Source organism: Pseudonocardia kujensis (assembly GCF_021283305.1).
Lineage (GTDB): Bacteria > Actinomycetota > Actinomycetes > Mycobacteriales > Pseudonocardiaceae > Pseudonocardia > Pseudonocardia kujensis.
On sequence record NZ_JAJSOK010000039.1, the window covers coordinates 1 to 55711 of the forward strand.

Annotated in this window: 55 protein-coding genes and 7 pseudogenes (1 of these 62 cut by a window edge); 25 read left to right on the forward strand and 37 right to left on the reverse strand. The window is 69.8% G+C overall.

Annotation, left to right across the window (positions count from 1 at the left end; translation table 11 throughout):
* Nucleotides 1-229, forward strand: a 229-nt coding sequence (locus LWC35_RS23995) for a hypothetical protein (RefSeq protein WP_232872506.1), incomplete at its 5' end; no start/stop codon positions are given.
* A gap of 37 nt (nt 230-266) precedes the next feature.
* Here the strand turns inward: LWC35_RS23995 and LWC35_RS24000 are convergent.
* The 12 genes and pseudogenes from LWC35_RS24000 to LWC35_RS41045 form a co-directional block, all read right to left on the reverse strand.
* A complete protein-coding gene (locus LWC35_RS24000) occupies nt 267-695 on the reverse strand; it encodes a hypothetical protein (protein WP_232872507.1) in 429 nt (142 codons plus the stop codon).
* Nucleotides 696-806: 111 nt separating this feature from the next.
* Nucleotides 807-2111, reverse strand: a complete 1305-nt coding sequence (locus LWC35_RS24005) for a site-specific integrase (RefSeq protein WP_232872508.1) — start codon at nt 2109-2111, stop codon at nt 807-809.
* A 180-nt stretch (nt 2112-2291) separates the two neighbouring features.
* A complete protein-coding gene (locus LWC35_RS24010) occupies nt 2292-2630 on the reverse strand; it encodes a helix-turn-helix domain-containing protein (protein ID WP_232872509.1) in 339 nt (112 codons plus the stop codon).
* Nucleotides 2627-3265 carry a tyrosine-type recombinase/integrase gene (locus LWC35_RS24015; RefSeq protein ID WP_232872510.1) on the reverse strand — a complete coding sequence of 213 codons (639 nt, stop codon included), beginning with the start codon at nt 3263-3265 and terminating at the stop codon, nt 2627-2629. Before LWC35_RS24015 ends, LWC35_RS24010 begins: the two co-directional genes overlap by 4 nt.
* Before the next feature lie 275 nt (nt 3266-3540).
* A pseudogene (locus tag LWC35_RS40445) lies at nt 3541-3864 on the reverse strand (hypothetical protein); the annotation flags it as partial.
* A 462-nt stretch (nt 3865-4326) separates the two neighbouring features.
* Nucleotides 4327-5235: an IS3 family transposase gene (locus LWC35_RS24025; RefSeq protein ID WP_232872511.1), complete on the reverse strand. Its 909-nt coding sequence runs from the start codon at nt 5233-5235 to the stop codon at nt 4327-4329.
* The gene (locus tag LWC35_RS24030) at nt 5232-5543 is read right to left on the reverse strand and encodes a transposase (RefSeq protein ID WP_232872512.1); all 312 of its coding nucleotides are present in this window, start codon (nt 5541-5543) and stop codon (nt 5232-5234) included. Before LWC35_RS24030 ends, LWC35_RS24025 begins: the two co-directional genes overlap by 4 nt.
* 240 nt (nt 5544-5783) lie before the next feature.
* A complete protein-coding gene (locus tag LWC35_RS41270) occupies nt 5784-6008 on the reverse strand; it encodes an IS3 family transposase (protein WP_308194653.1) in 225 nt (74 codons plus the stop codon).
* A 4-nt stretch (nt 6009-6012) separates the two neighbouring features.
* Nucleotides 6013-7366 (reverse strand): annotated as a pseudogene (locus LWC35_RS24040) (IS30 family transposase).
* Entirely contained in the window at nt 7363-8040 is a 678-nt protein-coding gene (locus LWC35_RS24045) for an IS3 family transposase (protein ID WP_232872514.1), read from the reverse strand. The pseudogene LWC35_RS24040 and the gene LWC35_RS24045 overlap by 4 nt, the downstream one beginning before the upstream one ends.
* Before the next feature lie 17 nt (nt 8041-8057).
* Nucleotides 8058-8224, reverse strand: a pseudogene (locus LWC35_RS41240) (transposase); the annotation flags it as partial.
* Nucleotides 8225-8233: 9 nt separating this feature from the next.
* A pseudogene (locus LWC35_RS41045) lies at nt 8234-8347 on the reverse strand (transposase); the annotation flags it as partial.
* 1178 nt (nt 8348-9525) lie between these two features.
* On the opposite strand from LWC35_RS41045, the gene LWC35_RS24050 reads away from it, so the two are divergent.
* Nucleotides 9526-10314, forward strand: coding sequence for a transposase family protein (locus tag LWC35_RS24050; RefSeq protein WP_232872515.1), 789 nt, complete (start codon nt 9526-9528; stop codon nt 10312-10314).
* A 428-nt stretch (nt 10315-10742) separates the two neighbouring features.
* Here LWC35_RS24050 and LWC35_RS24055 read toward each other — a convergent pair whose 3' ends face one another.
* The 4 genes from LWC35_RS24055 to LWC35_RS24070 all read right to left on the reverse strand — a co-directional run bounded on the left by LWC35_RS24055 (nt 10743) and on the right by LWC35_RS24070 (nt 13051).
* On the reverse strand, nt 10743-11108 hold the full coding sequence (locus LWC35_RS24055) for an Lsr2 dimerization domain-containing protein (RefSeq protein WP_232872516.1): 366 nt from the start codon (nt 11106-11108) through the stop codon (nt 10743-10745).
* A gap of 3 nt (nt 11109-11111) precedes the next feature.
* Complete coding sequence (locus LWC35_RS24060; protein WP_232872517.1) at nt 11112-11675, reverse strand: hypothetical protein; 564 nt, start codon at nt 11673-11675, stop codon at nt 11112-11114.
* 693 nt (nt 11676-12368) lie between these two features.
* The gene (locus LWC35_RS24065) at nt 12369-12770 is read right to left on the reverse strand and encodes a type II toxin-antitoxin system VapC family toxin (protein WP_232872518.1); all 402 of its coding nucleotides are present in this window, start codon (nt 12768-12770) and stop codon (nt 12369-12371) included.
* An 8-nt stretch (nt 12771-12778) separates the two neighbouring features.
* On the reverse strand, nt 12779-13051 hold the full coding sequence (locus LWC35_RS24070) for a type II toxin-antitoxin system Phd/YefM family antitoxin (protein ID WP_232872519.1): 273 nt from the start codon (nt 13049-13051) through the stop codon (nt 12779-12781).
* Between the two features lie 139 nt (nt 13052-13190).
* Here LWC35_RS24070 and LWC35_RS24075 point away from each other — a divergent pair, with 139 nt between their 5' ends.
* The 3 genes from LWC35_RS24075 (at nt 13191) to LWC35_RS24085 (ending at nt 14941) form a co-directional block, all read left to right on the forward strand.
* On the forward strand, nt 13191-13706 hold the full coding sequence (locus tag LWC35_RS24075) for a hypothetical protein (RefSeq protein ID WP_232872520.1): 516 nt from the start codon (nt 13191-13193) through the stop codon (nt 13704-13706).
* A 225-nt stretch (nt 13707-13931) separates the two neighbouring features.
* Nucleotides 13932-14333 (forward strand): hypothetical protein, encoded by a 402-nt coding sequence (locus tag LWC35_RS24080; RefSeq protein WP_232872521.1) that lies wholly within the window; start codon nt 13932-13934, stop codon nt 14331-14333.
* An 80-nt stretch (nt 14334-14413) separates the two neighbouring features.
* The gene (locus tag LWC35_RS24085; protein ID WP_232872522.1) at nt 14414-14941 is read left to right on the forward strand and encodes a YegP family protein; all 528 of its coding nucleotides are present in this window, start codon (nt 14414-14416) and stop codon (nt 14939-14941) included.
* Nucleotides 14942-14995: 54 nt separating this feature from the next.
* Here the strand turns inward: LWC35_RS24085 and LWC35_RS24090 are convergent, their stop codons facing one another.
* Nucleotides 14996-15175 (reverse strand): hypothetical protein, encoded by a 180-nt coding sequence (locus tag LWC35_RS24090; protein ID WP_232872523.1) that lies wholly within the window; start codon nt 15173-15175, stop codon nt 14996-14998.
* Between the two features lie 795 nt (nt 15176-15970).
* Between LWC35_RS24090 and LWC35_RS24095 the strand changes: the two genes are divergently transcribed.
* Nucleotides 15971-16435 carry an Rv3235 family protein gene (locus LWC35_RS24095; protein ID WP_232872524.1) on the forward strand — a complete coding sequence of 155 codons (465 nt, stop codon included), beginning with the start codon at nt 15971-15973 and terminating at the stop codon, nt 16433-16435.
* Nucleotides 16436-16469: 34 nt separating this feature from the next.
* Here the strand turns inward: LWC35_RS24095 and LWC35_RS24100 are convergent, their stop codons facing one another.
* Nucleotides 16470-16733, reverse strand: a complete 264-nt coding sequence (locus tag LWC35_RS24100) for a hypothetical protein (protein ID WP_232872525.1) — start codon at nt 16731-16733, stop codon at nt 16470-16472.
* 221 nt (nt 16734-16954) lie between these two features.
* Nucleotides 16955-18272 (reverse strand): annotated as a pseudogene (locus tag LWC35_RS24105) (integrase core domain-containing protein).
* A gap of 340 nt (nt 18273-18612) precedes the next feature.
* Between LWC35_RS24105 and LWC35_RS24110 the strand changes: the two are divergent.
* Together LWC35_RS24110 and LWC35_RS24115 are read left to right on the forward strand one after the other, a co-directional pair.
* Complete coding sequence (locus LWC35_RS24110; protein WP_232872526.1) at nt 18613-18840, forward strand: hypothetical protein; 228 nt, start codon at nt 18613-18615, stop codon at nt 18838-18840.
* 552 nt (nt 18841-19392) lie between these two features.
* A pseudogene (locus LWC35_RS24115) lies at nt 19393-20564 on the forward strand (IS3 family transposase).
* A gap of 290 nt (nt 20565-20854) precedes the next feature.
* On the opposite strand, the gene LWC35_RS39515 reads toward LWC35_RS24115, so the two are convergent.
* Nucleotides 20855-21445 (reverse strand): DoxX family protein, encoded by a 591-nt coding sequence (locus LWC35_RS39515; protein ID WP_308194654.1) that lies wholly within the window; start codon nt 21443-21445, stop codon nt 20855-20857.
* A 348-nt stretch (nt 21446-21793) separates the two neighbouring features.
* Between LWC35_RS39515 and LWC35_RS24130 the strand changes: the two genes are divergently transcribed.
* Nucleotides 21794-22039 (forward strand): SDR family oxidoreductase, encoded by a 246-nt coding sequence (locus LWC35_RS24130; RefSeq protein WP_232872527.1) that lies wholly within the window; start codon nt 21794-21796, stop codon nt 22037-22039.
* Nucleotides 22040-22120: 81 nt separating this feature from the next.
* Here LWC35_RS24130 and LWC35_RS41050 read toward each other — a convergent pair.
* Nucleotides 22121-22456, reverse strand: a pseudogene (locus tag LWC35_RS41050) (SDR family NAD(P)-dependent oxidoreductase); the annotation flags it as partial.
* Between the two features lie 676 nt (nt 22457-23132).
* Here LWC35_RS41050 and LWC35_RS24135 point away from each other — a divergent pair.
* Both LWC35_RS24135 and LWC35_RS24140 read left to right on the forward strand, forming a co-directional pair.
* Entirely contained in the window at nt 23133-24020 is an 888-nt protein-coding gene (locus LWC35_RS24135) for an SDR family NAD(P)-dependent oxidoreductase (RefSeq protein ID WP_232872528.1), read from the forward strand.
* 33 nt (nt 24021-24053) lie between these two features.
* Nucleotides 24054-24668 (forward strand): TetR/AcrR family transcriptional regulator, encoded by a 615-nt coding sequence (locus LWC35_RS24140; protein WP_232872529.1) that lies wholly within the window; start codon nt 24054-24056, stop codon nt 24666-24668.
* Here LWC35_RS24140 and LWC35_RS24145 read toward each other — a convergent pair.
* The 4 genes from LWC35_RS24145 to LWC35_RS24160 are packed head-to-tail and all read right to left on the reverse strand — an operon-like array spanning nt 24660 to nt 27635.
* The gene (locus LWC35_RS24145; RefSeq protein WP_232872530.1) at nt 24660-25814 is read right to left on the reverse strand and encodes an epoxide hydrolase family protein; all 1155 of its coding nucleotides are present in this window, start codon (nt 25812-25814) and stop codon (nt 24660-24662) included. The two genes, LWC35_RS24140 and LWC35_RS24145, sit on opposite strands and share 9 nt — an antisense overlap.
* A gap of 29 nt (nt 25815-25843) precedes the next feature.
* Entirely contained in the window at nt 25844-26725 is an 882-nt protein-coding gene (locus LWC35_RS24150; RefSeq protein ID WP_232872531.1) for an LLM class F420-dependent oxidoreductase, read from the reverse strand.
* Between the two features lie 37 nt (nt 26726-26762).
* Nucleotides 26763-27173 (reverse strand): MaoC/PaaZ C-terminal domain-containing protein, encoded by a 411-nt coding sequence (locus LWC35_RS24155; RefSeq protein WP_269804705.1) that lies wholly within the window; start codon nt 27171-27173, stop codon nt 26763-26765.
* Nucleotides 27174-27635 (reverse strand): FAS1-like dehydratase domain-containing protein, encoded by a 462-nt coding sequence (locus LWC35_RS24160; RefSeq protein ID WP_232872532.1) that lies wholly within the window; start codon nt 27633-27635, stop codon nt 27174-27176.
* 95 nt (nt 27636-27730) lie between these two features.
* Between LWC35_RS24160 and LWC35_RS24165 the strand changes: the two genes are divergently transcribed.
* Together LWC35_RS24165 and LWC35_RS24170 are read left to right on the forward strand one after the other, a co-directional pair.
* Entirely contained in the window at nt 27731-28324 is a 594-nt protein-coding gene (locus LWC35_RS24165) for a carboxymuconolactone decarboxylase family protein (protein WP_232872533.1), read from the forward strand.
* Nucleotides 28325-28329: 5 nt separating this feature from the next.
* On the forward strand, nt 28330-28671 hold the full coding sequence (locus LWC35_RS24170) for a hypothetical protein (protein WP_232872534.1): 342 nt from the start codon (nt 28330-28332) through the stop codon (nt 28669-28671).
* Between the two features lies 1 nt (nt 28672).
* Here LWC35_RS24170 and LWC35_RS24175 read toward each other — a convergent pair whose 3' ends face one another.
* The 6 genes from LWC35_RS24175 to LWC35_RS24200 are packed head-to-tail and all read right to left on the reverse strand — an operon-like array spanning nt 28673 to nt 35658.
* On the reverse strand, nt 28673-29707 hold the full coding sequence (locus tag LWC35_RS24175) for a lactonase family protein (protein WP_232872535.1): 1035 nt from the start codon (nt 29705-29707) through the stop codon (nt 28673-28675).
* Nucleotides 29708-29712: 5 nt separating this feature from the next.
* The gene (locus tag LWC35_RS24180; RefSeq protein ID WP_269804706.1) at nt 29713-30756 is read right to left on the reverse strand and encodes an aldo/keto reductase; all 1044 of its coding nucleotides are present in this window, start codon (nt 30754-30756) and stop codon (nt 29713-29715) included.
* 13 nt (nt 30757-30769) lie between these two features.
* Nucleotides 30770-31990 carry an LLM class flavin-dependent oxidoreductase gene (locus tag LWC35_RS24185; RefSeq protein WP_232872536.1) on the reverse strand — a complete coding sequence of 407 codons (1221 nt, stop codon included), beginning with the start codon at nt 31988-31990 and terminating at the stop codon, nt 30770-30772.
* Nucleotides 31987-33066 carry a lactonase family protein gene (locus LWC35_RS24190; protein WP_232872537.1) on the reverse strand — a complete coding sequence of 360 codons (1080 nt, stop codon included), beginning with the start codon at nt 33064-33066 and terminating at the stop codon, nt 31987-31989. Before LWC35_RS24190 ends, LWC35_RS24185 begins: the two co-directional genes overlap by 4 nt.
* Complete coding sequence (locus LWC35_RS24195) at nt 33063-33899, reverse strand: LLM class flavin-dependent oxidoreductase (protein WP_232872538.1); 837 nt, start codon at nt 33897-33899, stop codon at nt 33063-33065. The genes LWC35_RS24190 and LWC35_RS24195 overlap by 4 nt, the downstream gene beginning before the upstream one ends.
* Nucleotides 33900-33936: 37 nt before the next feature.
* The gene (locus LWC35_RS24200) at nt 33937-35658 is read right to left on the reverse strand and encodes an N-acyl-D-amino-acid deacylase family protein (protein WP_232872539.1); all 1722 of its coding nucleotides are present in this window, start codon (nt 35656-35658) and stop codon (nt 33937-33939) included.
* Nucleotides 35659-35758: 100 nt separating this feature from the next.
* Here LWC35_RS24200 and LWC35_RS24205 point away from each other — a divergent pair, with 100 nt between their 5' ends.
* Both LWC35_RS24205 and LWC35_RS24210 read left to right on the forward strand, forming a co-directional pair.
* Entirely contained in the window at nt 35759-36076 is a 318-nt protein-coding gene (locus tag LWC35_RS24205; RefSeq protein ID WP_232872540.1) for a 2Fe-2S iron-sulfur cluster-binding protein, read from the forward strand.
* Nucleotides 36076-37338 carry an NAD(P)/FAD-dependent oxidoreductase gene (locus LWC35_RS24210; protein ID WP_232872541.1) on the forward strand — a complete coding sequence of 421 codons (1263 nt, stop codon included), beginning with the start codon at nt 36076-36078 and terminating at the stop codon, nt 37336-37338. The genes LWC35_RS24205 and LWC35_RS24210 overlap by 1 nt, the downstream gene beginning before the upstream one ends.
* 73 nt (nt 37339-37411) lie before the next feature.
* Here the strand turns inward: LWC35_RS24210 and LWC35_RS24215 are convergent, their stop codons facing one another.
* The 5 genes from LWC35_RS24215 to LWC35_RS24235 form a co-directional block, all read right to left on the reverse strand.
* Nucleotides 37412-38134 (reverse strand): SDR family oxidoreductase, encoded by a 723-nt coding sequence (locus LWC35_RS24215; protein ID WP_232872542.1) that lies wholly within the window; start codon nt 38132-38134, stop codon nt 37412-37414.
* Between the two features lie 14 nt (nt 38135-38148).
* Nucleotides 38149-39483 carry an MFS transporter gene (locus tag LWC35_RS24220; RefSeq protein ID WP_232872543.1) on the reverse strand — a complete coding sequence of 445 codons (1335 nt, stop codon included), beginning with the start codon at nt 39481-39483 and terminating at the stop codon, nt 38149-38151.
* Between the two features lie 64 nt (nt 39484-39547).
* On the reverse strand, nt 39548-41125 hold the full coding sequence (locus LWC35_RS24225; protein ID WP_232872544.1) for a class I adenylate-forming enzyme family protein: 1578 nt from the start codon (nt 41123-41125) through the stop codon (nt 39548-39550).
* A gap of 12 nt (nt 41126-41137) precedes the next feature.
* Complete coding sequence (locus tag LWC35_RS24230; RefSeq protein ID WP_232872545.1) at nt 41138-42331, reverse strand: acyl-CoA dehydrogenase family protein; 1194 nt, start codon at nt 42329-42331, stop codon at nt 41138-41140.
* Complete coding sequence (locus tag LWC35_RS24235) at nt 42328-43350, reverse strand: Rieske 2Fe-2S domain-containing protein (protein ID WP_232872546.1); 1023 nt, start codon at nt 43348-43350, stop codon at nt 42328-42330. Before LWC35_RS24235 ends, LWC35_RS24230 begins: the two co-directional genes overlap by 4 nt.
* A 148-nt stretch (nt 43351-43498) precedes the next feature.
* Between LWC35_RS24235 and LWC35_RS24240 the strand changes: the two genes are divergently transcribed.
* From LWC35_RS24240 to LWC35_RS24275, 10 genes are all read left to right on the forward strand, one after another.
* Complete coding sequence (locus LWC35_RS24240) at nt 43499-44497, forward strand: phosphotransferase family protein (protein ID WP_232872547.1); 999 nt, start codon at nt 43499-43501, stop codon at nt 44495-44497.
* A gap of 27 nt (nt 44498-44524) precedes the next feature.
* Nucleotides 44525-45670: a thiolase family protein gene (locus tag LWC35_RS24245; protein ID WP_232872548.1), complete on the forward strand. Its 1146-nt coding sequence runs from the start codon at nt 44525-44527 to the stop codon at nt 45668-45670.
* Between the two features lie 826 nt (nt 45671-46496).
* A complete protein-coding gene (locus LWC35_RS41055; RefSeq protein WP_372463091.1) occupies nt 46497-46703 on the forward strand; it encodes a CPBP family glutamic-type intramembrane protease in 207 nt (68 codons plus the stop codon).
* A gap of 378 nt (nt 46704-47081) precedes the next feature.
* Nucleotides 47082-48845 carry an ABC transporter permease gene (locus LWC35_RS24250; RefSeq protein WP_232872549.1) on the forward strand — a complete coding sequence of 588 codons (1764 nt, stop codon included), beginning with the start codon at nt 47082-47084 and terminating at the stop codon, nt 48843-48845.
* 2 nt (nt 48846-48847) lie between these two features.
* The gene (locus LWC35_RS24255) at nt 48848-49981 is read left to right on the forward strand and encodes an ABC transporter ATP-binding protein (RefSeq protein ID WP_232872550.1); all 1134 of its coding nucleotides are present in this window, start codon (nt 48848-48850) and stop codon (nt 49979-49981) included.
* Complete coding sequence (locus LWC35_RS24260) at nt 49978-51105, forward strand: ABC transporter substrate-binding protein (protein ID WP_232872551.1); 1128 nt, start codon at nt 49978-49980, stop codon at nt 51103-51105. Before LWC35_RS24255 ends, LWC35_RS24260 begins: the two co-directional genes overlap by 4 nt.
* A 616-nt stretch (nt 51106-51721) precedes the next feature.
* Nucleotides 51722-52723 (forward strand): ParB/RepB/Spo0J family partition protein, encoded by a 1002-nt coding sequence (locus tag LWC35_RS24265; protein WP_232872552.1) that lies wholly within the window; start codon nt 51722-51724, stop codon nt 52721-52723.
* Nucleotides 52724-53012: 289 nt separating this feature from the next.
* Nucleotides 53013-53201 carry a hypothetical protein gene (locus LWC35_RS41275; protein WP_504939414.1) on the forward strand — a complete coding sequence of 63 codons (189 nt, stop codon included), beginning with the start codon at nt 53013-53015 and terminating at the stop codon, nt 53199-53201.
* Nucleotides 53201-53440, forward strand: a complete 240-nt coding sequence (locus LWC35_RS41280; RefSeq protein WP_504939416.1) for a DUF4192 family protein — start codon at nt 53201-53203, stop codon at nt 53438-53440. Before LWC35_RS41275 ends, LWC35_RS41280 begins: the two co-directional genes overlap by 1 nt.
* A 975-nt stretch (nt 53441-54415) precedes the next feature.
* Nucleotides 54416-54862 (forward strand): single-stranded DNA-binding protein, encoded by a 447-nt coding sequence (locus LWC35_RS24275; RefSeq protein ID WP_232872553.1) that lies wholly within the window; start codon nt 54416-54418, stop codon nt 54860-54862.
* A gap of 624 nt (nt 54863-55486) precedes the next feature.
* Here the strand turns inward: LWC35_RS24275 and LWC35_RS24280 are convergent.
* A protein-coding gene (locus LWC35_RS24280) for a sigma-70 family RNA polymerase sigma factor (protein ID WP_232872554.1) crosses the window boundary here: on the reverse strand, nt 55487-55711 show its 3' portion. Its footprint extends 405 nt past the window's final position; the window shows 225 of its 630 coding nt (coding positions 406-630); its start codon lies off the right edge, out of view — the gene reads right to left on this strand; it ends in the stop codon at nt 55487-55489.

Sequence of the window (55711 nt, forward strand, 5' to 3'; positions counted from 1 at the left end):
GCTGGGCGATGCGCTGGAAGCCGGCCCTGAACGCCTTCGCGATCACCTTCGCCGGCCGTATCGTCCCCAGCAACGGAAACTAGCCATCACCGAAGCCAGTTACACCGTTCCTCGGACAGTCCCCCTCCTCCGTCGTGACTCCAGGAGCGTGGCCGTCGTCGATGTCAGCCTGGAAGCAGGGAGGCGTGAGTGGTCGCAGCAGATGCAACTGGTGACGTTGTGCCGGTGACCGGCAGTATTCGAGCTGACGTTATTCAGCCGCGTGATCAGGCAGTCGGCGGTCGGTGACCGAGCCGGGAGAGATAGCCGCTGGCCGTGTCCAGGCCGTGTCGTAGCGCGTCGGCATCGGCGCGAGTCCGGTCGAGCGTCTCCCGAGCCAGGTCCCGGAGCTTCGCGGCTTCCTGCGGGTCGTCGGGATGCTGGTCGGAATAGATCGCGCCGTGCTGCTCAAGTCGGCCGACTTGCTGCCTCAGCTGATCGAGCAGTTGGCGATATCCGGATGCGGCGCGGCTGAGCGATTGCAATGTGCTGGCGAGTTCCGATGCGGTGAGCGTGCTGCTCCGGGTGGCGTTGTTGAGATATCGGTGCAGCTCAGCGACGGCGGAGGCAGCCTCGGTGATCGTGTCGGCGTTGTGTGGGCCGTCGTAGGGGAACGCGGCGTGGACGACCGCGTCGCCGTTGTGCGCTGTGCTCATGGCCCAACTCCTGATCTGGAGAACGTGTCGGATCAACGGTGGCATATGGCCCCGACAAAGGACGGTCGAGGAGAAGGTTGGCGGCTGCTGTCAAAGGTCAGCGGGGCGTGGTCAGTTCGCGGGTGGGTTGGTGATCAGCGCGGCGTAGCGGTTGTCTGGGGCGGCGGCGTGTTCGGCGTGACGGTGGGCGATGGCCGGGCTGTAGCCGAGTTGCGAGGCGACGATCGGTGGCGGGACTCGCTGGACCAGCGCCTTGATTGCCGCGTTCCTGGCGCCCTGCAGGTCGATCCCGAGGCTGCGGAGCCTGGTCATGATGGTGTTCGGGGCGAGGTGCTGACCCGCGCGGGTTCCGGGGAACAGCCACGGACTGTCGGAGTGGCTGCCGGTCTGGAGGTTCGGGCGTCGAGCGAGATGGTCGAGCAGGAGCTGATCGAACGGGGCCGGGACCGCGGCCGGTTCATCGCCGAGCACGAGGACCAGGCCGTCCGAGGTGGACCAGACCTGCTCGGTGCGCATTGAGGCGATTCGGGTCAGTGGCTGGGCGTAGAGCAGCAGCAACACTGCCGCGACGCGGTAGGTGAGGGTGTCGGGTTCGTCGCGCAAGCAGCGAGCGAGGAGCTCGAGGCGGGCTTCCTCGGCGAACGTCGGGGTGGACTGCGGGACCCGGCGGGCGACGTGGAGATCGGGTGCGATGCGGTGTCGGCGGGCCCAGCGCAGGAACGTGCGGATGATGAACCGTGTCGACGGGCCGTCGGCCAGCCAGCGATCCAGGTGCTGCTGGGTGCAGGTGTTCAAGGTCAGGTCCTGCTGTTGCAGCCAGGTCATGAACCGGCCGATCTCGGTGATCTCTTGCTTGGCGTAGTGAACCTTGCCGCGCAACGGTTCTCCGCGTCGGAGCTGGGTGTTCATCGCGCGCAGGTGATGCCAGGTGGCGTACTGCTCGATCGCGCGAGCGGCCCAGGACGGCTCGGCCGCGGCCAGCCTGTCGTCGAGCCAGCGGCGGAAGCGGGCGAGGTCGCGGTCGCGGTGGGGGAGCGCGCCGTGGTGGACCAGCAGGTCCCGCAGGTGCTCGACGACCGGGCCGCTCGCAAGCGCGTCGAGGGCGTCGTGGCTGACCGCGACGGTGCCGGCGCCGATCGCGGCCAGGAGCGCCGCGACCTGCGGGCGGCGTTTCCAGGTCAGGATGCTTTCGGGCCGTTGCGCTGCGCAAAGCGCATGCAGCAGCTGCTCGGCGGCCGGCAAGGCCGGCGTAGTCGGGACCAGGACGGTGGTGAGGTCCTCGCGCAGCGCGCAACGCGCGCAGATCCTGCGCCGGTAGTGCTCGGCTTCGGCGCCGCAACGGTGACAGTCCAGGTCGGTGGTGATGCCGGCGCAGCTGCGGCAAAGCAGCTGGCTGTCGTCGCGACCGGGCAGCATGCCCTCGTGGCCGCAACGATCGCAGCAGCGACGGTGCGGACGGCGTCGTGGAAGCAGGTGCCGCAGATCCCGCCCTCGGGCCAGCGGGTCCGCAGCTTGCCAGCGCCGCGGCCGCAGCGATCGCAGTGCGCGGTCCCGCTGGTCCGCGGCCGACCCTTCCGCCGGCGAGCGACAGCCGGATCAGTCATCTCGGGTGATGCGGGCGCGCAACGGACGCAGCTCGTTGAGCTCCACGACGTTCGGTGCGGTGGCTCCGTCGGAGGTCCGGCGGGTGCGCCGGGCGTCGGTGGCGGTGACGGTGATCAGGTCGTCGGGGCCGCAGTCGAAGATGTCGCAGAGCGCGGCCACAAGCGTGAGCGAGACCCGTTCCGGTCGTTGAGTGACGACCCGGTAGACCTGCGAGGGGGACAGGTCGATGCCTCGCTCGCGCAGCAGCGGGGCAAGGTCGGTGCTGTTGTGCAGGCCGCGGCGGGCCATCAGCTCACTGAGCCGCCACTGGTAGTCGACCACGCGCTTCATCGCCTGCTCCTCGCTGGGCCCGACTCCACCGAATCCGACCCGGGCCGGCCTGATCCCGCCCGGCCTGACCGGGCCTGCCGTGGGCTTGATGGCTGCTCGGCAAGGGCTTCGTGCAGGACCGTGTCGAGTGCGTGGCGCAACGTCCGGGTGCGGTAGTCGCTGCTGACGCAGCTGTAGAGCGCGGTCGTGGACGCGTGCTCGTGCCCGACCTGGTGCTGGACGAACATCGCGTCGACCCCGTCCTCGAGCAGGTGGGTGACGTAGCTGCGGCGGAACGAGTGCATGTCGAGCCGGTCGTCGAGGCCGAGCTCGTCACGGTAACGGCGGAACCGCGCACCCAGCGCTGACTCGGACACGAGTGTGCCGCGCTCGGTGGGGAACAGGTCGATTCCGTCGCTGAGCCGGGGGAGTCCGCGGGTGATCCAGTGCTCGACGACCTCGGCCGACCAGGCCCGCACCGTCAACACGCTGCGCCGCTTTGGGGCCGAGCCGGTGTGGGCCTTGCCGTAGCGCACCTGCAGCTGACCGAACCGGCCGAACTCACGCGCGTGCGGGTTGCGCGAGAAATCGACCGTCTGCAGGTGCCGGACCTCGTTGCGCCGCAGGCCCCATCCGTAGGCGACCTTGAACAACACCGCGTCCCGGAACGCCGGTAGCAGCCCTTCCGGCCCCGGGACCGGATCAGATCGACTTCATCGTCGGCGCGGTCGAAGAAGCGTTGCAGCTCGGAGCGGGAGAAAGCGCGCTTGCGGGGATCCTGCTCGTTGTCCTGGTGATGGCCGGCGCTGTTCCACTCAAAGACGACCTCGCTGGGATGGGTGCCGAACGCCGCCTCGCAGACGACGTCCCAGCCGTAGCGCGGGTCGGTCAGGTAGTCGCAGAACAGCCGCAGGCCGTTCTGATATGCGCGGATGGTGGACCGGCTCAACTGGTGCTCGGCACGGAGATCGCCGAAGAACTCGTCGACATGGCTCACCGTCCAGGCCCACGGCATCTCGTTGCAGTGATCAAGGAACCGGGCAATCACGCGGGCGCGGGAGTCGATCGTGCTGAACGCCAAGTTCCGGGCCAGCTGCTGATGCCGCCAGCCCGTCAGCATCTCCGCCAGCACCTCGTCGGCCCGGCTGGACGGCGCAAGGCCGCGCAACGGGACAACGCGGCCGATCTCGTCCTTCGCCAACGCACACCGTCCGATCACTCGATGACCGAATCTTGCATCCGATGACCGCATCATGGCAGACGAGCAGTTCACGACATCTACATGGATCGCACACCGTCAGCGGATCAGCCCGATGCCTCGACAGGCATCCGCTGCGACGCGCGCAGGTCGCCGGAACGATCCGCAGGTCAGGAAGGCAGCGCCCAACACTGATCAGCTTCCTCGTAGAGGAGTCCTACGTCGTGCATCCGATGCAATAATACCCACTCGAACTGTCATAATGCAGATTATCGGTCCGCAAGGCAAGGGTCGGGAGTTGCAGTAGATGCAAGTACTCCCGTCCGGCTGCGATGGCGCGATTGCTGCAGGTGGTGGCCCGTTGGCGCGGTAGTCCGTGCGCGTGCCGCTGTGTCCGGAGCTGTCGTCTCGACGCAGGTCGCTGTAGGTTTCCTGCGTTAGATGCAGGTTTCCACGGCGCCGAGGTGGCTGGGTGGACGCTGTGCCGGGTGAGCTTCCCCCGGTTTCCCGGAGTGCGAGTTACCTGTCTGCGTCGGGCTGAGCGCGACGATAGTTGTCTTCGTACTCGTCGGGCGAGAGCCCGCCGAGACGGGCCTGGATCCGGCGCGGGTTGTACCACCCGTCCAGGTAGCGGATCAGGGCGTGCTCGGCCTCGCGGCGAGTCGCAAACGTGGTGCCGGGCCAGTAGAGCAGCTCGATCTTGATCGTGGACCACAGGTTCTCGGCGAGGGCATTGTCATAGCTGTCCCCTGTGGACCCGGTCGACGGGGCGACACCCGCGTCGACCAGGCGCTGGGTGAACCGCAGCGCCGTGTACTGGGCTCCCTTATCGCTGTGAAAGATCAACTGTCCGGGGCGTAGGTCCCGTGCGCGCAGGGCGTGGTTGAGCGCGGTGAGCACCAGCGCCGTCGTGGCGCGCGGGTCGGTGGCCCAGCCGACGACCCGGTTGGAGAAGGCGTCGCGCACTGAGGCCAGCCACAGGACTCCCTCGCCGGTGACGATCCTGGTCAGATCCGCCACCCAGACACGGTTCGGGGCGGAGGCGGTGAAGTCGCGTTCGAGCAGGTCCGGCGCCGGGCGGTGCGCGGGGTTCTGCCGGGTCGAGCCGTGCTTCCAGCCGCGGCGCAGGTGCGCGCCCTGCAGGCCGTGCTCGCGCATGATCCGCTCGACCCGCTTGCGACCCACGTGGACACCCTGGCGGCGCAGCTCCAGCCACACCCGCGGCGATCCGTAGGCGGCGGCGAACTCGCTCACCGAGCGGATCTTCACGATCTGCTCGAGCAGGACGGCATCGTCGAGCTCACGCTGCGACGGGTTCGCCTGGCGGGCGCGCCAGTCGTAGTAGGTCGAGGCGGGGATGCCGAGGACCCGTAGTACGAGACCGGCGGGGAAGTCATGGGCGTCGCGCACATGGTCGACGAAGCTCATGACCACCTCCGGGTCGGGCCGATCTCGCTGGCGAAATAGGCGCTCGCCGCGCGCAGGACCTCGTTGACCCGCCGTAGCTCGGCGTTCTCCTTCGCGAGCCGGCGGTTCTCGGCGACCATGTCGGTCGTCGGCCGATCATGCCGCTCGCCCTTGTCGGCCTCGGCCTGTCGCACCCAGTTGCGCAGGGCCTCGTGATGCACCCCGAGCTGCTCGGCGAGCATCCGGAACGTCGGACGAGGGTCGGACTCCCGATACAGCCGAACAGCGCGTTCACGCAGCTCATCGGGGTACTTCTTCGGTGCAGCCACCAGTGCCTTCCTTCCTGGCTCCGCCGAGGGAACCAGTCTTCAGACACTCCGGCAAAGCGGGGGAAGCTCAGGGTGAGGTTCCCCCGTCAGCTCGGAGTGCTGGTTAGCTGGGGCCGGGTCGGCCCCGTCGGCGGGGGATGCGGGTTGATCGTCCAGGATGCTCTCCTGGGCGTGCCAGGTGGCCTCGTACTCATCCGGTGAGAGCCACCCGAGGCGGGCCTGGATGCGCTCGGTGTTGTATCACCCGTCGATGTAGGCGAACAGCTCGTTCTCGGCCTGCTCACGGGTCTGCCAGGATCTCCGGTAGACCAGCTCGGTCTTGAGTGTGGAGAAGAAGTTCTCCATGAGCGCGTTATCGTAGGAATCGCCGACCGACCCCATCGACGCGAGAATCCCGTGGTCTTCGAGGCGCTGGCCGAATCGCAGAGACGTATAGCTGGCGGATTCAACCGGTGGTCGCAACACCGGCTCAGTGGCGCGAATATAGCACGTCGTTGAGCGCTTCGTGAGGGGTTCGCCATGCGAGTTTATTTCGGGGTCGACTGTTCAATGTGTGGGCGACGGCGGCCAGTTCCAGCGGACCGTACCGGGAGATGTCGGTACCTTTCGGGAAGTATTGCCGGAGCAGTCCGTTGGTGTTCTCGTTCGTCCCACGCTGCCACGGACTGTGCGGGTCGCAGAAATAGACGACGAGCCCGGTCTCGGTAGTCAGATCGGCGTGCAGGGCCATCTCCGTGCCCCGGTCCAAAGTCAGGGTGCGACGCATTCTCTCCGGAAGATGGGCGACGGCGGCGATGATCGTATCCTTCACGGCTTGGGCGCCATGCCCGGCGAGAGGAGCACTGTTCTTCACGCGATCCTGGGCGCCGAATCCCTCCATTCTCGGCAAGGGCAGCAGGAGGGTGTAGCGGGTTGTGCGTTCGACCAGCGTGCCGATCGCGGAGCGATTCAAGCCGATGATCAGATCGCCTTCCCAATGCCCGGGAACGACGCGCTCGGCGACCTCGGCGGGCCGCCGGTCGAGTGTGTGGTCGGGGGCGATGAACCCGCGGTTGTTGCGGCGCTCCCGCCAAGTCCGCGACCGGGGAACCCGCAAGGCGCCCGGTGCGCAGGCAGGCGACGTGCTCGCGGGCCAACGCGCCACGCCCCTCGATGTAGAGCGCCTGGTAGATGGACTCGTGTGAGATCCGCATGGTGGGGTCGTCGGCATGGTCGTGCCGCAGCCGCGCCGCGATCTGCTCCGGGCTCCACGCCCGACCCCACCGACGATCGGCTCGCCGGGCCCGGTTGCGGCCGGTGAACGGCACCGCCGGACCCGGAACACTCACGCCATCCTCGGTGGCTAGCCGACCCGAGAGGCGTTCCTCGACGTAGCGACGAAGCCGCGGATTCGCCACCAGTTTCGCTGCCTTCGGGCGAGCGGCTCGGCGGTCCCGGTGCCATTGCGCCACGGTCGCCCGATAGGACAGAGTGCCTCCTCGCGTGGCGGCGTTTCGCCGCAGTTCGCGAGATATCGTCGACGGATGTCGACCGAGACGGCGCGCGATCTCGCGAATGCTCACCTTCTGGGCATGCCAGAGCGCGATGAGCTCGCGCTCCTCGAACGACAGATAGCGGCCCGAATCCGCCTTGAAGATCGCCTGTGGGGTCACGCCGCCACGTTCGCGGAACCACCGGCTCCCCACGACTTCCGACACGCCGGCTTCCAAGCCCGCGTCGGTACTCGTCACACCACGAGCGATCGCAGCCCAGAACACGCGGCGTTGCTCGCAACGCCCAACGGGCGGCCGCCCCGGCGACACCATCGCCGGGCGACCTGTCATTTTCGTGACCCAACCAGGCGCTCGTCCCAATTCAACACCTCCGCTACGAGGTGTTGCGACGACCGGTTGAGGATGGCGTTCGAGCCGCGATCCGAGTGATGGACTATTTGTCCACTTGCGACGTTGCGGGTCCAGACCGCGTACTCGAGTGCGCCGGGGATGAGGTCGGTGTCGCAGCGGTCCGAGCAGCGCCACCCAACGATGCGGTTGGAGAAGGCGTCATGGACCGCGGCCAGCCAGAAGACGCCCTCCCCGCAGGGGATGCGGGTGGCGTCGGCGACCAGCAGCCGGTCTGGCGCTGCGGCGGTGAAGTCGCGGTTGACCAGGTCGGGTGCCGGGGTGTGGCGCGGGTTCTGCCTGGTCGAGGCGACACGCCAGCGTTTGCGTAGGAACGCGCCCTGAAGCCCGTGCTCGCGCATCAGCCGCTCGACCCGCTTGCGGGAGACGTGGCGTCCGCGGCGGCGCAGGGTCGCGAGTACCCGCGGAGCGCCGTAGGTGGCCCCGGAGCGGTCGTGGATCCCGCGAATCTGTTCGAGGAGCTCGGCGTCGGCGCCGCGCCGCTGCGACGGGTCGCGTTGAGCGAGCCAGCCGTAGTAGGTCGACGCGGCGACACCGAGGACTTTCAGGATCGGGGCGATCCCGAACCGGCCCTTCAGCGCCTCGACGGCTTTCACCACTTCTTCCTTGTCGGGTCCATCTCCTGGGCGAAAAAAGCACTCGCCGCCTTGAGGATCTCATTGACCCGGCGCAGTTCGGTGTTCTCCTTGCGCAGCCGGCGCAGTTCCTCGGACTCGGTGGTGGTCGTGCGGTCGTGGCGTTCGCCGTGGTCGGCCTCGGCCTGGCGATCCAGTTCCGCAGCGCTTCGTGGTGCAGGCCCAGCTGCTCGGCCAGCCGCCGGATCACCGGCTTGGGGTCGGACTCCCGGTAGAGACGGACAGCGCGCTCACGCAGCTCGTCGGGGTACTTCTTCGGTGCTGCCACGGAGACTCCTTACACGGCCCTTCGGCCATGATCGTCGATCTCCGAGCAAGCGGGGGAACCTCAGCCCGACTCGCCGTCAAATAACACAGGCCGAGCGTCGGAGAAATGTCTCAGCTCGTCGACCCAACCCTCACCTATCACGCCTCGCCTGAGACCCGCCTCACCTTTTCCGTGCAGTACTGACCCGCGTACGGGCACGCTGGACTAGCGGCGGCAACAGCAACCAGTCGTTCACACGTTCGGCCGTTACGCCATGCTTGCGCGAAACGGCACGATTACGTGCCGTGAGGGATGCGGCTTGAGCGGGGAGACGCTCGCACTAATCGGCACCTTGGCGACGGCGATCATCACGGTAGGGGGCGTTTGGCTCAAGGAAGCGCTGCTCCGCCGGGGAGCGGATCAGGTACGTGCGCGGTACATCGCGCAGCTCAAGGAGGAGATGACCATGATCGAGGCATGGGCCAAGGCTCATGCCACTCTAGAGGAGAGTACGCATCCGCCAGCTACGGTGCGAGACCGCGCAAGACGAGACCTCGACGTGGTCTATGGCCGCATGATGGAGCTGCCTCCGGCCTTCCGGCAGCCGATCACCCTCGGTGCGGTGCTTTCCAGATTGTTCCTTCGTCACCTGGCCCTATCCCGCGGCCTCAGACTACTTCGAGTGTTCTACTATCTCGCCCTGTTGATGCTTCTGATATGGGCGTCCGTTGGGTTCTTCAGGCCTGACTCGTGGTCGTCTCCCGCCAACGTTGCCACCACGCTGCTGACGTACGCCACCCTCGCGCTCGGGCCCGTATTTGGGTTCGCGTCGTTCATCGTATGGAGAGCCCGGCGGGTCAGGTCCACCGGAGAAGACGGCCCCTTCGGGGTGCAAGTAGGTCAAGCGGACTCTCGACACTCCGCTGCGGGAGCTCATCACAGACCTGAGCCGTCCGTCTCACCGGCTCAGCCCCTGCCGAGCCCTCCTTGGACCACTCGGCGGCCTTGAGCTCAGCCGCGAGACAGCAGACCGTCGCCGGCCCGCTCGCAGCCACGCTCGTATATGGACGACCACTGATCCCTTTCCAACCTGGCGGGAAGCGAGCGTGAGTTGCTACGGCGTGGCGTCACCGGAATGAGTGAAGCTCCTGGTAGACGGGCGATTGACTAGATCAACACGTCCTGGCCAGGAGCTTCGGTTGCCTTCCTACCCTGCGGGGTTGTCCGTGTCCAACCACGCCCTCATCACGCTGTCCGACGCGCTGCGACACCGCCTCTCGACGGTCGGGACACGCTGGCGGCGGCTGTCTGTGGGCGAGCAGGCGCTGCTGGTGGTGGCGCACCTGCGCAAGGGCGAGACCTACACCGACCTCGCCGCCGGCCATGGGGTCGGCACGACGACGGTGTTTCGCTACATCCACGAGGCGATCGAGGTCCTCGCCGCGCTCGCCCCCGACCTGCGCACTGCGGTCGAGGTCGCCGTCCGCAAGGCCTTCGTGATCCTCGACGGCACCCTGCTGCGCATGGACCGGGTCGGCATGGGCTCGGGTCGCGACCGGCCGTACTACTCGGGCAAACACAAGTGCCACGGCATGAACGTGCAGGTCATCGCGGACCCGGCAGGCCGGTCGGTGTGGGCCTCACCCGCGCTGCCCGGCGCCCGGCACGACATGGGCGCCGCCCGCGATCACGGCATCATCGACGCGCTATGCGACGCACAGGTGAAGGTGATCGCGGACAACGGCTACCACGGCTCCGGGTTCGAGGTCCCCCAACGCAGACGACCGAAGGACCCCGCGACCGGTAGACGGCGACGCCTGTCGGAAAACCAGAAGGACGTCAACTCCGCCCACGCCCGTCAACGTGGCCCCGGCGAGCGGGCGAACGCCCAGCTCAAGACCTGGCGCATCCTGCGCAAGATCCGCTGCTGCCCGCGCCGAGTCACCGACCTCGTCAAGGCCGTCCTCGTCCTCATCCACGCTGGCTGACGCCAAGTGGAAAGGGCTCACTGACCCCCGACATAGCTCGACCTCGGCGGCGCACAATCCCAGCTCTCACGTCCGAGATCGAGGAGCCCTACAGGGCGGAAGTCTCGGCGCGCCGATGTGCCCCCACGTGACCGCCGCTGACATACGCCCCTGACCAGACCCTGAACGACCCCTATGGGAGGTGGCATGACCTCCCCCGGCCCCTGCTGCCCGACAAACGGCTCGTCGCGACCGCCCGCGCACACGGCGACCACCCGCCGTGAGGAAGGATCTTCGCCCTGCGCGAGACCGCCACCCTCGACCTCGGCAGGTCGACGGAGACCTCCGCGGCGCCCGCCGCGCGAGCCTGACGTCGACGACCCGGGCGGTGTCCGGCGGCCACGGCCGCGGGGCACCGCCCGGCGTCGCCTCGGTGCGGGACCGACCGGTCAGGCCGGCTGATCCGCGGTCTGCTCCTCGCGCCACTGCTCGACCAGCGACCGCTTGAACCGGTTGTTGGACGGGACCTCGATCCCCTTGTCCTCCGCCCACTGCCGCAACTGCTCGCGCTCCTCGGCGGTCAGGCCGGTGCTCGTGCTGACCTGCCCCCCGGCCCGCTTCGCCGGACGCAGCTCCGGGATCGACGCGTCGACGCGGCCCGCATCGATGTAGGGCTGCAGCAGCGCCAGCAGCTTGCGGTACTCCGGCCCGGCGAGGTCGATCTGCACCCGCATCTGGTCGATGTTGAGCTCGTGGGACTCGACATCGTGCTCCGAGCCCGTGAGGTCGCAGTACCGGATCTCCCTGATGCCCATCGATCAGCCCGCCTCGGCCTCGTCGCCGGTCCGCGCCGGGCGCCGCCGCCCGGACGCGCCGCCGGCCTCCTGCGCCGCCTCCTTCGCCGCCTCCTTCGCCGCCTCCTTGGCCGCCTTCCGCAGCGCGGTAAGGGTCTGGCCCGCGAGCGCCTTCGAGGCCACCGAGTCGCCGATCTGACGCGGCGTCATGCGGCCGCGACCGGTCTCGGCGAGGTAGGTCTGCCCGTCCGGACCGGTCCGGTACTCCAGGTTGGAGGCGACCCGGTGGAACCGGGTCCGACCCCGCTGGCGCACGCCCTCCCACCGCTCCACCTTGACGGCGAGCAGGCAGCACGTGCAGGTCAGTCGGCGGACGAACAATCCCTCGTCGTCCACCTCGGTGAAATGGATCCCCGCCTGCCGGATCGTCGGGAACAGGTGCCGGCCACGTTCCCGACACGCCAGCACCTCGTCGGAGACGCGGTCGACGTAGAGGTCGACGTCCTCGTCCGAGGCCCGGACGATTCCCGTCTCCTCCAACTGCTCGCCCTGGATCGACTTCGGCAGATCGGCATCGCCGTCGGCCACCTGGCACCCCTTTCCACAGTGTTGCGTGCAGTGTCGTGTGCAGTGTCGCGGTCCATCACGGTCCGCGGAACCAGCAGATCACATCATCACCGGCGATCGGACGCCCGTTCGGGTCCAACGATCCGCGCAGATCGGTGGTTCCGCCACCCCGGCATGGGCACCGCCGGGCCCCCGACCTGGGGGCACTCGTCGCAGCAGGCGTCAGCGCGCGGCGTTGTCGCCGATGCAGCACATCTGCTCCTGTTCCAGCGAAGTTGATCGCAGATACAGGAACTGTCGCGCAGCTGTGCTTCCCGCGTGTCGACAGGTCGACGGATGAGCCGACCGAGCTCAACGTCGGCAGTCGGCAGACAGTGACGATCGCGCGAACCGGGATCCGCTGGCCGCGGTCGTCAGCTGCGCGCATTCCGACTCTCGCCGTCTCAGCGTCGAAGGGCGGATCAGGGCTACCTCTGACTGCCGTTTCGTCATAGCGCCGGGTTCCCGGGTTGCATGTGGGCACTCGGACGCAGGCACCAGCGCAACTCGATCACCAACGGGCCGCGCCAGCGGCTTTGGCACGAGCCGGACCCGCGACGTGCATCGTTTGGGCACCCGGCCGAGCTCACGTTCACAACCGAGGCGGCCGCCTGCAGTCATCCCGGAGCCATTCGGGATGAGGGCGGCGCCGGGGTCGTGCGGTCGGGCTGACGCTCAGTGCGCTCCAGGGTGTGCAGTCGGAAGGCCGGCCGACTCGGCTGCGCTGAGCAGCCGGCGGTCGTAGGTGACGAACGCTGTGAGGTGCGTGCCGAATACGCCGCGGGCGGTGGCGAGGTGGATCGCGTCGAGCGACCGCAGGTCGGGATCGGGGTAGGCCGCGGCGGCGGCGCGCACCGTCTCGTCGATCTGGTAGCGGGCCACCCTGGCCAGCGTCGCAGGTACGTCGACGAGCAGGGCGGGCTCGACCCGGCGTAACGCGCGGGGCAGTTCGACCTCGACCAGCACCGAGGATACCCACGGCTGGTCGGGCTGCGCGTCGAGCCAGTCGGCCAGCGCGGTGCTCTCCGGTTCGGGGCGGACCAGCTTCACCAGCGCCGCGGTGTCGAGATAGATCATCGCAGGTGTCAGTAGCGTTCCTCGTCACGCAGCTCGCGAAGTAGCTCGCCCGCCTCCTGGTCACGGCGAACGGGACCGTGCGGACGGGGTGCCGGCCCGGTGACCGTGGCCGGAATGAGCTTGCCGGTGGCGAGCCATTCGCCCAGCGGGTGGCCCTGGGCGGGAATCAACCGGGCAACGACCGTGCCGCGTTCGGTGATGTCGATCGGCTCGCCGAGCTTGACGCGGGCCAGCACAGCGGAGGTGTTCTGGTTCAGCTCGCGCACCGGCACTTCCGACATGTGGCAAACTGTACTACATATGCGTAGAACAGAGGGAGTTCCGGCGCAAGGTCGCCGAGCGGGAGCGCTATGTTTCCCACTCCCACGACGCCGAGCGGGCCCAGGCAGCCCTTGAGGAAGAGTGATCACAATGCCCGCCGTGGCTGAGATCGCCGAAATGGTCCGCAGGTTCGGTGGCCTCATCGCCGAGCACGACTGGACACCGACCGGGTGGGAGGCGCAGTACGTCCGCCCGCACGACGGCGAGCTGTCGGATTGGCGGCCGGTCTACTTTGCCGACCTGGCAAACCCGCTCCGGGAAGCGCCCACGATCTACGGCCGGCCCGTCGAAGGCTGGTCAGCTGAGGGGGAGGCGCTGGTCGTCGACCAGCTCGCCGGACGCCGAGTCCCTGCCGACTCGCTCGATGGCTTCGTGCAGCTTGTACCCACCGGGCGCCTGCACTCGGTCGTGGCTGCCGAGCCGGGCTGGACAGTGGAACTCGACACCAACGACGAGCCGACCACCGTCCCGATGGTCGCCTGGATGGTCGACGCCTCGGGCGCTATGCGCCCGGCGACGGAGGGCCTGATGTCGGGCGGGCGCCTGCTTGAGAACGAGGGCGAGCTCATCGCCCCGCGCCCGATCCAGGTGCTGCGGGTCGTCGCCCCCGAGTAGCCGCGGACTGCCCCCGCGCCGGGGATCCACCGATCCGCCGGCGGCACAGCCGACAAGTCAACTGCCCCAGGCCGTTGCGGCGCACCTCCTCGATCGGGTGCGGGCACCCATGACGAAGCGCGATAAGCACCCTGAGAGCGTCGCTCGGTGCTCGGCAGGGCATCGGTGCATCAGTGGCTCGCATACGGCGAGCCTTCCACCGCACACCGACACAACCTGCGACTCTTGATCGGCAACGACACAGCACACGTCTTGCTGAAGATGGGGTCGGTGAAGGAGATGCAGCCGCCGCAGCCCGAAGTGGAGGCGCTGGTCCGCGCGCATCGCGACGCGCAGGCCGATCAACGCGCCGCGATCGCAACCGAGCGCGACCGCGACCTGGGCCGAGCCCGCCTCCAGAGCGCCGCGATCGAGGCTCGGCTCCGCGCGCACGGCCACGACGCCCTGGCCGACCAGCTCGAGCACGAGGCAACCGCCGGGGCGACCCTCATCGCTGCGCTCACCGCCCCAGACCACTGCAGCGGCGGCCGAGACGTCGACCAACTCGGGCAGGTCCTCACAGTCTTCGCCCAGCGACGGGCCGCCGTCGAGCAGTCGGCCCGCGCGTCTGGGACGGTCGCCAGCTGACGCAGCGGCGCCACGGCGCCACGCCGGCAGGGCTAGGAGCGCTCTTCCGCTGTCGAGCCGAGCGGCGACTCCGGGGACTGATGTACGGGATCGTCACCCGGGACGAGCTCGAGGCCAGGTCCGAGCGCTCCGACGAGCTGCTTCCCTACTTCGCACAGCTGCTCGAACTGCTCGAGCTCGCCGATTGGAACAGCGAAGCCACACCGCACGCAAGGTGCGCAAGATCGTCGGGCCCGCTAGCAGTCAAGCGGTGGCCGTGTTTCTCCTCGGCCGAGGACGACCAGCGCGTCGAGCTCGTGCGGATCCTCTGGCCCCACCAATCCGAGCTCCAGCTTCTTCCCGACGTGTCGGAAACCCTTCTCCCCGCGTATCGCCCCTACGGTGCCGACCGTCCACACTGTTCGATCAAGGCGGGAGTAGGCGCAATGGCGGGCAAGTTCGAGGTGTACAAGGACCGCGCCGGCAAGTACCGGTTCCGGCTCAAGGCCAGCAACGGCCAGGTCGTCGCCAGCGGCGAGGCCCACGAGACCAAGGCCGCGACCAGAAAGGGCTGCGAGTCGGTGCAGAACGCCGCCGCCGGCGCGACGATCGTCGAGACCGACTCCTGACCGTCGAAGCCATCCGGCCGCCGCTCGCCGGCCGATCCCGGACCGGAGCGTAGATCAGAGCGCCGCGGCGTCGCTCCCGGCAGCGGCCCCCAGCTGGGCACGCAGGTACTGCTCGCGCGCCGCGATCCGTGCTGCAAGTACCAGGCGAACATCCAGTAGCCGACCGGACCGCTCCAGCGCGCGACGCAGGCCGGCGAGGTGCTGGAGCTCCTCCGCCGGCGCCATCCGCGCCAAGCCAATCGTGACCGGGCAGACGCTCTCGTCGACGTTGCCGGCCTCCCGGTGGCGGCGTGCCCACTTGTCCAGCTCGTCCGCGACCGCCAGCGGATCCGGCTCGGATTCTGTGGTCCTGCGAGCGCCGCGGCGGCCGTGACCAGACAGTCGTCGCGGCGCTGCTCGGCGAGAGGAGCCCACTGCTCGCGCGCCTGCGCGACCGACATATCGAGCGCCGCGGCGAGGTCCTCCCAGCTGGCGCCGCTGGCTCGCTCGAGGACGACCGCGTCGTCGAGCAGTCGCCGGGCGAGCGCGACGAGCCGGGCCGCGTCGCCGACGACCACGCCGGGGTGCGGGGCGTACGCGGCACCCGGGATGAGCGTGCGCGCATAGTCCGAGACCACGCGCGCCGCGGCGGCGAGATCGAGCCAGGCGTGCGAACGAGCCGTCAACGGCGGGACCCCGACCCCGAAAGCAGACGTCATGGCGCCAGCCTGACCTGCTACCAAGCACCTGGACCAGTCACAGACACCGAGCTGTGGACAACTCCCACCACGCCACGGGAGCCCCCGGGGGGTGCATCTGGCGATGAGCCCCAGGGTCTGGCCCCGCTGCTGTTGCCGGCGCGGCGACCGTGCCCGCCCCTACGGGCGGGCGCAAGGCCCTCCGCTGACGCTGCGGCCGCTGCGCGGTCGCCTCCGGCGAGCCTGGCGCTCCGCCCTCCCCGCGGGCGGGCTGCTCCCGTCTCGCCGGCGACACCGCAGCCCGACCACCCCGGCGGGCGGTCACCGGCCCGGAGCTACGAGGAGCCCACCGATGCGCCGCGACCCATCCCTGCCCACGTTCGCCTCGTCGCCCTACAAGACGCCGCTCGAACCCGCCGCGCTGCAGCGCTGCGCCCACTGCGGGCACTCTCCCGACCTCGCCCTGCCCGACCCCCACGGCGACGCGCCGATCACCCGCGACGTCGCCCGCGACGAGGCGGCACTCGCGGCCGCCCGCCGCGGCGTGCAGCTGATCCTCGAGGTCGCCGCCGGCCGACGCCCAGCTTCCGCGCTGGCCCGCCACGCCACCCGGCAGGTCATCGCCTGTGTGCGCGCGCTCGAGCCAGTGCTGGGCCGGCCCCGCACCCGAATCCGGCGCTTCCACACCTCCCAGCCCCACGAGGGCGCAGTCGAGGTCAACACCCTCGTGCACATCGACCGCCCGCGCGCCCTCACCGCCCGCTTCGAGCTCGTCGAACTGGACCGCTGGGCCTGCGTCAGCCTCCGCATCCTCTGACCAACCCCGCCATGGCCGCCTGGGCCCTTCGGGATCAGCGCGGATCCATCGACTCACACAAAGTGTTGGCCATCCCGCGCACGCTGCGGCGGAGCTCCAGCGGAACTGGGCGGCCGTTGGCCAGTTCGCCGGCAGCCGCGGAGAGCACGCCGGCCACCTGCCAGGCCAACCGCTGGTCCGGGATGAGAGCGGCGTGCTGTTCGCGCAGCAGCGCCGCGATCGTGCGGTAGGCCTCGGCCTCGGCGAGCTCCTCCGGGCCAACGGGACGCTGCCGGTCGTAGCGACTCGAACCGCCCACGCTCACCACTCCCCTGCCCGAGCCCGCGACCAACCCGGCACGCGCCGTTTCGTGCGGACTCTTGCCCTCGACGCTGATGGACCGCGGGGCCCGGATCTTCCCCATCCAGGCGCCGCGGCCGCCTAACAACGATACCCCTGATTCGAACATCGGTTCGAGGAAGGCTGGGCCGTGGCACCCAACCGGATGTGATGTCTCAGGACATGGGTGACAGTTCTGCGTCAGGACATCGGTGACGGTTGGTGTGTCAGGACTTCGGTGACGTTCCCGGGTTCTTCGGGTCGTCTTCCTGGGGGTCGGCCGTTGCCGACGTAGCGGACGCCGGGAGCGGGCCTGCTGCGCTCGGCGAGGATCTCGCCCTCGAGGTCGGTAACGATGATCTTGTCGCCGGGCTGGTTACCGTCGCTGACGACGAGGACCTGTCCGAACGCGTGCTCGACGCCGATCTTGTAGATCACCATGTCGATGCCGATGTCGCCGCTGGCGCTTACCGTTCGCAGGCGTGTGCCGGCGGGTAGGCCTGCTGGTGGGGTCGGCCGGGGCCGCATCGCGGGGACCGGCGGCCGGTAGGCGGGCCGGTCGGACTTCGGGCGGGGCGGATCGGCCCTCGGGGTCGCCTCCCACGCGGCCAACGGCGTGATCCGCCCGGGCAGCCCTTGGTGAGGGCGCTCGGTGTTGTAGATGTGGTCGAACGCGTCGACCTGGGCCTGGAGCTCCGCAAGCGTGGCGGCCAGGGGCTGCTTGTCGAGGTAGCGGAACAAGGTCTGATGGAAGCGTTCGTTCTTGCCCTGGGTGGTCGGCTTGTGCGGCTTGCCGGTGATCGCCTCGACGCCGAGCGCGCCGACATGTCCGACGAGCCGCCCGACCATGCCCCGTCGCGACGGGTTGAGCGCGAGCCCGTTGTCGGACAGCAGCCGTTGTGGGACGCCGTGAGCGGTCACGGCCTTGTCGAAGACCGCGATCGCGTCGTGGGCGGTCTCGCCGGCCGCGGCGTGGGAGGCGACCGGCGTAGCGGGTGTGGTCGTCGATGAGTTGGAAGATCACGCACTTGCGTCCACCGGTGAGCACGTACTCGGTGGCGTCGAGCTGCCAGCAGGCGTTCGGCGCGGGGTAGACGAACCGCCGCCACGCCGAGCGGGGCTTCTTACGCGGCTCGCGCCGGGCGACACCGGCTTCGCGGAAGATCCGTGCCAGCGACGCCGTCGACGGAACAGGGCTCAGGCCCATCGCCCGCATCTTGTCGTGAACGCTGATCGGGCCGTGGTCGAGCCCGGACGCCTCGAGCGCGGCCCGCACCGCGATGGCCTGGGCCTTGACCTGCTCGGTCAGCCTCGACGGGCTCGAGCGCGGTCGTCGAGACCTGGGCTCGAGCACCGCCGCGGGGCCTTCCGCGCGAGCGCGTTTGCGCAGCTCGTAGAACGACTTGCGCGAGATGCCGTGCTCGGTGCAGAACGTCGAGACCGCCCCGCGCGGTGCGTCGTCAGGCCACTGCGAGATCGCCAGGCGGACACGGGGATCGATGGGTTCACGGGCAGCCACCGCCGCAGCCTCGCGGCGGAAGTGTCACCACCAAGAACGCCCACAGTGTCACCGATGTCCTGACACAGACTCGTCACCCATGTCCTGAGACATAACATGGCACCCAACCGGACTCCTTCGTCAGGAGGCGTCGGCGGAATCCGCCCAAAGGCAGCACACCCTTCCCGGGCCCGGCGGCGATGACCCCGGCCCACGCCGACGCCGATGAGACAAGCCCCTCGACGGGGTCGCTGACGCGATCCGGCGAGCCGGAACCCCCGCCGCTCGCTGCAGGACCCCGGACGGGCCGTGCTGGGACGAGCCGCAGCTCCACCACAACTCCACAACGAAGGAGTATCCGATGACCGACCAGACCAGCGTCCCCAGCATCGACGGTGTCCCGCTCGACCTGAGCCCCGGCACGATCCTCGACGTCGGCGACGCCTGCGACCAGGGCTTCACCACCGACATGCGGCGAGGCCGCTACGACGTGGGGGAGTGGATCGCCTGCCCGGACTGCGGGCACGAGCACCAGATCGTCGCAGTGACCCTTTTCGGCATCGCCCACAACATCCGCGTCGTGAGCTGACGCCACCGCCTTGAGGGGCCCGGCTTGCCGGGCCCCTCAACGCATCTCGGCACCAGCGCTCCCTAGTCCGACACCCGGGCGATGAGGCTGCGCGGGTCCACGCGCAACTCGGTCGGTGCCGCGGTCGCCGCGGAACTGTGAGCCAGCGACGTAGGGGGCGGGGGTGGCCGAGCAAGACACCGAGACCACCGCCGCGGCGGCGACCGTGCTGCAGCGGATGCTCACAGGAAGGATCAGCGAGGACCGGGCATTGCAGTACCTGCGCACCGAGTGGGTGCGCTCGGGCGGCGAGGTCATCACCGACCCCGGGCGCCGTCGTGCCCAAATTCGTGATCTGCCCGCCGCCGGTCACCGACCACACCTGAGTCCAGGCCCGGCGGCAGGGGGTGGCCGTGGGAGAGGGGTTTGCCGCGCAGCCACACCCGCCAGGCACGGTGCAACATCAGGGCACGTGAAGTACCACCTACGACCCTACGGCGAGAACGGGACTGCCCAGACTTCGGTTGACTCCTGGCCTGTGAGGACGTGCTCCTCGCTGGAAGGATCGACATCGTGCCCAAGCCGTTCCTGAAGGAGTTCCGCCGCGACGTGATCGCTGTCGCCCGCCAGGGCGACCAGTCCATCGCGGCGGTCGCACGGAACTTCGGGATCTCCGAGTCCTGCCTCTCACGCTGGCTCAAGATCGCCGACCGGAAAGACGGCATCACCCCGGACACACCCGCCGCGCCGGCCAGGACGGGCGAGATCGACCTCGAGGCGGAGAACCGCGAGCTGCGCAAACGCACGAAGCAGCTCGAGCAGGAGAACGAGATCCTGCGCCGGGCCACTGCCTACTTCGCCCGTGACGTGCTCCCAAAATGATGTACCCGCTGGTCCTCGACCTCGCCGACAACGGAATCCCTGTCGCGGTGACCTGCCGGGTGTTGGGCTTTAGCAAGCAGGCCTTCTACAAGTGGCGGGCCAAGCCCGTTTGCGACCGGGACTACGACGACGCTCACCTGGTCAATGCTGCGGTCGACGTCCACCACGACGACCCCGAGTTCGGCTACCGCTTCATCACCGACGAACTCGCCGGCCAGGGCTGGACGGCCTCGCGCAACCGCGTGAACCGGCTCTGCACACTGCAGAAGCTGTGGTCGGTCCACGCCCGTCAACGGGGCCGCTACCGCCGCCCGGGCCCGCCGGTGCACGACGACCTCGTGGGCCGCGAGTTCACCGCCGCGGCGCCGAACCTGTTGTGGTTTACCGACATCACCGAGCACCCCACCCGCGAGGGCAAGCTCTACCTCTGCGCGGTCAAGGACGCCTGTTCCAAGCGGATCGTGGGCTACTCCATCGACGCCCGCATGACCTCCCAGCTCGCTGTCGACGCGCTGCGCAACGCCATCGCGCTACGCGCCCCGGACGCGACCGCGATCGTGCACTCCGACAGAGGCAGCCAGTTCCGCTCCCACGCCTAGCAGCGGGTTCTCCGCGAAGCCCAGCTCCAAGGGTCGATGGGTCGGGTCGGGACCTGCGCGGACAACGCCGCGATGGAATCGTTCTTCAGCCTCCTGCAGAAGAACGTCCTCAACCGCCGCCGCTGGCACACCCGCGCCGAGCTCCGCCTGGCGATCGTGTCCTGGATCGAGACCACCTACCACCGCCGACGACGCCAAGACACCCTCGGCAGGCTCACCCCAGTCGAATTCGAGATACTCGCCTCGACCGCTCACGCGGCCTGAACACCTACCCGACACGGGTCAACCAGAGTCTGGGCAGTCCCAACCCGATCAACAACGGCCCGAGCCGTTCGGCCGTGAGCACGGGTGGGTAGTGCGGCCGCCCACCGGTCCCGGGATCCTGACAAGCACGGGAGCAGCGGCGCGGCCACAGCGCAGTCCCTCTCCTCGCAGTGCCCGGGCGACCGAGTGATTTCTGGTTTCGTCTCCCACCTCGTGCAGGTACGGCGACACCACCGCTGCCATGGCAACCGTTCGCAGGTGCTGCCGCCGCGGTGCACCGCTTCTGGCTGCTACTCCGCGGCTCGCTCTGGTGCCGTCCAGAAGGCGACGAGGTGGGTCGCGGCGCTGGCCAGCCCGAGGCCTACGGCGAGGGCCGCAGCGCGCGCCCCGAATATTCGACGATCCAGGCCGGTCGCGCGGTCCACGCTCCAGCGACCGGGCCCGTTCGCGGCCAAGGCGACGACGGCTGTGGCCAGGTTCGCCGTGTACTCCCAGCCCTCGGCGGTGATGAAGAAGCCGTTGGGCGCGTGGACGGTGCGGGCAGCGACTCCCATGGTGCTGACGACTGCGGCCGACGCCAGGGGCGTCCCGGCGCCCGCTAGTAAGAGAGCGCCGGCGCCGACCTCGACGGCGGCGCTGGCCCGTGCCTGTAGGGCCGGCTCACGGAATCCGATGGAGCCAAACCAGCTGGCCGTTCCCCTCAGAGTGCGGGCGTGTCGCACGCCGTGGGCAATCATCGTCACCCCGACCGCTCCGCGCAGGAGCACGGCGGCGATCTCCCGTCCTGGGTGGTCCACGCCCTTGCCCCGCTGGCGCCTCATGACGTTCTCCGTTCGATGTCCACTGTCAAGCATCCGCTGCTTGGTCTTGGCTGAAGCCATGTGGGTTTCGTGCTCCTGGGCGTCAGAGCCACGCTGAGCCGACAGGGGTCTGCCCAGACCCCGAGTAGTCGTGGCAGCTCGTACCGGTAGATGTAGCGGCTCCAGGAGCTTGCCGCACAACTGCCCAAGGCGAGGGCGCCCTCGGCGTAGGACTTCTGCGCCGACAGCATCCTGCCAGGTTGGGGCGGGACAAAAGGCGAGATTGGGTTGTCATGTGTTCCAGTCGCAAGGTGTGCGGGCACGTTCCCGCAAGGATCATCAACGTAGGTTCGATCGATGGTCTGACCGTTTCCGACACACCGACGGACTCCTACTCGATGAGCAAAGTCGGCCAGCACCATCTGGCCCGTGTCCTCGCCGCCAAGCTGGGGCCACGTGGAGTCCGTGCAACTCGCGCCGGGCCCGTTCCCCTCGAAGATGACGAGGAAGACGCTTGAGCAGCACGCGGACGAGTTCGTCGCGCAGACACCACTTCGGCGCCTCGGTGAGCCCGACGATGTCGCTGGCGCAGTCATCTACCTGTCCTCCCGTGCGGGCAGCTACGTCACCGGAGCCTTGCTCACCCTCGATGGAGGCTTGACCGTCAACCGCTAGACCACCTCGTGGTGGCCGTGTTCTCCAGGTCAGGAGGAACGACCGGGTGAGGAAGAAAGGAGCCTTCAAGTTAGGATCGAGGACCTTTTCCCAGGCTGACGTGGGGGACTCCTCGAGCGGGGCGCCCCAGGTCGCTCCGGCGTTGTTGATGAGGATGTGCACACCGTCGTGACCGGCCCGTACTGTCTCAGCAAGGCGCAGGCACTCGTCCTCGTGCGCGAGGTTTGCCCGGACGGCGCTGACCTCGCCGAACTCGGATAGCTCCGTGCACGCCTGCTCGCAGACGTCGGCGTTCCGCGAGGAGATCACGACGGTGGCACCGGCGAGTAGCAGGCCACGAGCGGTCATGGGCCCAATGCCGCGGCTCCCTCCGGTGACAACGACTGTGCGCCCACGAAGATCGAACAGTCCGCTCATGCAATCTCCTCAGCCGCTGGGGCGGCGACCCGTACCAGCGAACAGACCGTGAGGCGCGAGGGCGCGGGCCATGCAGTAGACCGATTCAGTCAAAGTCGGGCCGGTTCGGCGCGGAGCTGCGGCGAATTCGCCTGGTCCCGGCCGTTCGATGTTCATGAGAATCACCTATTCATGGGATGCCGCCGGCGACAGCAGCACGACTCCTGTGGTGCAGGCGGCTTCATCGCTGCACTTGGCTTCGGTCAGCCCGGTGGCAGAGTGGTAGCCCTCACCCTCAGCGACCTCAGCGTCGCCGACATCCGACGCTGGCCGGCTCCCGTGGCGAGCTTCTAACTCGCCTGGACTGCAGTGGGTTCTGATGACTGAGCTGATGTGGCTCCACCTCTTGAGGCGCCCGACCCTGTTCGACGCCCGCGCGGGCCCAGGGCCCAGGCGCGCGCCGCGCGGGACACCATCAGGCGACACCTTGTCGGAGAAGCTCCCTCTGTACGAGGTGAACCACGCCGTCCTCGGCGGCGAGCAGTTACACCACCAAGAGACGCAACCGCACGTTGCTCCAGGCGATGTGCTTCGGAGACGACAGACACTCACATAATCGACCACTGTTGGATTATACTAGCCCCATGCAGTCCCGACATGCCTCACTTCGGCCGCGGTCCGATCGGCAGGCGGAGCCGTGATCGCGCGGCCCGCTTCAGCTCTGGTCACCGGCGGTGGAACCGGCATCGGACGGCGCATCACCGAGAGGCTCGTCCAGGACGGCTACTTCGTCACGATCATGGGCCGACGAGAGGAGCCACTCCTGGATACCCAGCGCCTGCTCGGCGACAAGGTGTCAACAGCTGTGGGGTCTGTGACGAACGAAGCCGACGTGGCGCTTGCAGTCGAACAGGCGAGTGCACGCGCCCCGCTCACGGTCGCCGTACTCGCCGCCGGCACGGGCGGACGGCACGCCAAGCTTGCCTCGACTCCTCTCCGTTCGTGGCGACGAGTCTTGTCCACGAATCTCGACGGCGCGTTCCTCACCCTTCGCGCGACTGCCGAACGAATCGCACAGAACGGCGGAGGCTCGATCGTCGCTATCTCGTCGATCGCCGCAACCAGACCCCATCACGGGATGGCGGCGTACGCCATCAGTAAAGCGGCGCTGGAGGCCCTGGTGGCGAACGGAGCCAACGAGCTCGGAGAGCAGGGCGTCCGCGTGAACGCGATTCGGGCGGGCATCGTGGACACCGACATGACCGCTGGGCTCTACGGCAACGGAGGTTTCGTCGCGCGACAGCTGAGCGAAACTCCGGTCGGCAGGCTCGGCGCAGCGAAAGATCTCGCGGAGGCGGTGTCCTTCCTCGTCAGCCCGGCGGCATCGTGGATCACTGGCGTCTGTCTGGCCGTCGACGGGGGGAACCATCTGCGTGGAACTGTCCAGGTCAACGTTCCACCACAGCTAGGCGGCGGCACGGACACTCAGCCGCCCGGATTGGACGAAGGTCGGATGCTGGTCGGACCGGATAACGGAGGTGTGAGCGAACCACCTTGCCCGGCTACAGTTGCACAGACTCCGTGATCACTTCAGTCGCCTTGCGAAGGAGCCGTCGCCGTGGGCCGCCCCAAAGTGCCCCTCATCTCCAAGCGCACCACCCTCGAAACCGCGCTTCGGATCATCGACGAGGAGGGCTTGGACGAGCTGAGCATCCGACGCCTCGCACGAGAGCTCAACGTCAACGGGGCGTCCCTCTATCACCACTTCCACAACAAGGAGGACATCCTCCTCGGCTCCGCCCAGCTGGCGCTGGACGACGCGCGGCTTCTCGACGCACCGGACGCGGACTGGCGGGAGTGGTTCATCGACCAGGCACGCCTCTACCGCCGGGCCCTGCTTGACCATCCGGCGCTGGTGACCGTGATTCTCAAGCAGCACCCGCACCGCATTGCGCTCGAGTTCTACGACAAGGCAGTGCGCATTCTCTACGCCAGCGGTGTGCCCCGGCCGGCGATCATCCCGCTCATCGAAAGCATGGAGTCCTACACGTTCGGCTCAGTGCTGTACGCCACGGCGGCACGGAACGACACGGAACCGCTCGACGAGGCGTTCGACGCCCTCAGCGAGGCCCGTCGGGCCGCGGCCGAGCATATCGACGACGAGGTGCTCTGGGAGCACATCGCTCGGGGGATCACGGAGTCCGTGCTCGCCGCCGCGACCGCATCACGCTGAACGGAGCGGGCGGAAGAAGTCGCGCAGCTCCTGGGCGTACAGCTCGGGCTCCTCGAACGGCGCGAAGTGGCCGCCACGCGGGGGTTCGGTCACCCGCACGACGTTCCCGGTCCGCTCCAGCCAGGCCCGCGGCGGCCGGACGATGTCCCCCTGGAAGATCGAGAACCCGCTGGGCACCTCGACCCGGCGGGTGTGCTGGGCATGCGGGATCGCGGCGTTGGCCCGGTACATCCGTATGGAGGAGCCGATCGTGCGCGTCAGCCAGTACAGCGTGATGTTGGTAAGTATCTCGTCGCGGGTGTAGGACCGGTACACGTCGCCCTCGCAGTCGCTCCAGGCGCGGAGCTTCTCGACGATCCACGCGGCCAGGCCGGCGGGCGAGTCGGTGAGCGCGACCGCGGGGGTCTGTGGCTTCGTCCGGTGTATCGCGCCGTAGGCCCCCTCGGCGGCGCCCCAGGCCGCCGCCGACTCGAGCCACCGGCGCTCCTCCTCCGACAGCGGCGGGCCGCCCGAGGTCAGCACCGGCAGCCCGGCGTCCATCCGATGGACTCCGACGACCCGATCGGCGTGGTCGAGCCCGAGGTAGCGGCTGACCTGGCTGCCGATGTCGCCCCCCGCCGCGCCGAACCGGGTGTAGCCGAGCGCGGTCATGAGCTGCACCCAGAGACCGGCCACGGCGACCGTGTCGAGCGGGGCACCACGGGGTGCGTCGGAGTAGCCGAAGCCCGGCAGGTCCGGGACGACGACGTCGAACGCGTCGGCGGGATCGGCGCCGTGTGCACCGGGGTCGACGAGCAGGTCGATCACCTTTGTGTAGCGCCAGAACGAGTCCGGCCAGCCGTGGGTGAGCACGAGCGGCAGGACGGGGCCGGTCGTCGCCTTCGCCCGGGCGTGCACGAAGTGGATGCCCAGCCCGCCGACGGTGGCGCGGAAGCGCGGCAGCCGACCCAGGGCGTCCTCCTGGGCGGGCCAGTCGAACTCCTCCGCCCAGTACTCGACGAGCTCGCGCAGGTGGTCGAGGTCCGTCCCCATCGACCACCCGGCGTCCTCGGGCGCGTCGGGCAAGCGCGTCGCGTGCAGCCTGGTGCGCAGGTCCTCGAGCTCGGCGGCGCTCGCGCGTGGGCTGAAGGGCTCGATCTCGGCCATCGTCGACTCCGTTCGAAGGTTCGGGTTTGTCACAAAAGCTCCGGGGCGAGCGTCCGCCACTCGGGCAGGGGAATCTCGGCGTCACCCCGCAGCACCTGGACGGCGACGTGATCGGCGCCCGCGTCGTGGTGCTCCCGCACCCGTGCCACGACCGTGTCGAGATCACCCCACGCCACGAGCGCGTCGACCAGGCGGTCCGACGCCTGCTTCGGGTTCGCCCAGTCCTCGTCGGCGAAGCCGAGCCGGCGCAGGTTCGCGAGGTATCCCGGAGCGCGCAGGTAGAAGCTGATGGCTGCGCGCCCGATCGCCCGTGCGGTGGCGGGATCCCGCTCCAGCAGCAGCATCTGCTCGGGGGCAAGAAGCGGCTTGTCGCCCAGGATCTCCCGGGCCTGCCGGGTGTGCTCCGGGGTGGTGAGGTACGGGTGCGCACCGCTCGTCCGCGTGCCCGCCAGCTCGAGCATCTTCGGCCCGAGCGCGCCAAGGACGGTCCACTGAGGACCTTCCGGGCCGAGGGCGGCGAAGGGCGCGGCGTCCATCGCGTCAAGATAGGAACGCAGGTAGCTCAGCGGGCGGCGGTATTCGTGGCCGCGGACCTTGGCCACCAGCGCCGGGCTGCTCACCCCGAGCCCGAGCAGGAACCGGTCCGGATACGCCTCGGCGAGAGTTTTGCGGGCCGCCTCGGTCGTCATGGCATCGCGGGCGTAGATATTGGCGATGCCGGTTGCGACCGTCAGCCGCGACGTCGCGGCCAATAGCAGGCCCGCCATCACGAACGGGTCCCGCCCGATTGCCTCGTTCAGCCACAGCGTCCGGTAGCCGAGCTCCTCGAGCTCGCGGGCCGCCTCCTGCGCCGCCGCGGAGGGATGGCGATCGAAGGCCGTGGTCCAGATTCCGACTCGTCCGAGTTCCACGGCTGCACCCTACACGAGCGAGCCCAACAGCGTTTGGTTACGCTGGCCCGAGGTCCGCTGTCGCCCGGCCGGTGAGCACCGTGCGACCGTTCTGGTCGGTTGTCTCGACCGCGAGCTCGGCCAGCTGCCGGCCCTCCAGCACCTGCACGGCCTCGACGGTGGCCCGCGCCGTCAGGGTGTCGCCGGGCCGGACCGGGCGGACGAAGCGCCCGCCAAAGGAGCGCAGCGCCCCGATCCCGACCCAGTCCGTGACCACCTTCCCGGACGCCCCCATGGCGAGCATGCCGTGGGCGAGCACGGTGGGCTGCCCGGCGACCCGGGTCGCGTAGACCTCGTCGGTATGCAGCGGGTTGAAGTCCCCGGACGCCCCGGCGTACATGGCGATCCGGGTGCGGCTGAGGTCCTCGACGACCGCCGCGGTTCGGCTCTCCCCCACCTGCAGTTCCATCTACTCCCCCTCGCCGGAGGTGACGGGCAGCACGCGGACGAACCGGGCGACGACGACCTGCTCGCCGGTCCGCGTATCCCGGTACTCGGTCACGAGCTCCTCGAATCGCAGCGTGCCGCCGCCTCGCGAGGCCTTGTCCCACGTGCGGCCGGGGCGCTGCACCACGTCGAGGACGTCCCCGACGACCATTGGCCGGCGGTACTCGAAGTGCTGCTCGGCGTGGAGCCAGTGGGCCTCCCCGGCGTCGGCCGACTCGGGCCACGGCCGGCCCTGCCGCGGCCGCAGCGGGTAGTCCGGCTCGAAGTGCGCCGCCGACATCGCGAAGGTCGGCGGCGCCGGGATCGCGCCGAGCTCGACCGCCTCGCGGGAGCTGGGATCGGTGTAGGCGGGGTTCTCGTCGCCGATCGCCCGGGCGAAGGCGAGGACCTGGGACGCCTCCACGGGGAAGCGGAAGTCCGTCATTGTTCCTCCTCGACGCGAGCACGTTGAGGGTGCCCGCTGCGTGTGATAAACCGTAACCAACCACTGTTCGGTTTGCTAGATCCGCAGGAGGTGCGATGTCGCACGACGAGCCCCGGCGCCGCTTCGGCGACCTGCCGGCCGAGGAGATGGACCCGGCCCAGCGCGCGGTCAACGACCGGCTCGTGGCGTACCTATACCCGGACCGAGCGGGCGACGGCTCGGTGATCGGCGGCCCGATGGCCGCGCTGCTGCGCAGCCCGGGCCTGGCCGAGGGCGTCGGCCGGCTCGTCCCGCTCATGTTCGAGGGGCTGTCGATCCCGCGGACGGCGGTCGAGTTGGCCGTTCTGCTCACCGCGCGGCACTGGAACTGCCACTTCGAGTTCCACACCCATCGCCGGTACGCCGCCCGGTTCGGCCTGGACCCCGAGGTGGTCGAGGCGATCGCCCACGGCGTCCGCCCGGAGCTGGGCGGCGAGCTCGCGGACACCCATGACTTCGTTGGCGAGCTGCTGCGTGACGGCGACGTCGACGACGCGACCTTCGCCGCCGTGGCCGACCGCTGGGGGCGCCAGGGCGCGGTCGAGCTGATCACCGCGGTCGGCTTCTACACCTCGCTCGCCCTCGTGCTGAACGTCGACCGCTATCCCGCGCCCGCGCTGCCGGCGCTCACGAGCCTCATGAGGAAGTGAGATCCATGCCCGAGGGATCTGTCGTCGGTACCGTCCCGCAGAAGGGGTCGTTCGTCCGGGCCGACCTCGCGGAGATCGGTCGCTGCCCCGCCAGGGCGGACTTCGTCGAGCTGCACTTCACCACTGAGGTCGGCCGGTGGAAGTGGTGCTTCCCCGATCCCCGCTCGCGCGAGACTCGCACCGACGAGCAGACCTTGGTGCTCGTGCTGGGCCGCTATGGCACGCAGGCCCACCTCGTTGTGGACGGGGCGATCGGCCCCGCGCTGCCCAGCTCCGAGGCGCTACCGATGATCCTCGGCGGGTCCCGCCCGTTTGTGTCCCGCAAGCTCATCGAGTCGGGCGTCTGACTCACCCTCCGGCGAACAGGATCGAGCTCGGCGACGGCACCGGGACCGGCCGGCCCGCCGGCCCGAGCCGGTGATTCCCGTCGATCCCGAACACGACAAGCTCGTTCGAGTGCCAGTTGCCGACCAGCAGGTGCCGGCCGCCGGGGTGGACGGCGAGGGTCCGCGGCGAGCGTCCGCCGCTGCGAACGGTCGCGCGCACCCGGGCCCCGCCCACGCCGTCGACCTCGACGGACACGATGGCGTCCGCCTTGCGGACGCCCACGAACAGCGTACCGCCGTCGGGGTGCAGGTGCAGCTCCGACGGGGAGCCGGCGCCGAGGTGGTGGGTGGAGCGGATCGCGGTCGGTACGTGGTCGCGCGCCTCGAGCACGTACAGCGTGGCGTCCCCCTCTCCGACGACGTACACGGCCCGGCCGGACGGGTCGAGCGCGAGGTGGCGGGGCCGCGACCCGGTGGGGAAGATGATCCGTCGGGCGGGTCCCGCTGGCCTGCCGCTGTCGAGGGGGTGGACCGCGAGCTCGTCGCGCCCGAAGTCGGTCACCAGCAGCAGGGAGCCGTCGGGCGTCACGCGCAGGTGGTGGAGTTGGGCGCCCGGATCCGGCGGGAGGGGCTGCGTGGGGCCGGGGTTGCCGTCGGCGTCGAGCTCGACGACCGTCAGGACCCCGTCGACGAGATGGCCCACGTAGGCGAATCCGCCGTCCGGGTGCACGGCCACCGCGGCGGCCATGGTGCCCAGCGAGGCCACCGCCGAGAGGGGCTTGAGGGCCCCGTCGGCGGCCGTGCCGTGCGCGACCAGCCGGGCCGACGTGGCGAACTCGGCGGCGTACAGCACTGGCAGGGTCGGGTGGGGCTCGAGGTACTGCGGGCTGCGCAGCCCGGTCGCGGCGGTGCCTGCGCGGCGGAGCTCGCCCGTGGTGTCGTCGAAAGTCAGCCGCTCGACACCCGCGGCCGGGACGGTGGTGTCAGGATCGGGGCGCGGGTAGTGGTCCCAGACCTCGTGGGTGAGGCCGCCGACGAGGACGTCGGAGGCCGCCATCGCGCTCACCTGCTGTTCCGGCGGCGCAGCTCGGGGCGCAGGAGGGCCGGCGCCGTGTAGCCGAGGTCGCCCGGGTTGAGCGTGACGCCCGGCGGCACCACCTCGTCGATCGCGTCGAGGACTTCCCGCGGCAGCACGGTGCCGGCGGCGGCGAGCTGCGGGTCGAGGTGCTCCACCGTGCGCGGTCCGACGACCGCCGACGTCACTCCGGGATGTTCGAGCACGAAGGCGATCGCCAGCTGGATCAGCGTCAATCCCGCTTCCGCCGCGATCTTCTCCAGCTGCGCCACGGCCGCGGCTTTGGCCTGGTTGGCGGGCAGCGAAGGATCGTGGCGCAGCGGGTTCTTCCAGCGCTGCCAGGCGGGGTCCCGGGTCTCCTCGCGGTAGCGCCCGCAGAGCCAGCCGCCGGCTAGTGGGCTCCAGACCAGCGTACCGATCCCGTACTCCTGCGCGACCGGTAGAAGGTCTCGCTCTATGCCCCGGGCCAGCACCGAGTACGGCGGCTGCTCGACGGCCGGCCGCGCGCCGCGGGCGCAGCCGAGCCATTGCGCTTCGACGATCTGAGCCGTCGGGAAGGTGCTGGTGCCGTAGTGGCGGATCTTGCCTGCCCGCACGAGGTCGGCGAGGGCGTCGACCGTCTCGTCCAGCGGGGTGTCCTCGTCCGGACGGTGGGCCAGGTAGACGTCGAGATGGTCGGTGCGCAGCCGGCGGAGACTTCCCTCGACGGCGCGGTGGATCCAGCGCCGCGAGCTGCCGCGGTGGGCTGGGTGGTCGTCGATCGGGTGGTGGAACTTGCTCACCAGCACCAGGTCGTCGCGGCGGCCGGCCAGCGGTCCGGTCAGCGCCTCGCCGAGGAGGGTCTCGGCCTCGGTGCGCGAGTAGACGTCCGCGGTGTCGATCAGGTTGATCCCCGCGTCGACGGCCCGCGCGAGCAGCGTCGCGCAGTCGGCGGCGGACATGCGTCCGTACGAGCCGAAGTTCATGGTGCCCAGGGCGAGTGGGCTCACGCGGATGCCGGTGCGGCCCAGCACCCGATAGTGCTCCAGCAACGGTGTTCCCTTTCTAGCGGCGGAGGAACCGCGATCGGGTCCGGTCCGCGTCCGGTGCGGGGACCAGGAGCCCGGCCCGCTCCAGCCGCGGGAACAGCTCCTCGAAGACGCGGTCCACGAGCTCGGAGTGCTTGGGCAGCAGCACGATGAAGCCGTCGGTGAGGCCGGTGCCCGCGATGCGGGCAATCTCCGCGGCGACGGTGTCGGCGGTGCCGACGACGCTGCGGTGGCCATTCGCGGTGTTCCCGATCCGGACCACCTCGGCCAGGGTCAGGTCGTTCTGCGTCACCAGCTCGTGGATGGCGGCGGCGCGGCCCTGGCGCCGGCCGATGTGCTCGACGGCCGGGAGGCGGTCACGCGGGAAGGGATCGTCGGGTGCGACGTCGGACAGGTCCACGCCGCCGAGCACCTCTTCGATCCGGGTGCGTTGCTCGGCGAAGGAGAAGACCCCCGCGAGGGCGCGTTCGTGCTCGCGGGCCTGCTCGGCGGTGTCGCCGAGGATCGGGGCGAGCCCAGTGAGGATGGTCGGCCGGGTGCCGTCGATCCGGTGGGTCGCGCAGGCGCGGGTCAGCGCATCGGTGTAGCGCCGCTGGGCGTGATCGGCCGGGGCCGAGGTGAACACGAACTCGGCGACCCGCGCGGCCAGATCGATCCCCTCCGGCGAGGCGCCGGACTGGCCGACGAGCAGCGGCCCCGGGAAGGGCCTGATGCTCAGCGGCCCGCGCACCGTAAAGTGCTCCCCGGTGAAGTCGATGTCCGCGGGGTCGTCGCCCTTCTCACCCCAGCTGTGCCACAGCCGGTCCACGACGGCGAGGTACTCGCCAGCGCGGGCGTAGCGCTGAGCGGGTGAGGGCAGCTCGTCGAGCCCGAAGTTCTGCTCGCCGGCATACGACGTCACCAGGTTGGCCGCAATCCGGCCCGCGCCAATGTGGCTGAGCGAGGTGAGATGCCGGGCCACGTGCACGGGATGGGTGAACGTGCTCGACAGCGTCGCCACGACGGTGATCCGCTCGGTCCGGGCGAGGACGGCGGCGGCCAAGCTGACCGGCTCGAACCGGTTGCGCGGGGAGAAGCTCGGGTCGAAGGCCAGCGAGTCGGCGAGGAAGAGACCCTCCAGCCCGGCCGCCTCGGCGCGGCGGGCGATCCCGAGCACGTCGTCGATCGTGTCACGCACCTCGGCCCCGCTGTTGAGAGGCGGTGCGGGCAGCACGGTAAGGACCAGCGGCTCGCTCATGACGCGAAGGCGAACGAGCTGGGCGACGGGACCTCGACCGGCTCCCCGAGCGGGCGCGGCCACCCGTCTTCGCCGATCTCGAACACGACGACCGTGTTGGAGTCCCAATTGCCCACGAGCAGGTGGCGCCCGGACGGGCTCACGCGCACCGCCCGCGGGTTGCGGCCGCGGCTCGGCTCGTGGCCACGCAGCCGGACCGCGCCCTCGCCGTCGACGTCCAGGACCGCGACCGCGTCCGCCCGGCGCAGGCCGACGAACAGGGTCCGCCCGTCCGGGTGCAGGTGCAGCTCCGACGGCAGCGCGGTTGTCCCGTCCGGGACCAGCCGGTGGGCGGCGACGATCCGCACGGGCACGTGCTGCCGCGCCTCGAGCTCGTAGAGCGTGGCGTCGCCCTCCCCCACCACATAGGCGGTCCTCCCCGAGGGGTGGAACTCCACGTGCCGGGGAAAGCTCGCTTCCGGGAAACCAACGCAGCTCAGCGGTGCCGGGTTCGGGCCGGCGCCCGCCGGGTACGTGACCACGGAGTCCGTGCCGACGTCGGCAACCACGAGCCCGCCGCCGTCCGGCGTCACCCGGACCTGGTGGAGCTTCGACCCGGAGCCGCGGTAGGCGAACCGCTCCCCCGTCATGGGCTGTGCCATTCCGGGGACCACGGGCCGGACCACCCGGATGCCGCCCCGCTCGTCGAGCAGGCAGGCGGTGAGCGCCCCGTCGTCGAGATGGGCGACATAGGCGACGTCCCCGGCCGGGTCCACGGTCACGGCGACGGCCATGCCCCCGAGGGAGTCCACGGAGGCCCGCCGTGTGAGCCGCCCCCCGGGGCCGACGTCGAGGACGGCGATCCGGCCCGGCCGGGCGAACTCCGCCGCGTAGAGAACCGGCAGCCCGGGGTGCAGCGCGAGGTACTGCGGGCTGGAGACGCCGTCCGCGGCCACGCCGTCGGGCCGCAGCGCGCCGGTGTCATCGTCGAGCACGAGCCTCTCGATCCCGCGCGACGAGATCGTGGTGTCGGTGTCCGGGCGGGTGAAGTAGCACCAGAGGTCCGCGGTGAAACAGCCGACGAGGACGTCCGTCATCGATCCACTCCCATGAAGCGCGGCATGACCTCAGCCGCGAACTCCGTGAGCTCGTCGAGCGGAAAGGGTGCCACCACACGCAATACCACCCGGTCCGCCCCGGCGTCGACGTAGCGGCCCATCAGGTCCGTGTGCTGCTCGACGGACCCCGGCTCGAACCCGACGTTGACGGCGGTGACGATCGCGGCCGGGTCCGCAGCGGTCTCGAGCACGATGGCCCTCTTGCGGCGCAGCTCCTCCGGTATCACCGACGAGCAGTTCCAGCCGTCGTTCACCGCGGCGACGACGCCCAGCCCCCGCTTCTCCCCGGAGGCGCCCACCCAGATCCGGGGCCGCTCCTGCACGGGGCGGACTCCGCAGCGGGCCCCGTCGAGCCGGTAGAACTCGCCCTCGTGGTCGACGACCTCCTCGGTCCACAACCGGCGGACCACGGTGGCGCCCTCGCGCAACCGTCGTAGCCGGACCGCGGGTGACTCGAACGGGAACCCGAAGGCGTCGTACTCCTCGCGATGCCACCCGGCGCCGAGCCCCAGCTCGGCCCGGCCGCCGGACAGCTGGTCGATGGTCGCCACCGCCCGGGCCAGCACCGCCGGATGCCGGAACCCCACGGAGTAGACGAGCGACCCCACCCGCACCCGCTGGGTGGCGAACGCGAGCGCGGTGTGGCAGACGACTGAGTCCAGGGAGCCCGCATCCGGCGGACGGATCGCCGGGTGCAGATGGTCCCAGATGCTCACCCAGTCGAAGCCCAGGTCCTCGGCGCGCCGCCAGGCCTCCTGCAGCTCCGCGACCGTGCAGTTCTCCAGGGCAGTGTGGACCCCGAAGCGCGTCATGATCCTCCTCCACGACGACCGGACCGGGTGGGTGGACTCAGATGCGGACCGGTTCCTTGCCCGGCAGCCATGTGCCCGGCAGGTCCTCCGTCGCCTTGCCGTCAACCTGCGTGAGCACCCCGTTGACGGCGGTGGCCCGGTAGCCGCCCGCGGGCCGCCGGTAGCGCTTCGCCCCGCCCGGGAAGTCGTAGACCGCCTCGGGGCGGCCGAAGGTGAGTGCGTCGAGGTCGAAGACGGTCAGATCGCCGCGCTTGCCGACCTCCAGGCGCCCGATGTCGGCGAACCCGTACAAGTCCGCGGGCCGGGAGGTCATCTCCGCGACCGCCTTCTCCAGCGAGAGGTCGCCGCGTTCCCGGACGTAGCGGGTCAGCATCAGCGTCGTGTCGCCGGTGTTGCAGTGCGAGATGATGTGCGCGCCCGCGTCGCTCGCCGAGACGACCGTCGCCGGGTCGTTGAGGAAGGCGCCGATCCGCTCAGGGTTCGCGTTGCCGGTGGTGTAGGCGAGCCCCGGGTGCAGGAGGTTCAGCTCCAGCCAGTCCGCCAGGGCGTCCGACGGGTGGCCGCCGTGGTTGCGCGCCCAGCCGCCGAACGTCTCCCCGACGAACTTCTCCAGGCCCGGCCGCTCGACGGTCTCGATCCGCACCCGGTCGAGTTCGTGGTGCGGGAACGTCGTCTTGGGAATGCGATCCCAGTCCGCTGCGGCCCGGGCCCGCCACTCGGGATCCGCCAGCATGCGGCTCTGAGTGGCCTCGTCGGGCGCCTGCAGGAGCTCGTTCCAGGCCGGCACGCTGATGAACCCCATGCCACCCTGCCAGTTCGCCATGAACTCCTGCGGATGCGTGGAGATCGTGGGGTAGGCGCGCAGGCCGTCGGCCTGCAGCCGCTTCGCCAGCGCGAGGTAGCCCTCGATGATCGACGGGTCCTTATCCCAGTCGATGAACCCGTTCCAGGTCATCGCGACGTCGGCCGCGCCGCACAGCCGGGCGTGGTGCTCGAGCTGCGCCATGGACGTCGGGTGGTCCATCATCGCCGAGAGGATCTCGAAGTGGGCGCGGTGCTTGCCCGTGACCGCCAGCAGCGCCTCGAGCTCGGCGTCGTCGGCCTGCGAGCTCGGCACGAGCCGGCCGTCGGCACCGCGGTCGAAGTACGAGGTCGAGAACCCCGACGCCCCGCCGCGCAGCGCCTCGTCGAGCAGGGCCGCGATCTGCGCGCGCTCGTCCGGCGTCGAGGGTCGCTCCCACGCCTCCGCACCGAGCACGTAGAGCCGCAGCGCCGAGAGGCCCACCAGACCCGCGACGTTGACACCGAACCCGCGCGAGCTCATCGAGCCCACGTACTCCGGGTAGGACTCCCAGTCCCACGGGATGTGGTCGGAAAAGCCCAGCTCGGGGATCTCCTCGATCACCGCGAACGTCTTGCTCAGCCCCGCCCGGTCGCTCGCGCGGACCGGCGCCAGGGACAGCGAGCAATTCCCGAACAAAATCGACGTAACGCCGTGCTGCGGCATCGGGTCGCAGCTGGGGTCCCAGAACAATGACGGGTCGTAGTGCGTGTGGCCGTCGATGAACCCGGGGGTCACGAAGGCCCCGCCGGCGTCGATCTCCTGCTCGCCGTCCGGGGACAGGTCCGGCCCGATCTCAGCGACGACGCCGCCCTTCACACGCACGTCCGCACGGCGCCGCGGGCCGCCCGTGCCGTCGACAAGGGTGCCGCCCCGGACGATCAGATCGCCCCTGCTGTCCGGCTTGTGAGCTTGCATCGCCTTCCCCTCATCCGCTTTACGGCTCCTGCTGTCCCGGTAACACTAATCCAACACTGATAGGATTTCTAGCGGCAGCCAGGGTGGAAGGAGCTCGGACATGCCTGACCTGCACGTCACGAACCGCGAGGGCGACACGAAGACGCTCCCGGGCCGACCGGGGACCTCCACGATGGAGGTGATCCGGGAGGGCGGGATCGACGAGCTCATAGCCCTGTGCGGCGGAGAAATCAGCTGCGCGACCTGCCACGTATACGTCGACCCGGTGTTCGCCGACCGGCTGCCGCCCGTGAGCGAGGACGAGGACGCCCTGCTCGACAGCTCGGAGTACCGCGAGCCGACCTCGCGCCTGTCCTGCCAGATCCCGTTCAGCGAGGAGCTCGACGGACTGCGCGTCACGATCGCCCCGGAGGACTGATGTCCGGCACGACCGGGTGGTCGGGGCGTTATGACGTCGTGGTCGTCGGGGCCGGACACGGTGGTGCCCACGCCGCCGCGGCCCTGCGCCAGCACGGGTTCACCGGATCGATCGCGCTGGTCGGCGACGAGCCCCGGCTCCCCTACGAACGCCCTCCGCTGTCCAAGGACTATCTCTCCGGCGACACCCCGTTCGAACGCCTGCTCATCCACCCGGAGTCCTACTGGCAGGAGCGGGACGTCGATGTCCTCACCGACCGGCGCGTCACCACGGTCGACGCCGACGCCCATCGGATCGGCTGCGACGACGGGACCGCGCTGGAGTACGGGCACCTCGTCTGGGCGACCGGCGGGGCCCCGCGCACGCTGAGCTGCCCGGGGCACGAGCTCGACGGGGTACACACGGTGCGCACCGTCGCGGACTCCGACCGCCTGCGGGCCGAGCTCCCGGCGGTGACCCGGGCCGTCGTCGTGGGCGGCGGATACATCGGGCTGGAGACCGCGGCGGTCCTGCGCGCGGCCGGGAAGCACGTCACCGTGGTCGAGGCCCAGGATCGCGTGCTCGCCCGCGTCGCTGGCGCTCCGCTGTCGAGGTTCTACGAGGAGCTGCACCGCAGCCAGGGTGTCGACATCCGGCTCGGCGCGACGGTCGAGCGTCTGGAGGGCGACTCCCAGGTCACCGGCGTCCGGCTCGCCGACGGCGAGCTGGTGCCCTGTGACCTGATGATCGTCGGGATCGGCATTGTCCCGGCGGTCGCTGCGCTCCGGGCGGCGGGTGCGGTGGGTAGCGACGGCGTCGAGGTCGACGAGCGGTGCCGGACCAGCCTGCCGGACGTGTTCGCGATCGGCGACTGCGCGGCCCACCGCAACCGCTACGCCGACGACGCGGTGATCCGCCTCGAGTCGGTACAGAACGCCCACGACCAAGCCACGGTCGTCGCGCAGGTCCTGACGGGGACCGGGGCACGCTACGACGCCGTGCCGTGGTTCTGGTCCAAGCAGTACGATCTGCGCCTCCAGACCGTCGGGCTCTCCGCCGGTCACGACGCGACCGTGGTCCGCGGCGAGCCGGCCATGGGCCGATTCTCGGTCGTCTACCTGCGGCAGGGCCGCGTCGTCGCACTGGACTGCGTCAACGCCGTCAAGGACTACGTGCAGGGCAAGAAACTGGTCGCCAGGCAGATGCGGGTGGACCCCGCCCTCCTCGCCGACGCGACCGTCCCGCTCAAGGAGCTGGCTGCGGTCACACCGGCGCCGTCCTGAGCCAAGCCGCGGAATCTGCGACCGAACGATGAAGGGCCGCCGGAACTCACCGGCGGCCCTTCATCGCATGCCCTCAGACACCGCCTCCGGAGAAGGCGATGACCTGGCCGCTCATGAAGTCGATCTCCCCCGACGCCAGAAACCCGATGAGCGCGCCGACCTCGTCGGGCCGCCCGAGGCGCCGCATCGGCACCCGGGCCCGCACCTGCTGCGCCACCGAGGGATCGTCCATCCCTCGGGGGAGGTAGTTGCTGTCGAGGAAGAACGGGGCGACAGCGTTCACCGCGATCCCGTCCGGCCCCAGCTCTCGCGCGAGCGACCGGACGAGGGCGTGCGCGCCGGCCCGCGCCGCACCGTAGAAGGCCATGCCCGACGATGCGCCGAGAGGGGCTCCCGACGTCACGAACACGATGCGCCCACTCCCCTGCACCCGCATGACCGGCGCGACGGCCAGGGCGAGCCTGGCCGGGTGCACGGTGAACACCTCGAGAAGGTCCCGCAGGTCCTCGGGGGTCCGGTCGACGAAGCCACCGGCCTTCATGTCGCCGAAATCGTTGCTGACGGCCACGTCGACGCGGCCGTACCGCTCGACCGCGTCAGCCACGAGTTCCTCCGGGCCACCGGCGGCCGAGGCGGTTCGACCGGGGTGTGCGTCCTCGTACGCCGCACGCGCAGCGGCATCCGTGAAGTCTTCGCCGTGGCAGAGGACCACGAGGCCTCTCGCTGCGAGCGCCGCCGCGACCGGGGGCCCAGCGTAGTCCGACGCGTTGGTGAGGATCGCGACCTGCGGGTTCATCCGGGTTGAGCGTCTCACACGGACCGGGGAATGGAGATGATGGCGGCCAGCCCGATGACCGAGCCCGCGATGACCCAGTAGGCCGGGGCGAGCGTGGAACCCGTCCAGGCGATGAGCTGGGCGGCGATGAACGGCCCGAAACCGCCCGCGACCGTCACGCCGACGTTGTAGCCCAGGGCCATCCCGCTCGTCCGGACGTTCGTCGGGAAGAGCCGGGCGAAGATCGCCCACGCCGGACCGGTCTGCGCCCCCGCGATCTGCATGAACACGGTGTGCAGGATCGCCACCACCACAATGCTGTCCGTGCAGGCCAGGCCGAGGAACAGCGGGTAGGCCAGCACCACGTAGGCGATCGTCGAGGCAAGCAGCAGGCGGCGCCCGCCGATCCGGTCGGCCAGGATGGCCCACAGCGGGATCGTCAGCGCCTCCAGGCCGATCGCGATGGCCGTAACCCAGTAGACCTGGCTCTTGGGGAAACCCCGCTCGCCGATCAGGAACACGGTGATGTAGATCAGCCCCAGGTAGCCCGGGGCGGAGAGCCCGATCTGGATGCCGATGACCCGCAACAGCGACTTCGGGTACTTCAGGAGCACATCGCGGAACGGCCGCTCGCTGAGCCGCTGCTTCGCCTTCTCCCGGACGAACTCCGGCGAGTCGTCCATCGCGCGGCGCAGCCACAGGCAGGCCAGGGCGAGGGGCAGGCAGAGCAGGAACGGGATCCGCCAGCCCCATGCACCCATGCTCTCGGCGGAGACGAAGAGGCTCAGCACCCCGGTCACGACGGCCGACAACACGTAGCCCCAGCTGCCGCCGCTGCCGACGAAGGAGCTGAAGAAGGTGCTGCGCGCCGTAGGAGAGGATTCGACCGCGTAGGCCGTGGCCCCCATCGCCTCGCCGGCCGCGGACAGTCCCTGGACGAACCGGACGAGGATGAGCAGCACGGGTGCGGCGATGCCGATGGTCGCGTAGCCGGGTAGCACTCCGATCGCGGCGGAGGCCAGGCCCATCACGAGGATCGTGAGGAGCAGGGTCCGGCGCCGGCCGTGCCGGTCGGCGAAGCGCCCGATCAGGATTCCGCCCAGCGGACGTGCCACGTTGGACACCCCGAGCGCCCCCAGGGCCGCAATCGTCGAGACCGCCGGATCCGCGGACGGGAAGAACAGGGGTGCGAGGAAGACGGCGAGCAGGCCGTACAGGCTGAACTCGTAGTACTCGATGACCGTGCCGAGCCCGCCGGTCAGCGCGGCGCGCCGGCCTCCGCTCGAGGTGGCGGTCGGCAGCTGCTCGACCGGCGTGGCGTCGTGGCCGTCCCGGCCCGCGGAGGCCACCGGATCAGAAGATGTCGTCATGTCCCATGCCTCGAAGATCAGCGTTGATTCGGGGTCGATTCGGGTTCGGGGTGGAGCGGGCGGATCAGCGCAGCGGTGGGCCCAGCGACGCCGGCGCGGAGTACTCCTCCACGAGGTGTCGCTTGAGGACCTTCCCGGACATGTTGCGCGGCAACGGGGAGCGCCGGAGCACGACGTACCGCGGGAGCTTGTAGTCCGCGAGGCGGGTCTTGCAATAGCTGCGGACGGCGGCAGGCTCAAGCTTGGCGTCGGCTGCGGGATGGATGATCGCGGCGGCGGTCTCCCCCCACTTCTCGTCGCCGACACCGATCACCGCGCACTCGGCGACGCCCGGGATCTGCTCGAGCACGCCCTCGATCTCCGCGGGGTACACGTTGATGCCGCCAGAGATGAACATGTCCTTGCTGCGTCCGACGATGTAGAGGAAACCGTCGTCGTCGAGCCGGCCGAGGTCTCCGGTCCGCAGCCAGCCGTCGACGATCGTGGCCGCCGTGGCCGCCGGGTCCTCCCAGTAGCCGAGCATGACCTCGGGCCCCTTGATCACGACCTCGCCGACCTCGCCGACCGGCAGCTCGATGAGCTCGTCGGATGTGTGGTCGACGACCCGGATCCGGTTGTGGATGCCGGCTCGGCCGACCGAGCCGGGCCGGCGCCGGGAGTCCTCGAGGCTCTGCCACGTGGTGGAGCTGGCCCCCTCGGTCAGGCCGTACGCGTTGCGCACGGGCAGACCGGCGTCCCACATGCTCTGCAGGAAAGCCTCGCTGACCGCTGCGCCCCCGGTCAGGCAGGTGCGCAGCGAGGACAGGTCGAAGCGGGCGAACTCGGGATCGCGGCGCATGCCATCCCAGATGACCGGGACCGCCGTGAAGTGCGTGATCCGGTGGCGCTCGACGGCCTCCAGGGACCGGCGCGCGTCGCTGACCGTGTCCAGCACGGTGACCCCGCCGCCGGCGTAGGTCACCGCCCACAGCATCACCAGTGTGCCGGTGAACGCGAGCGGCGCCGGCAGGTACAGCCGGTCGTCCCGCTTCAGGTCGTCGGCGAGGGTGCGGAAGTGGGCGGTGGCGAGCACGTTGCCGTGGGTCAGCATTGCCCCCTTCGGCCGGCCCGTCGTGCCGCTCGTGTAGCAGATGAACGCCACGTCGTCGGACTCCACCGAGACGTCGACGTCGGCGGCGTCGGTGGCGTCGGTGGTATCCGCGGCGTATAGCGACTCCAGGACCTCGCCGAATCCCGGCTCGAAGCCCACTCTCACGACGTCGCCCGCGCCGTCCAGGTACTCGAGGGCCTGCGCCGCGGCCTCGGCGTACGTCCCGTGCGCGATCAGCAGGCGGCAGCCAGAGTGCCGGACGATGTAGCTCAGCTCGCCGGCCGTCAGCCTGTGGTTGAGCGGGACGGTGATCGCGCCAAGCTTGAAGCCGGCGATCACGATCTCGAGGTACTCGCGGCAGTTGGGGGCGATCAGCCCGACGCGGTCGCCCTTGCCGACCCCGCGCTCCCGCAGGCCGGCCGCCAGGCGGTTCGTCCGTTCGTCCAGTTCGGCCCAGGTCGTGACGGCGTCGCCGTCGATGATCGCCTCGCGTCCGGGGGCCGCCCGCGCCCAGAAGCGCACGAAGTCACCGAGACCCTCACGACTCGTCATTCATCCAGCCCCTCATGCGACGAACGGCCGCGGCAGCGTCGCCGCGTCGTCCTTGAGCAGCTCCCGGGCCACGAAGGCCCGGTGCACCTCGTTGGCTCCTTCGGTGATCCGGAACAGGCGCACGGTACGCATCATCCGCTCGATCGGGTACCTGTTCGTGTAGCCGATGCCACCCAGGATCTGCAGGGCCCGGTCCAGGATGTCCCAGGCCATCTCGGTGCCCATGATCTTGACCATCGCCGACTCGGTGCGGCACCGCTCGCCGGCGTCGAGCTTGCGGGCCGTGTCGTGGGTGAGCGCCCGGACAGAGGTGATCTGCATCGCGGAGTCGGCCAGCATGAACTGGATGGCCTGCCTGGCGGCGAGCGGCTCCCCGAAGGTGTGCCTCTCGTTCGCGTACGCCGCGGCGATCTCCAGGGCGCGCGCGGCCGGTCCCAGCATGCCGGCGCCGTAATACAGCGTCCGGATCCGGCCGAACCACTGCTGCCCGAGGGCGAAACCCTGGCCGACCTCGCCGAGCACGTCGGCGTCCGGGACGAAGCAGTCCGTCAGCCTGATCCACGTCGCGATCTTGCCGGACATCGTCCCGGTCTCGCCGTCGACGGCGACACCCGGGTTGTCGGCGCTCACGATGAAGGCGGTGATCCCCCCACGCTGCCGCTTCTCGGGGTCCGTCACCGCGAAGACGACGCCGAAGCGGGCGAGGAAGTACTCGCTCATCATCCCCTTCACGCCGTTGAGCACCCAGCCGCCGTCGGTACGGGCCGCCGTCGTCGTCATCATGCCGCCGGGATCGGACCCCGCTCCCGGCTCGCTCATCGCGATGAAGTAGCCGCAGCCCTCCTCGGCGACGGGACGAACGTACAGCTCGTGCTGCCGCTCCGTCCCGTGGGAGACGATGATCGCCGGCGGGTTCCCGCCGAAGATGCCGGCGCCGTAGTACCCACCGCTCACCCCGCTGACGGTCGTCCGCATGATCTCCTCGAGGAGCACAGCGTTCTCCAGGACCCCGAGCCCCTGGCCACCGAACTCGACCGGCGCCGACAGGCCCCAGAACCCGCCCGACCGTGCCTCCGCCTGCAGTTCCTTGAGCAGCGGCTCGCCAGGCAAGCCCTCGACGGGCAGGTCGGGTTCGAGCGGGACGAGACGCCGCTCGACGAAGTCGCGCAGCGCGGCCCGCCGCTCCTCGAGCTCTCCGGGGTTCACGATCCGACCTCGCTTTCCGTCCGCGCCCCGCCGACCGGCCGCGCGGCGTAGAACTGCCTCTTCCACTTGGTGAACGTGCGGAACGGCGCGACCTCCTCGGCCACTAGGTGCGCCTGCGAGTCGGGCCGACGGTGCGTCCAGATGACCATGTCGTTCTCGACCTGCCGGCACGCCATCTTGAACCGGGCGAGCTGCTCGCCGGACGGCTCCGCGGAGCCGGAGGTGCTGCGCGGCAGCACCATCGTCATCATCACCTCGCAGCGGGTGTCGTCGACAGGGGTCTGCGCCTGGATCAGCGACGCGCCGTCGGAGAACCGGGCGAGGATCAGCCCCAACCCCCAGTTGGTCACCTCGGTGACCGCGTCCACGATCTCGCCGCCGCCGTCCGGGCCATAGATCTTCATCGGCATCGAGAAGCGCACGTGGAAGCGGTGGTCCACCGGGTCCAGCTGCAGGATCGAGCCGATCTCCGGCGTCTCGTGGACGAACTTGAAGTGGCTCATGTCCACGGTGTTCTCGGTGACGAAGTCGATGTGCATCGTGCGGTCCGCGTAGCGGCGCGAGGTCTCCGGCCCGACGGGGCAGAAATCCGGCTCCCCCATCCCCGGCAGCTCCGCCGCTCCCGGCGGGTCGAACGTGGGTTCCCCGCCATCGGGGCTGTACCAGGCCAGCAGCACGGAGCTGCCGAGCTCGACGACCGGCCAGGCCCGCAGCCCGGCCGCGCGGCTGACCCGGGGGCTGTACGGGATATGAACGTTGCGGCCCGAGCGGTCGAACCGCCAGCCGTGGTAGGGGCAGGCCAGCGTCTCCCCGATCGTGCTGCCGCCGTGTCCGATGTGTGCGTTCATGTGCGGGCAGAAGGCGTCGAACAGGCCGACGTCTCCCGACTCGTACCGGCACAGCACCAGGTCCTCGCCGAAGAAACGCAGCGGCCTGGTCTCGCCGCGGGCGAGCTCGTGGGACCACCCGACCTGGAACCAGCCGGCGGGGTGGATACGTGCGGGCTCTCGACGTTCCATCGTCTCCCCCTCTCTCTGGAGTAGCTCGTCGCTCCGCCGGCCCGCGTGGTCTCGGGTCCGTGAGCCTCGCGACGTTCCGGGGCAGCGTCCGAGCGACTATAATCCAACAGTGATTGGAAAGCCATGGTCGGCAGACAAGGAGCTCCGGATGCATTCCGTTCCCACCGAGGTGAGCGCGCCACCGGCCCTCGATCCGTCCGCCCTGGCCGTCTGGCTCCGGGCCCAGGACCTCGACGTGCGCGGCACGCTCCGCCTCATACGCCTCGGGGACGGGCGGTCCAACCTCACGTACACGGTCGAGGACGAGGCGGGGCAGCGCTGGGTAGCCCGCCGGCCCCCGCTCGGCGAGCTGCTCGCCTCGGCACACGACGTGGCCCGCGAGGGGTATGTGCTCGCCGCCCTGCAGCCGACCGCCGTTCCGGTCCCAGAGATCCTCGGGCTCTGCGAGGACGAGCGGGTCGCGAGCGCGCCGGTCCTGGTCATGACGATGGTGGACGGCGCCACCGTGCAGGAGCCCTCCGACCGGGCCGACCTCGACGCGTCGATCCGCCATGAGATCGGACGATCGGCCGCGGCCGGACTGGCGGCGGTGCACGATGTCGACGTCGCCGCGGTCGAGCTGGACGGGCTGTCCAGCCACGCCCCCTACGCCCCACGCCAGCTCCGCCGGTGGTCACGGCAGTGGGAGCAGAGCCGGCTGCGAGCCCTGCCGGCACTGGAACGGCTGACCGGATGGCTGCAGGGGAACCTGCCCGTCCAGCGGGAGACGAGGCTCCTCCACGGCGACTACCACCTCGGCAACCTGCTGGTCGACCGGTCAAGCGGGCGGCTGACCGCGGTGCTCGACTGGGAGCTGTCCACCCTCGGCGACCCGCTCGCGGACGTCGGCTCCATGCTCGGCTACTGGCCCGAACCGGACGCGAGCGACGCCGTCCTGCCGGACCGTCGCACAATGGCCGAGCTGTACGCCCGCGCGTCCGGGCACGATCTCGCCGACCTGACCTACTGGTACGTCCTCGGCCTCTGGAAGATCGCGATCATCGCCGAAGGCATCCGGCGGAGGGCGGGCGCGGCCTCGCCCCTGACCGCGGAGTTCGTCGAGACCACGGTCGAGCGGGCTCACGCCGCGATCTCGACCGGCATCTGAGCACACCCCCAACCTGAGGAGACAAGCATGCGTGACGCCGTCATCGTCGAGGCGGTCCGAACCCCGCTCGGCAAGCGGAAGGGCGCCCTGGCCGGGCTGCATCCCGCGGACCTCTCGGCGCACGTGCTGTGCGCGCTCGCCGAGCGCAGCGAGATCGACCCAGTGGACGTCGACGACGTGGTATGGGGCTGCGTGAGCCAGATCGGCGAGCAGACCTTCGACATCGCCCGCACCTCGGTGCTCGCCGCAGGCTGGCCGGAGACGGTGCCCGGCACGACGGTCGACCGGCAGTGCGGCTCCTCGCAGCAGGCCGTGCACTTCGCGGCGGCGGGCCTGGTCTCCGGGCAGTACGACGTGGTCGTCGCGGGCGGGGTCGAGTCGATGACCCGGGTCCCGATGGGCTCCGCGGTGTCGGGCGCGGACGTGCTCGGCGAGCGGTACCGCGCCCGCTACGGCGACGAGTTCCCGAACCAGGGCCATGGCGCCGAGATGATCGCCGAGCGGTGGGGCTTCTCGCGCACGCAGCTCGACGAGTTCGCCCTCGGCAGCCACGAGAAGGCCGCCACAGCCCGCGACGAGGGCCGGTTCGACGCCCAGATCGCCCCGATCACCACGCCGGACGGCACCGTGGTAAGCCGGGACGAGGGCATCCGCCCCGGCGGCACACTGGAGGGCCTGGCCCAGCTCAAGACCGTGTTCAAGGCCGACGGCATGATCCACGCCGGCAACGCCTCTCAGATCTCGGACGGTTCGGCGGCGCTGCTCATGACAACCTCGGAGAAGGCGAAGGAGCTCGGCCTAACCCCGATCGCCCGAGTGCACACCGCCGTCCTCGCCGCCGCCGACCCGGTGATCATGCTGACCGCGCCGATCCCGGCCACACAGAAGGCACTGAGCAGGTCGGGCCTGACGATCGGCGAGATCGGCGCGTTCGAGGTCAACGAGGCGTTCGCACCGGTGCCGCTGGCCTGGCTGGCCGACCTGGCCGCCGACCCGAAGGCGCTGAACCCGCTTGGCGGCGCGATCGCGCTGGGCCACCCGTTGGGCGGTTCGGGCGCCCGACTGATGACCACGCTCGTGCACCACATGCGCGACAATGGAATCCGGTACGGCCTGCAGACCATGTGCGAAGGCGGCGGCCAGGCCAACGCCACGATCCTTGAGCTGATCTAATCCTGGACGTCGCCGGATCGGTCGCCTGGCCACCGAGGCCCGGGCCATCCTTTCGCACGGATCGCTCTCCTTCATTTATATTCAACGGAGGATTCCGAACAATGGAGAGAATTGACAGAGCCCGAGAAGTGTTGCGTAGGTCAAACTCGTGTCACAACGCTCTGTTCGCGCAAAGGTCTTCGACCTGGCACGTACCAGCCCGAACCCTGCAGGCTCCACTCAAAGTTTGTGATCGGGTGACCTATTGTGCTGGAGCTCATGGCGAAAGGGTGCGAGCATGACCCAAGAAGCCCCTTCGCGTCGGCTAAGACTTCGAGCGCGCAGCCGGCGGGGCTCGGGATCGCCGTCGTCAAGAGGCTGGGCCGTTGGACAGCTTACTCGGCGCCATCGCAGGCGCAGTATCACCGTGTACTGGCTAGGGGTGAGCGCCAGATCGGCAAAGGCGTCCTCGCAATCGTGCTGTCGCTTGTCGGACTGTTCGCTTCAGCGGGGTCATCGGCGACCTCGGTGGGCAGGCGGACCTTCTGCTCGGCCGGCACAGCTGACCGTCGGGGACACGGAGTGCACGTCGATGACGCAGGCCAGCACGGTCGCATCTGTGCACTGATGATTCCGTGGAGCATGTTCCTGCGGCGTTGCTCTATGGGGTGCAAGGCGCCTCGATCATTTCGGTGGTCTCGATCTTTCGCCGTGACGTGTTCGACCGGCGCGGTTCTGACCCTGACGCCGCCATCGCGACGTACATGGGCGATCTTCACAGCCCTCTCGCCGTCTCAGGTCCGAAGCTGGGGCGCAGGACGACCTCCTTTTCCTGTACGCGATCACGATCGTCGTCTCGCCATTGCATAGCGCCGAGGAGGAGTACGGCTTCCGCGGTCTGATGCTCCAGGCCGCAGCGAGCTGGCCGAGAGGGGCCGCGGCTCTCGCTCGGGCTCGGTCCGTCGTATCGGCCGTGTTGTTCGCCGTGATCCACGGTTCCACCGACGTCTGGCACGACATCTACAATCTGGTCTTGACACAACCTTCGCGCTGATCACCTGGCGCACCGGCGACCTTGAGACCTCGGTCGTGTTGCAGACCGCGAACAACACCTTCGCGTTCCTGCTGGCTGGTGCTGCATCGCAAGCTCACCGCTGGCCCAGATTGCCCGGGGGCCCTTCCTGATGTTGCGTGCGCTGCTGGCGATCATCGCCGCACCATCTGGACCGGCACCCGCCGCACCCGCCGCACCGGCCCCCGTCCGCACTCCCTGCGTGATCACGGATGTCGCGGAGCCTTCCTGGCCCAAGGGCCGACGCGGGCCATCCGCATGGTCGCGCGCTAGACCGCTCTACCATTCCCATCAGTGTTAGATTAGTCTCTCGGGCACAGACGCCGCCGTCCACCGAGACGACAGCCAAGGGGATAACCGATGCACACCACTGGCACTGTTGCCAGCGACGAGCACTCCCGAACCGACGTCGCCCACTACCAACCCACTCCGCGCCGACGCATCGGGTTGGTCGATCGCCGAACCGCCCAGACCGCCGCACGCAGGGCATCCGCACTGGTCCTGGTCGCCGTCGTCGCGCTGCTCTGCCTACCGCCCGTCTACTTCGTCATCGACGCGGCCCTGAGTGGCAGCGGTCTCGGCTTCCGCCAGATGCTCCAGGACCGCACGCTGGGCCGCACCGTGCAGATCACAATCACGCTGGCCCTCGGGGCGGTCGTGATCAGCACGGTGCTGGGCATCGTCCTAGCCTGGGGGGCCCAAGGCCTGAGCCGGCGCAACCGCTGGCTCGGTCACATCCCGCTCATCCCGCTCGTGATGCCCGCTCTCGCCGCGGTCACCGGGTTCGGCTACCTGCTCAATCCCAGCATCGGTTTCGGCAACCTGCTGCTCCGCAAGATCATGTTCTGGTCGGGCGCCGAGACCGGGCCGTTCGACGTCAACACGGTCCCGTTCATCCTGATCGTGACCGCGACCCTGCTCACCAGCTTCGTCTACCTGTTCATTCGCAGCGCGCTTGCCCAGCTTGACCAGGGCATCTACGACGCAGCCGCGGCGTCGGGGGCCTCGCCCACCCGCGCCTTCTTCACCGTCATCCTGCCGATGCTGCGGCCGGCGATCGTGTACTCCTCGCTCACCGTCATGCTCCTGGCACTCGGACAGTTCGCCGTCCCGCTGTTCCTCGGCCGCCAGGAGAACCTCAACGTGCTGTCGACGGCCATGTACGTGAGCATGTCGGCGTCGCCGCCGAACATCCCACTGGCCGCTGCGTACGGGCTCCCGATCGTTGTGGCGGGCATCGTGTTCCTGGTCATCCAGCGCGTCGTGCTACGCGACCAGGACCGCTTCGCCAGCACGGGCACGAAGGGGGCGGCGCGCTCGCTGAACAAGAGCGGCTGGCTCTCCCACACCGCGTTGATCGTCTACGGGCTCGTCGCCGTCGCAGCCCCGATCGTGTCGGTCGCGATCGTGGCCTTCCAGCCGTACTGGTCCAAGGACATCGTGATCAGCGAGTTCACGTTCGACAACTTCCGGTCGGTGTTCGCTAACCCACGGCTCGTGGACGCGATCGGGAACACCGCCGTGTACTCGCTGAGCGCATCCGCGATCGCCGTGCCGCTCGGCTACCTGTGCGCGAAGGTCCTGTACCGGCGTCGGCAGCAGAGGGTCATCGCCAGTATCGTCGACGTCCTGGTCTCCATGTCCCTGGGCATCCCGGCGGTGATCTTCGGCGTCGGCTTCCTCCTTGCCTTCACCCACGGCCCGCTGAACCTCTATGGGCGCGGCGCAGGTCTCGTTGCCGTCTACGTCGTCGTCACGCTGCCCTTCATCACCCGTATGGTGCTCGTCGGCATGGTCAACCTCGGTGACAACCTCATCGAGGCGGGTGCGGCCTGCGGCGGACCGCTGTGGCGCCGGATCCTGACCCTGGAGTTGCCGATGCTGCGCCCAGCACTCGGGAACGCAATCGCGATCTGCCTGATCCTTACCGCCCAGGAGTTCGGGGCGTCGATCCTCGTGCGCTCGACTCAGACCCAGGTGATGTCAACCGTCCTCTACGACCAGTTCGCCAACGGCAGCAACTCCCAGGTGGCCGTGATGGCCTTCCTGATGTGTGCGATCACCGGTATCGGCGTGCTGCTTGCCCTGCTGTTCGGTCGCCAGTCCAGCCCGAAGGAGAGCTGACGATGTCCGATCTGAAGGTGAAGGACCTCCGCAAGGCCTTCGGCAGTCACGGCGGGATCGTCGCGGTCGACGATGTCACGCTGGAGGTGCCGCAGGCCGAGATGCTCGTGCTAGTCGGCCCTAGCGGTTGCGGGAAGTCGACCACACTGCGCTGCCTGGCCGGGCTGGAGAACCCCGACGCCGGCGTCATCGAGTTCGGCGACCAGACGATCTTCGACGCCTCCCGGCGGATCGCCGTCCCGATCCACCGCCGAGACATCGGCCTGGTGTTCCAGAACTACGCACTCTGGCCGCACATGACCGGCTGGGACAACATCGCGTTCCCGCTGCGGTCGCGGTGGGCGTCGCGCGAGGAGCAGCGGCGGAGGATCGCAGCAGTCGCCGAGGTCGTCGACCTGGACCGCCGCCTTCTGGACAAGCGGCCAGCTCAGCTCAGCGGCGGTCAGCAGCAACGGGTCGCGCTCGCCCGCGCGCTGGTCGCCGAGCCGAAGATCGTGATGTTCGACGAGCCGCTAAGCAACCTCGACGCCGCGCTGCGCGAGCAACTGCGCTCGGAGATCCGCCGGTTGCACGAGGAGATCCGGTTCACCGGCGTCTACGTCACCCACGATCTCTCCGAAGCGATGGCCCTCGGCGACCGGGTGGCGGCGATGACCGACGGGACGATCGTCCAGATCGGCCGTCCAGAGGAGCTGTTCGCCACCCCGGCGACCAGCAGGATCGCGCGCATGATGGGCTATAGGAGGCTTTGCGCGATCAACCGCGGCGCGGACCGCTGGACCAGTACGGACTGCGTGTTCGCCGGTCCCGCCCCCGACGGACCAGGCCCGTCCTACGAGCTGCTCGCCCGCCCGGATCGCATCACGATCGCCGCCGAGGGTACCGCTGTCCCGTCCGATCATGAGTACCGCGTGCGCGGGGGCGTCGTGGCCGGCGTGGGCTACCTCGGCAACGAGCAGGAGCTGATCGTTGACCTCGGCGGCCGCCACCTGCGGCTCGTCGTGCCCCTCGGCCGGACCTTCGCCCCCGGCGACCGGGTCGACCTGACCGCACGGCCGGCGGACATCCGCGCGTTCCCACTCAGCGACAAGCCTGAACACCCTGACACCCCCTCGGACCAGGAGACGGAAGCATGACGACGAGAACTCGCAACACAGTGGTACGCCGCGTGGCGCGAGCCGTCGCCGCAGCGTGCGTGATTCCGCTGGCAATAGTCGCCTGCGGTGACTACACCGGCGGGGGCGGTGGCGGCACTGCCGACTCCGCGACGCAGGGACCAAGATCCTCGTGGCCGGAGATTCTCTCCGCCGCGGACACCGAGGGCAAACTCGAGGTGTGGTCCGTCCTCAGCCCCGCGCACAACGCCGCCGTTGAGGCAGCGTTCGAGAAGGCCTACCCGAAGATCGACCTCACCATCACCCAGTACGGACCGCCCGACATCAGCACCCGGGTCGACGCCGAGCACCAGGCCGGGGTGAGCTCGGTCGACGTGCTGCTGAGCACGGACCGCATGTGGCACGGCAAGCACCTTACCGACGGCTACTTCCAGAAGATCGTCGGTCCGGACGTGGCCGCCGCCGACAAGTTGCTCCTGAACGGCGCGCCGCCGACCACCAACGGCGCACCGACAGCGAACCAGGCGCTCTACGACGACAACACCCGGCTGATCACCCTGTTTGCCGCCTGGGGCTACGCCTGGAACACCGACGCAGTAAAGACCCCGCCGCCGAGCTTCGACGCCTTGTTCTCTGGCGACACGTACAAAGGTAAGATCGGTATGAACGACCCCAACACGAATTCAGTGAACACGGTCCTCTTCGGGAAACTCAGCGAGCGCTACCCCAATCTGTTCCAACGCCTCGGAGCGCTGCGACCGACGCTGTACGCGAGCTCCGGCCCGGCCTCCGAGGCCCTCGGAGCCGGGGCGGTGGACGCAGTGCTGGCGATCTCCGGCGCCGCGGTGGCGCCGGTCAAGAAGGCGGGCTTCGCATTCGACAGCAAGTTTCCCGCATTGGCGACCCCGCTCTACGCCGAGGTGCTCGCGGCATCCCAGAGTCCCAATGCGGCACAGGTGTTCACCAACTGGTTGATGACTGTGGACGGCCAAACCGCTTGGACCGCTGGCTACGCCTCGGTCCTGCCAAACATCCCCACCGCGAACAACTCGGCGGCCGGAGTCGAGGTGTTTGAGGCAGAAACGGTCGACCCGAACCGTGTAGCGGCGTGGCGCGACCAGCTCAACACCGCTCTAGGTCGCTGATCACGACAGGTATGCCGAGTGAACAGGTCGGGGCGGCGCTAACGGTCCCGGCCGAGCCCCCCGGACGTGACCCTGCGGTGGGGGCCCTGCGCCACGACGCAGGCCCCCCGCCAACCCCGAGCCAGGGCGAGCCCTCCCCCCGGGGAGCTGGTCCCAGCCTGTGGCCGCGAGGGCAGCGGCCCGCGTTGTGGGACTCGCACTCTGCCGTCCCCCGCCCTCGCCGGCGATGAACCGCGCTGACCGGCGCAGGTGAACCCGCCCAAACGGCCCAAAGGCACGCGAATGTCGGCAATACCCGGCCCGCAGCAGCGGGTCCATACCGGCCGGCCAGCACGAACCCCCCCGCCGTCCACGGGCGACGGGGCGCCCGGGCGAGTGGGTTCCGCCCCGGGACGGACCCCACGACCCCCTGGGGGTCGCGGGGACCGACTCGCCTTCTAGGAGGTCCGCGTGAGCACAACCGAGCTCACCAGCACCGACACGGATATCACCACCCCTGCCGACACCCAAGCCGTCTCCGATGACGACACCGCGGCGAAGGCTGCTCCCCAGGCGGCCGCGGCCGAGCCGGAGGCCGAGGCGGACGGCGGGGTGGACGGCGAGGCGGGGGACATCGGTGAGCGATGTGGGCGAACCCCGCCGGTCTGGTGGTCGGGGGATCAACACCCGCACCGAGGTATGGCTCAGCGCGCACTTCGTCGCGGACATCCGCGAGCGGGGAGTGTGGGAGCCGATCACCGTGCGGCGCCGCGACGACGGCGTGCTGGTGGTGCGCAAGGGCCAGCGCCTCACCCTCGCCGCGGTGAAGGTGAGCCTGCCGCGAGTGCGGGTGCTCGTCGAGGCCGCCCTCGACCCGACCGAGGCCGACCGGCAGGGTCTGATCGCCCGCATCGTCTACCTGCTCGGGGAGAACAACCATCGGGCCGGGATCGCCGATCACGAGGAGGTCGCTGCCCACCGGGAGTTGCTCGAGCTCGGTCTCACCGCGGCACAGATCGCCCGCCAGACCCGCGCCCCGACTGCGCGGATCCGCCAGACCGCGCGGGTCGCCTCGAGCGAGATCGCGGCCAGGGCGATGGCGCGCTACGAGCTGACCTTCGACCAGGCCGCGGTGGTGTCGGAGTTCGACGACGGCACCGCAGCGGGCATCGAGGCGGTCAAGGCGCTCACCGTGTGCGCGGCGCGCGAACTTGGCCGGTTCGCCCACGCCGCGCAGCGGGCGCGGAACGACCGCGAGGACCAGCAGCTGCTCGCCGACGCCTTCGCCGAGGCCCGCGAGCAGGGCCTGACCCTTCTCCGGACCGCCGGCGACGGCGAGCAGGACAACGACGAGCACCCCGCGGCGCAGCCGCTGACCGAGCTGCGGTCGCGCGTCGACGATCCCAGTGCACCCGGCTCACCGCCGAGGACCACCAGGACTGCCCGGGGCACGCGATCGCCCTGGAGGTGCAGCGGAACTGGTCTGGCGTGGAACCGACGGTCGAGACCATCGCCTACTGCCTGGACCCCGACGTGTACGGGCACTCCCCGTTCTACGAGCGCCGCCTCACCACCCCCGACGCGGCCGCGACGAAGTCGGACGAGGAGCTGGCGGCGGAGAAGGAGGCCGCGCGGGTAGAGCGCAAGCGGGTGATCGACGGCAACAAGGCGTGGGACGCCGCGGTGCCGGTGCGCCGCGACTTCCTGAGGTCGCTGCTCACCCGCAAGTCCGTGCCGAACAACGCGGCACTGTTCGACGCCACGGCGATGGCCTCGGGTGGGCACGAGCTGCGCAAGGCGTTCGAGGGTGGCAACCAGCTCGCTTGCGAGCTGCTGGGCGTCGAGGTGCCCAGTGGCTGGTACGCGGGCAAGCCCAACCCGCTGCTGAGGCTGCTGGAGAACGCGAGGCGAGCAAGGCCACCCAGGTCATGCTCGCGGTCGTGCTCGCCGCCGACGAGGCCAGCCTGCACCGCAACAGCTGGCGCGAGGGCCACGCCGGGCGCAATCCGCGAGCGATCGCCTACCTGAACGCGCTCAAGGCCTGGGGCTACACCCCGACCCACGTCGAGGAGCTCGTCATTTCAGCTGGACCGCCGAGATCACCGAGCCGGGGGTGATGCGGGCCGCGTGTCTGCGCATGGTGCAGCAGCTGCCCGGCGCGGTCCGCGCCTATGCCGCGACGCTCTGCGCGATCGCCGCGCTCCTCGACGGCGACAGCGCCACCGCCAACGTCGCGCTCGACGTGGCCGAGGAGCTGCGCCCGGGCCTGTCCCTGGTGAGGCTGGTCAGCCAGATCACCGGCCGCGGGATCACGCCCACCGCTCTGCGCGAGCTTATCCGCGACGGCGTGCGATGACCGAGCCCCACGGCCCGGCCCCGCCTCCGACCCCGGGGGCGGGGCGGGTCCTGGGGTCGACCTGGGAGCAGTGCGAGTGGTGCCGCGGCCAGACCTACATCGACCCGTCGATCACCCCGACGAATCCCCGCCTAAAGGCGCATGGGTGCGACGGGACGCCCCCCACCCAGGTCCTCTACCCGGCGGCGCCCGACGACCGCCTACGGGCAGGGTAGGCACCGAGCACCGGATGGACCTGGAGCGGGCACGCCGGTTCACCCGCCCGCGCTGCGACGGCCAGATCCTCCTCGACGGGGACGGCACGCGATCGAGTGCCCCCGGTATGCCGGGTGACCCGGCACCTACCCAGCCCCCCGTCCGCGCACGACGGCCTGGCAGGGCTGCGATGAGCACTTCCCGGCCCTGCCCAGTGAGGCAGAAACCGACGACGACCAGGCCCGCCGCCTGGGCCACGATGACCTGCCTCGCCTGCGTGTCGAGCAGGTGGAGCTGGTCGTCACCAACCGGGACCGCGCCCATGGCCGGAGCGGTCGGTGGGAGCCACCCTCGCCGAGGGCCCGATCCGGCACCAGCTCTTCTAACAGCCGGAGGCGGGGCACCCGAGCCTCCTCGGGCTGACGAGCCGGTCGGGAGAAGCGCCAGGAGGTTGCCGGGCCGGCCCGCGGGACCGGCCGATCCGAATCTCGTCTGGGGGCAGCGGATCCGGTGCACGCCCACGGCGAACTCCCACCGGAGAGGCCGGTGTGGTTGATGGAGACGCCCAAAGGTCAGCACACACCCCGGGCCATGACGCGATGAACCCGCGCCCATCCATCCCGGTGAGACCGCCGCTGCGGTTCCCGAGCTCGGCCTCCGGCCCCGGTGGAGCGGCCACGACCCGGATGGACGAGCCGGAACCCCCGCCCCAGACCAGGGGCGCGCACTGAGGCAAGCCGCGTCATCCCAACACACCGACCCCCGGACAGGAGCCCCACCATGAACGAGCACACCTTCCACGGCACCGTCGGCCGCGAGATCCGGATCAACCACAGCCAGCGCAGCGGCGTCGCGGTGGTCAACTTCTCCATCGCCATCAACTCCCGCCGCTTCGACAAGTCCAAGGGTCATTACGTCGAGCGCCCCACGGTCTGGAAGGACGTGGTCGTGTTCGGGCAGTTCGCCGAGAACGTCTACGACACCCTCACGACCGGCATGCACGTCACGATCACCGGCGAGGAGGTCGACGACTCCTACACCAAGGAGCTCGACGAGCCCGGCCGCGACGACGTGGTCATCCGCCGCACCAAGATCGAGGCCCGCGACGTCGCGGTGAGCCTGCGCTTCCAGAAGGCGCAGGTCGAGAAGGTGCAGCGCTCCCGCGAGCAGCCCGGCGACCAGCAGGGCAACGGCCGGGCGACGACCGCGCCGCAGCCGCTCGGCTGACCGCCCCCGGGCGGCCCGCAACGCGAGGCCGCCCGGGGCGGTGTGCTAGCCGCGGGCAGGCTGTGCTCTTCATCCGTCAACGGCTTCGCCGTTGGCGCCTCGCACCAGCGCGCTGGCCGCCGGCACCATTGGTAGTCACTTCCGTCGGCCGATCAGCCACGGCGTCTCGATGCTCACCGCTCCACCGTCCCGCCGGGGACCGACAGTTCCGGCAGGCGCCAGTACACTTGCTCGGCCGGAGTTCGATCTCCTGCGCCCGCCTGGCGCCAGTCGGCGAGCGTGTCAGACTGGTCGTTGCCGTCCCACGGTGTCTGGATGATCTCGTCCGTGCAGTAGCGGGTTCTGCCCGTAGGAGTTCACGTAATCCCGCGGGCCAGTGCTCAGGTAATTCCGCAGGTGGTGGGTCCTGGTGATGCTTACCCGGTGGCCTCCGTCGCCGGTAGGCCCGCGGGGCGCTTCCGGGGCGGTAGCTGGGGCTGTTGAGTCAGGCAGCTCCCGGTCAAACCCGGCGAGGGCGACGGAGTCCGGTGGCTCCAGGACGACAGCGGCGAACGACACGCTCATGCACACCGATACTGGCGGGGTGGGCTGCCTCGGTGCAGCTCGTCGAGCTCGATCCGCACTTCACCAGCGGCCGGATCGGGAGGTATCGACGGAGGCATCGGCACAGGCCGCCGGGGACTCGGTGAGCTGGCGGCGTAGCGCCCGCAGGGCGTAGTACAACCGGGATCGGACGGTGCCCGCCGGGATACCCAGCGCGGTGGCGGTCCGCTCGGCCGAGGCGTCGCGGTAGAAGATCTCGATGAGCACCTGCCGATGGGCAGGCGTGAGCTCGCCCAGGGCGCGAGT

Bases quoted from the DNA above. Each gene is read 5' to 3' on its own strand.
- LWC35_RS39515 (WP_308194654.1), bottom strand. From the start codon at position 21,445: ATGGCTTCAGCCAAGACCAAGCAGCGGATGCTTGACAGTGGACATCGA.
- LWC35_RS24175 (WP_232872535.1), bottom strand. From the start codon at position 29,707: ATGGCGGCCTCCGACGTCCTCGTCGGCGGCCTCACCCACGAGGTCTGG.
- LWC35_RS24235 (WP_232872546.1), bottom strand. From the start codon at position 43,350: ATGGAACGTCGAGAGCCCGCACGTATCCACCCCGCCGGCTGGTTCCAG.
- LWC35_RS24145 (WP_232872530.1), bottom strand. From the start codon at position 25,814: ATGGCCGAGATCGAGCCCTTCAGCCCACGCGCGAGCGCCGCCGAGCTC.
- LWC35_RS24215 (WP_232872542.1), bottom strand. From the start codon at position 38,134: ATGAACCCGCAGGTCGCGATCCTCACCAACGCGTCGGACTACGCTGGG.
- LWC35_RS41280 (WP_504939416.1), top strand. From the start codon at position 53,201: ATGCGGGCCGCGTGTCTGCGCATGGTGCAGCAGCTGCCCGGCGCGGTC.
- LWC35_RS24225 (WP_232872544.1), bottom strand. From the start codon at position 41,125: ATGACGAGTCGTGAGGGTCTCGGTGACTTCGTGCGCTTCTGGGCGCGG.
- LWC35_RS24205 (WP_232872540.1), top strand. From the start codon at position 35,759: ATGCCTGACCTGCACGTCACGAACCGCGAGGGCGACACGAAGACGCTC.
- LWC35_RS24055 (WP_232872516.1), bottom strand. From the start codon at position 11,108: ATGGGCATCAGGGAGATCCGGTACTGCGACCTCACGGGCTCGGAGCAC.
- LWC35_RS24255 (WP_232872550.1), top strand. From the start codon at position 48,848: ATGTCCGATCTGAAGGTGAAGGACCTCCGCAAGGCCTTCGGCAGTCAC.
- LWC35_RS24000 (WP_232872507.1), bottom strand. From the start codon at position 695: ATGAGCACAGCGCACAACGGCGACGCGGTCGTCCACGCCGCGTTCCCC.
- LWC35_RS24110 (WP_232872526.1), top strand. From the start codon at position 18,613: ATGACCGACCAGACCAGCGTCCCCAGCATCGACGGTGTCCCGCTCGAC.
- LWC35_RS24010 (WP_232872509.1), bottom strand. From the start codon at position 2,630: ATGAAGCGCGTGGTCGACTACCAGTGGCGGCTCAGTGAGCTGATGGCC.
- LWC35_RS24220 (WP_232872543.1), bottom strand. From the start codon at position 39,483: ATGACGACATCTTCTGATCCGGTGGCCTCCGCGGGCCGGGACGGCCAC.
- LWC35_RS24200 (WP_232872539.1), bottom strand. From the start codon at position 35,658: ATGCAAGCTCACAAGCCGGACAGCAGGGGCGATCTGATCGTCCGGGGC.
- LWC35_RS24185 (WP_232872536.1), bottom strand. From the start codon at position 31,990: ATGAGCGAGCCGCTGGTCCTTACCGTGCTGCCCGCACCGCCTCTCAAC.
- LWC35_RS24155 (WP_269804705.1), bottom strand. From the start codon at position 27,173: ATGGAACTGCAGGTGGGGGAGAGCCGAACCGCGGCGGTCGTCGAGGAC.
- LWC35_RS24170 (WP_232872534.1), top strand. From the start codon at position 28,330: ATGCCCGAGGGATCTGTCGTCGGTACCGTCCCGCAGAAGGGGTCGTTC.
- LWC35_RS24095 (WP_232872524.1), top strand. From the start codon at position 15,971: ATGCGCCGCGACCCATCCCTGCCCACGTTCGCCTCGTCGCCCTACAAG.
- LWC35_RS24245 (WP_232872548.1), top strand. From the start codon at position 44,525: ATGCGTGACGCCGTCATCGTCGAGGCGGTCCGAACCCCGCTCGGCAAG.
- LWC35_RS24070 (WP_232872519.1), bottom strand. From the start codon at position 13,051: ATGTCGGAAGTGCCGGTGCGCGAGCTGAACCAGAACACCTCCGCTGTG.
- LWC35_RS24160 (WP_232872532.1), bottom strand. From the start codon at position 27,635: ATGACGGACTTCCGCTTCCCCGTGGAGGCGTCCCAGGTCCTCGCCTTC.
- LWC35_RS24275 (WP_232872553.1), top strand. From the start codon at position 54,416: ATGAACGAGCACACCTTCCACGGCACCGTCGGCCGCGAGATCCGGATC.
- LWC35_RS24165 (WP_232872533.1), top strand. From the start codon at position 27,731: ATGTCGCACGACGAGCCCCGGCGCCGCTTCGGCGACCTGCCGGCCGAG.
- LWC35_RS24190 (WP_232872537.1), bottom strand. From the start codon at position 33,066: ATGACGGACGTCCTCGTCGGCTGTTTCACCGCGGACCTCTGGTGCTAC.
- LWC35_RS24240 (WP_232872547.1), top strand. From the start codon at position 43,499: ATGCATTCCGTTCCCACCGAGGTGAGCGCGCCACCGGCCCTCGATCCG.
- LWC35_RS24065 (WP_232872518.1), bottom strand. From the start codon at position 12,770: ATGATCTATCTCGACACCGCGGCGCTGGTGAAGCTGGTCCGCCCCGAA.
- LWC35_RS41275 (WP_504939414.1), top strand. From the start codon at position 53,013: ATGCTCGCGGTCGTGCTCGCCGCCGACGAGGCCAGCCTGCACCGCAAC.
- LWC35_RS24085 (WP_232872522.1), top strand. From the start codon at position 14,414: ATGTACGGGATCGTCACCCGGGACGAGCTCGAGGCCAGGTCCGAGCGC.
- LWC35_RS24005 (WP_232872508.1), bottom strand. From the start codon at position 2,111: ATGCTGCCCGGTCGCGACGACAGCCAGCTGCTTTGCCGCAGCTGCGCC.
- LWC35_RS24210 (WP_232872541.1), top strand. From the start codon at position 36,076: ATGTCCGGCACGACCGGGTGGTCGGGGCGTTATGACGTCGTGGTCGTC.
- LWC35_RS24025 (WP_232872511.1), bottom strand. From the start codon at position 5,235: ATGAGCTTCGTCGACCATGTGCGCGACGCCCATGACTTCCCCGCCGGT.
- LWC35_RS24260 (WP_232872551.1), top strand. From the start codon at position 49,978: ATGACGACGAGAACTCGCAACACAGTGGTACGCCGCGTGGCGCGAGCC.
- LWC35_RS24195 (WP_232872538.1), bottom strand. From the start codon at position 33,899: ATGACGCGCTTCGGGGTCCACACTGCCCTGGAGAACTGCACGGTCGCG.
- LWC35_RS24250 (WP_232872549.1), top strand. From the start codon at position 47,082: ATGCACACCACTGGCACTGTTGCCAGCGACGAGCACTCCCGAACCGAC.